The sequence below is a fragment of the Rheinheimera sp. UJ51 genome, assembly GCF_020819615.1.
GTDB classification, from domain to species: Bacteria; Pseudomonadota; Gammaproteobacteria; order Enterobacterales; family Alteromonadaceae; genus Alishewanella; species Alishewanella maricola.
In genome coordinates this window covers 1-57079 of the sequence record NZ_JAJHOG010000017.1, presented here as the reverse complement: position 1 = coordinate 57079, position 57079 = coordinate 1, and the positions used below count along the sequence as shown (strand labels likewise).

The 57079-nt window shown below is 38.2% G+C and carries 43 protein-coding genes and 2 pseudogenes; 20 read left to right on the top strand and 25 right to left on the bottom strand.

The window, feature by feature from the left end; genetic code table 11:
• Positions 1–235: 235 nt before the first annotated feature.
• From LMJ53_RS15670 to LMJ53_RS15650, 5 genes are all read left to right on the top strand, one after another.
• Positions 236–445 (top strand): hypothetical protein, encoded by a 210-nt coding sequence (locus LMJ53_RS15670; RefSeq protein WP_229588226.1) that lies wholly within the window; start codon positions 236–238, stop codon positions 443–445.
• Between the two features lie 1145 nt (positions 446–1590).
• A complete protein-coding gene (locus LMJ53_RS15665) occupies positions 1591–1803 on the top strand; it encodes a hypothetical protein (protein ID WP_229588224.1) in 213 nt (70 codons plus the stop codon).
• Positions 1804–2081: 278 nt separating this feature from the next.
• Complete coding sequence (locus LMJ53_RS15660) at positions 2082–2432, top strand: hypothetical protein (protein ID WP_229588222.1); 351 nt, start codon at positions 2082–2084, stop codon at positions 2430–2432.
• Positions 2429–2983, top strand: a complete 555-nt coding sequence (locus LMJ53_RS15655) for a hypothetical protein (RefSeq protein WP_229588220.1) — start codon at positions 2429–2431, stop codon at positions 2981–2983. Before LMJ53_RS15660 ends, LMJ53_RS15655 begins: the two co-directional genes overlap by 4 nt.
• Entirely contained in the window at positions 2968–4344 is a 1377-nt protein-coding gene (locus LMJ53_RS15650; protein ID WP_229588218.1) for a hypothetical protein, read from the top strand. The genes LMJ53_RS15655 and LMJ53_RS15650 overlap by 16 nt, the downstream gene beginning before the upstream one ends.
• A 564-nt stretch (positions 4345–4908) precedes the next feature.
• Here the strand turns inward: LMJ53_RS15650 and tnpA are convergent.
• The 4 genes from tnpA to LMJ53_RS15630 all read right to left on the bottom strand — a co-directional run bounded on the left by tnpA (position 4909) and on the right by LMJ53_RS15630 (position 7193).
• Entirely contained in the window at positions 4909–5049 is a 141-nt protein-coding gene (gene tnpA, locus LMJ53_RS15645) for an IS66 family insertion sequence element accessory protein TnpA (RefSeq protein WP_229588216.1), read from the bottom strand.
• A gap of 387 nt (positions 5050–5436) precedes the next feature.
• Positions 5437–5790, bottom strand: a complete 354-nt coding sequence (locus tag LMJ53_RS15640) for a type II toxin-antitoxin system PemK/MazF family toxin (protein WP_229588214.1) — start codon at positions 5788–5790, stop codon at positions 5437–5439.
• Complete coding sequence (locus LMJ53_RS15635) at positions 5790–6044, bottom strand: AbrB/MazE/SpoVT family DNA-binding domain-containing protein (protein ID WP_229588212.1); 255 nt, start codon at positions 6042–6044, stop codon at positions 5790–5792. The genes LMJ53_RS15640 and LMJ53_RS15635 overlap by 1 nt, the downstream gene beginning before the upstream one ends.
• A gap of 849 nt (positions 6045–6893) precedes the next feature.
• Positions 6894–7193, bottom strand: a complete 300-nt coding sequence (locus LMJ53_RS15630; RefSeq protein WP_229588210.1) for a hypothetical protein — start codon at positions 7191–7193, stop codon at positions 6894–6896.
• 864 nt (positions 7194–8057) lie between these two features.
• Between LMJ53_RS15630 and LMJ53_RS15625 the strand changes: the two genes are divergently transcribed.
• From LMJ53_RS15625 to LMJ53_RS15615, 3 genes are all read left to right on the top strand, one after another.
• On the top strand, positions 8058–8258 hold the full coding sequence (locus tag LMJ53_RS15625; protein ID WP_229588208.1) for a hypothetical protein: 201 nt from the start codon (positions 8058–8060) through the stop codon (positions 8256–8258).
• An 82-nt stretch (positions 8259–8340) separates the two neighbouring features.
• Positions 8341–8820 (top strand): hypothetical protein, encoded by a 480-nt coding sequence (locus LMJ53_RS15620; protein ID WP_229588206.1) that lies wholly within the window; start codon positions 8341–8343, stop codon positions 8818–8820.
• Entirely contained in the window at positions 8817–9401 is a 585-nt protein-coding gene (locus LMJ53_RS15615) for a hypothetical protein (protein WP_229588204.1), read from the top strand. The genes LMJ53_RS15620 and LMJ53_RS15615 overlap by 4 nt, the downstream gene beginning before the upstream one ends.
• A 35-nt stretch (positions 9402–9436) precedes the next feature.
• Here the strand turns inward: LMJ53_RS15615 and LMJ53_RS15610 are convergent, their stop codons facing one another.
• The 4 genes from LMJ53_RS15610 to LMJ53_RS15595 form a co-directional block, all read right to left on the bottom strand.
• A complete protein-coding gene (locus LMJ53_RS15610; RefSeq protein WP_229588202.1) occupies positions 9437–10468 on the bottom strand; it encodes a hypothetical protein in 1032 nt (343 codons plus the stop codon).
• Between the two features lie 772 nt (positions 10469–11240).
• Complete coding sequence (locus LMJ53_RS15605) at positions 11241–11450, bottom strand: hypothetical protein (RefSeq protein WP_229588200.1); 210 nt, start codon at positions 11448–11450, stop codon at positions 11241–11243.
• 560 nt (positions 11451–12010) lie between these two features.
• A complete protein-coding gene (locus tag LMJ53_RS15600) occupies positions 12011–12619 on the bottom strand; it encodes an outer membrane beta-barrel protein (protein WP_229588199.1) in 609 nt (202 codons plus the stop codon).
• Positions 12620–13158: 539 nt separating this feature from the next.
• The gene (locus tag LMJ53_RS15595; RefSeq protein ID WP_229588197.1) at positions 13159–13731 is read right to left on the bottom strand and encodes a hypothetical protein; all 573 of its coding nucleotides are present in this window, start codon (positions 13729–13731) and stop codon (positions 13159–13161) included.
• Between the two features lie 593 nt (positions 13732–14324).
• On the opposite strand from LMJ53_RS15595, the gene LMJ53_RS15590 reads away from it, so the two are divergent.
• The 3 genes from LMJ53_RS15590 to LMJ53_RS15580 all read left to right on the top strand — a co-directional run bounded on the left by LMJ53_RS15590 (position 14325) and on the right by LMJ53_RS15580 (position 18423).
• A complete protein-coding gene (locus LMJ53_RS15590; protein ID WP_229588195.1) occupies positions 14325–14693 on the top strand; it encodes a hypothetical protein in 369 nt (122 codons plus the stop codon).
• A 1454-nt stretch (positions 14694–16147) separates the two neighbouring features.
• Entirely contained in the window at positions 16148–16927 is a 780-nt protein-coding gene (locus LMJ53_RS15585; protein ID WP_229588193.1) for a hypothetical protein, read from the top strand.
• A gap of 38 nt (positions 16928–16965) precedes the next feature.
• Positions 16966–18423 (top strand): hypothetical protein, encoded by a 1458-nt coding sequence (locus LMJ53_RS15580; protein WP_229588191.1) that lies wholly within the window; start codon positions 16966–16968, stop codon positions 18421–18423.
• 213 nt (positions 18424–18636) lie between these two features.
• Here the strand turns inward: LMJ53_RS15580 and LMJ53_RS15575 are convergent, their stop codons facing one another.
• The 5 genes from LMJ53_RS15575 to LMJ53_RS15555 form a co-directional block, all read right to left on the bottom strand.
• Positions 18637–19563 carry a 5'-nucleotidase gene (locus LMJ53_RS15575; protein ID WP_229588189.1) on the bottom strand — a complete coding sequence of 309 codons (927 nt, stop codon included), beginning with the start codon at positions 19561–19563 and terminating at the stop codon, positions 18637–18639.
• Positions 19564–20037: 474 nt separating this feature from the next.
• The gene (locus LMJ53_RS15570; protein WP_229588187.1) at positions 20038–21807 is read right to left on the bottom strand and encodes a S8 family peptidase; all 1770 of its coding nucleotides are present in this window, start codon (positions 21805–21807) and stop codon (positions 20038–20040) included.
• A gap of 28 nt (positions 21808–21835) precedes the next feature.
• Positions 21836–22705: a hypothetical protein gene (locus LMJ53_RS15565; RefSeq protein ID WP_229588185.1), complete on the bottom strand. Its 870-nt coding sequence runs from the start codon at positions 22703–22705 to the stop codon at positions 21836–21838.
• A gap of 221 nt (positions 22706–22926) precedes the next feature.
• Positions 22927–23634: a signal peptidase I gene (gene lepB / locus LMJ53_RS15560; protein ID WP_229588183.1), complete on the bottom strand. Its 708-nt coding sequence runs from the start codon at positions 23632–23634 to the stop codon at positions 22927–22929.
• 270 nt (positions 23635–23904) lie between these two features.
• Positions 23905–25920, bottom strand: coding sequence for a tetratricopeptide repeat protein (locus LMJ53_RS15555; RefSeq protein ID WP_229588181.1), 2016 nt, complete (start codon positions 25918–25920; stop codon positions 23905–23907).
• 670 nt (positions 25921–26590) lie between these two features.
• Between LMJ53_RS15555 and LMJ53_RS15550 the strand changes: the two genes are divergently transcribed.
• A complete protein-coding gene (locus tag LMJ53_RS15550; RefSeq protein ID WP_229588179.1) occupies positions 26591–27112 on the top strand; it encodes a hypothetical protein in 522 nt (173 codons plus the stop codon).
• A 52-nt stretch (positions 27113–27164) separates the two neighbouring features.
• A complete protein-coding gene (locus LMJ53_RS15545) occupies positions 27165–27914 on the top strand; it encodes a hypothetical protein (RefSeq protein WP_229588177.1) in 750 nt (249 codons plus the stop codon).
• Positions 27915–28247: 333 nt separating this feature from the next.
• Here LMJ53_RS15545 and dgt read toward each other — a convergent pair whose 3' ends face one another.
• Positions 28248–29834, bottom strand: coding sequence for a dGTPase (gene dgt, locus LMJ53_RS15540; RefSeq protein ID WP_229588175.1), 1587 nt, complete (start codon positions 29832–29834; stop codon positions 28248–28250).
• Between the two features lie 351 nt (positions 29835–30185).
• Between dgt and LMJ53_RS15535 the strand changes: the two genes are divergently transcribed.
• Positions 30186–30458 carry a hypothetical protein gene (locus LMJ53_RS15535; RefSeq protein WP_229588173.1) on the top strand — a complete coding sequence of 91 codons (273 nt, stop codon included), beginning with the start codon at positions 30186–30188 and terminating at the stop codon, positions 30456–30458.
• 175 nt (positions 30459–30633) lie between these two features.
• On the opposite strand, the gene LMJ53_RS15530 is transcribed toward LMJ53_RS15535, so the two are convergent.
• The 9 genes and pseudogenes from LMJ53_RS15530 to LMJ53_RS17165 form a co-directional block, all read right to left on the bottom strand.
• Positions 30634–31626 carry a hypothetical protein gene (locus LMJ53_RS15530; protein WP_229588171.1) on the bottom strand — a complete coding sequence of 331 codons (993 nt, stop codon included), beginning with the start codon at positions 31624–31626 and terminating at the stop codon, positions 30634–30636.
• A 1-nt stretch (position 31627) separates the two neighbouring features.
• Positions 31628–32875 carry a ParA family protein gene (locus LMJ53_RS15525; RefSeq protein ID WP_229588169.1) on the bottom strand — a complete coding sequence of 416 codons (1248 nt, stop codon included), beginning with the start codon at positions 32873–32875 and terminating at the stop codon, positions 31628–31630.
• A gap of 1128 nt (positions 32876–34003) precedes the next feature.
• The gene (locus LMJ53_RS15520) at positions 34004–36181 is read right to left on the bottom strand and encodes a hypothetical protein (RefSeq protein WP_229588167.1); all 2178 of its coding nucleotides are present in this window, start codon (positions 36179–36181) and stop codon (positions 34004–34006) included.
• Between the two features lie 150 nt (positions 36182–36331).
• Complete coding sequence (gene lepB / locus LMJ53_RS15515; protein ID WP_229588165.1) at positions 36332–37132, bottom strand: signal peptidase I; 801 nt, start codon at positions 37130–37132, stop codon at positions 36332–36334.
• A gap of 859 nt (positions 37133–37991) precedes the next feature.
• Complete coding sequence (locus LMJ53_RS15510; protein ID WP_229588163.1) at positions 37992–40361, bottom strand: YfaP family protein; 2370 nt, start codon at positions 40359–40361, stop codon at positions 37992–37994.
• A 415-nt stretch (positions 40362–40776) separates the two neighbouring features.
• Positions 40777–44505, bottom strand: coding sequence for an AAA family ATPase (locus LMJ53_RS15505; protein WP_229588161.1), 3729 nt, complete (start codon positions 44503–44505; stop codon positions 40777–40779).
• A gap of 360 nt (positions 44506–44865) precedes the next feature.
• Positions 44866–45066: a hypothetical protein gene (locus tag LMJ53_RS15500; RefSeq protein WP_229588159.1), complete on the bottom strand. Its 201-nt coding sequence runs from the start codon at positions 45064–45066 to the stop codon at positions 44866–44868.
• 246 nt (positions 45067–45312) lie between these two features.
• Positions 45313–46020: a hypothetical protein gene (locus LMJ53_RS15495; protein ID WP_229588158.1), complete on the bottom strand. Its 708-nt coding sequence runs from the start codon at positions 46018–46020 to the stop codon at positions 45313–45315.
• 517 nt (positions 46021–46537) lie between these two features.
• Positions 46538–47206 (bottom strand): annotated as a pseudogene (locus LMJ53_RS17165) (IS66 family transposase); the annotation flags it as partial.
• A 530-nt stretch (positions 47207–47736) separates the two neighbouring features.
• Between LMJ53_RS17165 and LMJ53_RS15480 the strand changes: the two are divergent.
• The 6 genes from LMJ53_RS15480 (at position 47737) to LMJ53_RS15455 (ending at position 56506) form a co-directional block, all read left to right on the top strand.
• On the top strand, positions 47737–49524 hold the full coding sequence (locus LMJ53_RS15480) for a hypothetical protein (protein WP_229588156.1): 1788 nt from the start codon (positions 47737–47739) through the stop codon (positions 49522–49524).
• A complete protein-coding gene (locus tag LMJ53_RS15475) occupies positions 49521–53306 on the top strand; it encodes an AAA domain-containing protein (RefSeq protein WP_229588154.1) in 3786 nt (1261 codons plus the stop codon). Before LMJ53_RS15480 ends, LMJ53_RS15475 begins: the two co-directional genes overlap by 4 nt.
• Positions 53306–54091: a DNA topoisomerase gene (locus LMJ53_RS15470; protein ID WP_229588152.1), complete on the top strand. Its 786-nt coding sequence runs from the start codon at positions 53306–53308 to the stop codon at positions 54089–54091. The genes LMJ53_RS15475 and LMJ53_RS15470 overlap by 1 nt, the downstream gene beginning before the upstream one ends.
• 3 nt (positions 54092–54094) lie before the next feature.
• Positions 54095–55333: a DNA/RNA non-specific endonuclease gene (locus LMJ53_RS15465; RefSeq protein WP_229588150.1), complete on the top strand. Its 1239-nt coding sequence runs from the start codon at positions 54095–54097 to the stop codon at positions 55331–55333.
• Positions 55334–55339: 6 nt separating this feature from the next.
• Entirely contained in the window at positions 55340–55675 is a 336-nt protein-coding gene (locus LMJ53_RS15460) for an immunity protein YezG family protein (protein WP_229588148.1), read from the top strand.
• Positions 55676–55756: 81 nt separating this feature from the next.
• A complete protein-coding gene (locus LMJ53_RS15455; protein WP_229588146.1) occupies positions 55757–56506 on the top strand; it encodes a hypothetical protein in 750 nt (249 codons plus the stop codon).
• Here the strand turns inward: LMJ53_RS15455 and LMJ53_RS15450 are convergent.
• A pseudogene (locus LMJ53_RS15450) lies at positions 56437–56769 on the bottom strand (integrase core domain-containing protein); the annotation flags it as partial. The gene LMJ53_RS15455 and the pseudogene LMJ53_RS15450 overlap by 70 nt on opposite strands.
• 208 nt (positions 56770–56977) lie before the next feature.
• On the bottom strand, positions 56978–57079 hold the full coding sequence (locus LMJ53_RS15445; RefSeq protein ID WP_324295618.1) for an ATP-binding protein: 102 nt from the start codon (positions 57077–57079) through the stop codon (positions 56978–56980).

The following is a 57079-nucleotide window of genomic DNA, read 5'->3' as shown; positions in this document are numbered from 1 at the left end:
CAGGGAGAAGAAGTCGGGTAAAAAGAGAACATAAACGAAGGTCAGATCATGCTGGCCGGATCACACCGAAACGCCTGGCCGGATGAAACCGGAACAGGTGGCCGGACAAACCGAAATACGCAAAAATAAACTGTACCTCCAATTGCAACAAGAATTCTTAACTGATACATTCCCGAAGCTTTATCATAGAAAAGCAATAACTTAGGCTAATTAAACAATAAGAAAGGTATTAAAAGTGAAAGGGAAAATCTTACACACTACAGAAGTGGAAGTTCTCATCCGTGCTGAGGATGGTAATAAGTATCGTGCTTTACGTGATGAAGTAAAATCAGCTTTTGAATTGAATATTGGTGATGAAGTTGATTTTGACATTTTTGAGGGACAGGCCAAAGATGTTTACTCTTTGAGAGAAAGCACAGCGATTGAAAATTTTGCTAGGGTATAACGCGTATTGAATTACCAGCCGCTGAGATCTGTTCGTCAGTTAAAGACTGTTCGATATGCTTCACCATCCTCATTTCTGAACGAGTTTTATTCATCTCACAAACTAAAATATCTCCTACAGCAAAACCTAGCTCAGAACATAGCTCATCAGGTCAGGTAGAGGGAGAAGGTTATTCTGTTTTATCTCAACAGTGTAGCCCATCTTAAGCTCAGTTTTTGTTATGGGTAAATGCTCTTATGAGCCTAGTACAAATTGAACAATGTGTCACCAATCAATGTCTTTAACCTGACAAGATTACCCATCTAATATAAGGGTTCATTATCAGCAAGGAGGGCTTGAACAATACTGTTCTGTGCCAGCTAAAGTGGTCGCTTCTTTCTGACGTTTTTTTTCAAATTGTGATGATAAAAGGTTTGGCACTAGCAGTGCCAGTAATGGCGTTGTGAATTAACAATTAGTGGTAAAAAACGTTTTCAAATGAGTGGTCCTGTAAGTGCAATTAACCAACTGGATTCTTATCCACGGCGATTTTTTACCTCTCGATGTGCTCGTGAGCAAAGGGGTTAAGTAGCATGATGCAAAATCCACGGCGATTTTTTACCTCTTGAAGTGCGCGTGAGCAAAGGGTTTTAGTGACGTGATGCAATATTCACGGCGATTTTTTTACCTCTCTAGGTGCCCATGAATAAAGGTGTTTGTAGTGATGGAATGATATATCCACGGCGATTTTTTACCTCTCGAGCTGCCAGTGTGTGAAGGCGGTTAGTAATACTGCTGCAAAATCCAAAGTGATGCTTTACCTAGTCAAGTCTGGGGTGCCCATTTTAAGTGGCGTAATACTGATCAATGTTTATTACGAAAAATACAACCGATACTAGTGTGTATTCATTAAAAATGAGAATAGGTCTGTAAAATACCAAGTGCCTTGTTTTTACCGTTGAACAATCTAGTTTTATATTTTGTTTTGTAATTAACCGTTGCGAGGATACGAATTGACGCCGTTCAAGATAGGTTCTGCACCGGAGCAGGGTATTGAGCAACCAAAGGCGTGGCAGAGGCGTTTTTCCTCAATAAACCATCTTGCTGACTTTGTTGATCTTTCTCCTCTGTATCTTAAAAGGTCAGTGCACGTTAAGCAATCAAAAGTGCAAACGAGGTTAATCGAGATCCATGCACTATTACGTCGGGTGCGGCCCTGGTTTAATTCGGATCAGGCTGCATGGGCATGGTATATCGGTGAGCCTATTGTCGCTTTTGAACAATTAACGCCATCAGAAATTATTAAAAAATTTCATGGCTCAGGTGTTAAGGCATTGAATGATTGGATCACAGAGCGAGAATTGGGCGGCTTCAATTAGTGGCATTTGCTTTAACTTTAAAAGGACTTCTGATTACTATTTTTATAGATCATAACTTTCACAATCAAGGGCGGTTGATTGTTGTTCTCATTAATTAATATTAAAGACTGCTTTAAGCCAAAATCGAAAACTAGCCGATTCATCACTGCAGCGTTTCCAGAATATCTATTCTCAAGAAAATATTCCAACTTTACGAGAAATCATTTCGAATTTTGACTACAGTTATATTTAATACGATAGTTAGGTCGAATCGAATGGGAACTTCGTGAAGGAATATTATGGATAACTTTGGCATTGTCGAAGTATTAAATACCGGACTGTTCGGCTTTATATTTCTGATGGCATACTTGTGTTATCAAGCTTTAAAAAATACGCAAGATTCCCAAGGCGCTTCAGTTAAGACCGCCCGAAATTTTCTCTGGATTATTGTACTTCTGGTGATTTTAGCAGGAGGCTTCAATCTTGCCGAAAAATGGCTTTCCAGGGAATCGCCTTCCCATGCATTACAGGAGTGTAGCGACAGCATTAAAGTCTTGGCTGATTTAGCAAATCTACCGGGAGTTACCGCCGAAAACCTTAAGAACCAGATCCGGGCGCATGTCGTTCTTTGCGAAAGGTCGTTAAGATGATACTAACTTCAAATAACGCCAAAGTATGCCAATTGTTGACCGTATCAGCCTTATCGTTGATGCTAATTAGCATGCAAGTAAACGCTTTTTCCAATATTAAATCCGACGATCCTGAAACAAAATATATTCTAGTCGATAAGGCAACTAATTTAGTGGAACTGCTTGCAGTTACAGAACTCGAAGACATCCCCATTGGTTCTGGCGGTTTCGATGCACGCATCAGCACAGGGAGATGGATAACTTCTAGTTTATCAGATTGTGGATTTGAAGTCGCAAAATTCACACGTGCATGGGCAAAAAAGTACAATTTAACGGTTTTGAGCGACGACACTAGCCCAAAAAGTGTTTCAATTAATATTGGTGGAAATGAGATTGAAGGAGTATTCCAACTAATGTATCGCCTAGACGGACCTCCAGAGCGAGCAATGCTCAAATTTCGTTTCTTTACAATTGATGGGCTTGAGAAAGAACCGAGTATTTCCTTTCAGTCATATGAAATTCCTGATTTGAGTTCAAATTTGCGGGAGGCCATGAAATGTTCAATCGATTAGTTGCCCTATTTTCGGCATTTTCTGTTGTTACGCTTCAATCGACGACTGGCTATACTCAAGGGGACCTTGCTCAAGATTCCCCTGGCTCAAAGCAGATCAAAATTTCTTATTGCGTCGCAGACAAATCAAAACCGCCACCGATGGGTACGCGAAACGTATTAAGCGCTGTTGGACGCCTCTCTCATAGTGGATACCTCAAGAAGGGTGTGAAATTCGAAGCCGAGTTTACAGACAACCCAGCTTGCCTGCAAAAATCTGGAAACGGTTGCTTTGGTGAAAGTGGGGCTGTTTTTTGCAATTTAGACAGTTTGGCTGACTTGCTTGAACGCACAGCTTGGATCGCTGCCAGTGGCTCAATCAATGCGATGCGGGGTATAACAAAGAATGAAGGTGGCCTAGCATTCGAAGATAAGATTGGTTGGGAAAATGCTAGCGTGTTTTCGGAAATTCGTGGGAACGCAAAAAATCGAGACGATTTTGCCGCCCAATTGATAGGTGTAGTTGAAGAGAGAGACATTAACGCCGTTGATGTAGTAGAAGCCGGAGAAATAGTTCAAGCGCTTCTCCAATACGATGCAGATCTTCAGTCAAATATAAATGATTTTCATTCTGGCATCATCATGGCATATCCAGTATACGAAGCTGCTTCGAATTATATCGTGTCTTTCATTTTTGGACACGAATTAGCTCATGCCTATGAGGGCTGTATCTTCTCACAACCAAGTATTATCGAAACCTCCGATCGTTTTACACAAATCTTGGACACACAGCGCAGCGGGAAGTTTTTTGGAAAGAATAATTTGTCGCTCGATGAGGCATTGGCTGAGCGTTGCGCGTTACGAGGAGTCCAACATATGGACACAGAAATGGTCGCATACAAAAATTCTAAGCCCGATGCGAGCGTCGAAAAGATAATGCTCACTTTTGGCAGAAGGATTGCGATCGATGGTGCGGGTATTATTTTAACGACGAATTTGGGTAGCGATTGGTCACAGGCCACCGATTGGCAATCACCTGGTGAAGATGGACTACCCACCACGTCATATAATGTAAAAATTGAGCCGGGTTATTTATACTATCCACTCCGCATGGCAATGCTGGCTGAACTTTTGCAGCAACTGGAACACAGCGACCAGAAATTTATCAAAATATGTGATAACACGGCTAAACTTTTTGTAATGGGGCTTAACGTTGCAATAGCGCATCGGGAGGATGGCAAGTACTCCGAAGGGAAATTTGATCATAGCGGGCTTGCCGCCACATTCGGATCGCTTGTAGGTCCTGGCGTGATTGATGGTTGGGAAAACGGAAATTGGGACTCAGCTATCAGCTTTGCTTGCGAATCTAAAAGTAAAAAATAGAGCCACAATACTTCGGAAATATCTACTGAAAGAAGTGAATTCGTTACTCAACCTCTTTGGTTGTATCCGCTAGCTGATATTCACGTTTAGAACAGTATTTGGCTATCCGGGAGGACTTTTGTGGCATCGTCTTTTCCTCTCAGGTGGGAGATGAATCAACTTGAGAAAATCCTTTGAATATCAGATTTAACATGATTTCTTGTAAAAGTCATGATTTGCTGCAAAATTATCTTGTCTTTTTACAATGAGATTAAGCCAATCAAAAATTCAACCAACCTAGATTCTGGTTTTGTCTAACATCGTTAATATTCTATACTATTCGCATACAAACCTCCAAGTCCGCCTATGTGAGCTTTGTCTATAGGGTAGCTATCGCGGCCTTTTTTCTTGCTTCAACGTTCCTATCTACTGAACCGTGTCCTTTTGGTGCAGGGCCGCTAACCACAAGACATCTGTGCCTGGTGGTAAGTGCAGCTCAACATCGCGCTTTTTCAACATGATGCTTTGATTGAGTATCATGCCTTGTGTGGCCAGCTCAACAAAGCCGGTATCGTCTTCCTGTTGTCAGGTGAGAAGTTGCCGCTTACGATAGCTGAAATAGGCTTGGTCGATGCCTTTCTGTTTTGCAAATTCGGTTTGAGTTAGCCCACTGGCTTTTTTCTGGTCAAACAGCGCCAGCCACTGCTCGGTTGTTCTGCGGATCATGTTAAGCCTCTGCCTAGTTTTAGATTCAGATAGGGTAAGAAGATTTAGCTAAGCTTGGTAAGTGTGGTTGCGTTACGCTTACGGTTAAGGCACTGCTATAAGAGTAGAATTTTGATTCAAGTGGTAAGTTTGCTGCAACGAGTGGTCCGATGGATTTGTAATGACTGGTAAGTTAGCTCTGCAATTGGGTCGTAAATTAAATGCTATTGATCACTCAAAGTTATTTAACTGCAAAGTCTCTGCTCACATTTTTCGCAGTACCATCCGTTTTGAAATCTAAATGCTGTTGATGTAGGAAGGTGGCTCACTAGCTTGTGAAACATTTTTTCAGCTCTACATTTCTGGATTGGTGGCGGTGTCCAATCTGATAAATCCATATTTCACTTGTTATTCTTCAAATAGAGACTCAGCCCCAATCAACGGGATAAGTCTTAACAAAACATCTTCCATCACACCGTTTTCAGCGGTAGTAATCATCTTCGCGCTACGGTCTTTCCAAGAGAGCGTTTGAATCAAACTTGAGGTAACAACACTAGGCTTTTCAAGGTTTTTTACTGGTACTTCGGTAGCTTGACCGCGAATACTGGTACTAATCGGACAGCAGATAAGTAGCCCTGTTTGCTGATTGTATTCTTTACTTGAAAGGACAAGAACTGGACGGTACTTGCCGATCTCTTTGCCTTTCACTGGCTCAAAATCTAACCAGATAATGTCATTGCGTTTAGGAATGAACTGCGCCACTACTCGCCTAACTCCGCAACAGAGACAACAGCCAATTCATCAGCATGTGCCGTATGAGCATCTAAGCCGTTTAGAAGTTCTTTTTCGCTAAACGGGAAGCGTTTCTTTTGACGCTTAATAGGTTCAATAGTGATCTTCTTACCATCCGCTTTAACCTCAATCTCAGCCCCTTCAACCAAGCCAAATTGACGAATTAACGCAGCAGGAATGATGTTGCCAAGACTGTTGCCAATTTTTCGTACTTGAGTCCGCATATCTCAACCTCACAAGTGGGTACATTGTTATAACCAAATTGATTGTATACCTTTTAACCTCGGTGCCAACATTGTTATAACTAAAAAGCTAACTCAGCTGCCTTAGATATTGAGCTAATACGCTCCTCATTTTAATTCTAAAAAGTTTTTAACTTTAAAGTCATAGCTTCAAACGTTATTGTCTACCGACAGAAAAATAAAGATTTATGCTAATTACTACTACTACGCCAGAATCGAACTACAAACCGAGTATTAAAGTATCATACTCTTTTTGTAGCTAATCTCTGGACAAAAAAAATTTAGAATTGCTGCCTAAAGTATTCAGTTATCAACCCCAAGTTATGCATGATCGTTCGATCACGGGCTTACTCATGAGCGTCAGGTGCAAGGATGCCGATTAACAGAAAACAACTAAGTATGATTCTTTATTACTTAGTATGAATCTTTATCCTACTCACACATTTATACTGTTTAGTAGTGACGATTTAAATACCACCTAGCCGCAACAGGCGCATAAAAAAACGGATACAATAGTGCATATAGAACGGAATAACCTTTAGTCTTGGCATGAATGTTATAAAAAAAGTACCCAATGCAACCCCAAATATTGATCGTAATTAACACAGAGATCAAATAGCAAAAACGCTCTTGATCGGGTTCTAACAGTGCCAATTTTATTAAGGGGCTCATCATGGCAAGTACCACAACCCCACCCAACAGTTGGCAACTATAAATTTGTAGTGTTTTCATGTTGTTTCTCTTTTTTTAAATACCAACTACGCCAACCTAACCTTCGGTACCCATACCGCATAATCCATAAATAGTGTCATATTTACTCTCCAGGCGCGATTACCAATCATCTGAGCCAAAACTACTGAAAGAGTCATCCAGTCCACTACTATATGAGTCGCTCATGCTAAAATCTGATATACCACCGTCGAACATATCTATTGCTGAATCACAGCCTATACCGCCTATTGAATCAATACCGTAGGCGTTACCTTCAACATCAACGCCGCACATACCACCAATCATAATGTTCCCATTTGCCGGATTTAGCACGGCATCATCAGTAGCAAAATCAGTTACAGACTCAAACTCTGCAGTGCCTTCATCAAAAAGCCCGCTAAACCAGCTGAACAATCCCAATTTCATTCTCCTAAACAAATTAAAGTGCAATATCCTTACACCAGCTTTTCAACGGGTTGTCGATAATGACAGCACAAATGCTTATCCGAACTTAATTATTTTCGATTGAATAGCAAGTTATTTTTAATTGGGGTTGTATATGTATGGAATTCAGATAAGTGGCCGCTAAGCAATTTTGATTAAGTGAACTACTCGGCACTAAAGTACCGAGCTTCTGATTACGCAGCAGGTGCAACCATCTTTTGTTGACGCTTCGACGCCTGATGCACAGCACCTTTAGTTTTATACATGGCTCCACGCCTGATATCTGAGGCTGGCTTTAAGGCGCCTTTGTCAGATAACTCCGTTCCAGAGTGTAGTACTAAATTAATTGCTGTTGATCTTTACCCGCACCAAGGGTGCAATACACTAAGCACTGCTCTGAAATTCAAAAATTTTTTGTTCTTGGATACTGAATTTTTATAAAAATAACTTAATTAGCTTAACCCCTAAACGGTTCCTTAATTCTTCATCAAAAGGCAACACGGTACCTTCTCGGACCAATTCTATTGAATTGCCTAGTAGTATCCTTGAGAGTCGGTTGCTTGGGTCTAACTTAGGGTCCTTTATCATTTGTTGACATAGTTTTTGCTCTAACAGCAAATATTTTGCTTCGCTGTATAAGGCCCAACAGTCATAACTGACATCTGGTAATAATAAGAACCTATCATGTTGTAGCATCGCTTCGGTGCAGATAATTCCGCCAGCATCAAGTGTCAACCTCACCATACTTCCTTACTCTGTTTTAGGTTATTAAGTACAGTGTAACTCTGTCTGCGACCTATTATGTCGCACATAATGATTATGCTTCCAGCAGGCCACAGTTTGAAAAATATCAACATCATTGCCCGCTGCCAATTCGAACCCAGCGAGTTCAACGCATTGCAAATGAAGCCGGAAGACGAATGTGCTGGTGTAGGTTATTTTATGACACCTAAAAACTGCATCGACGCACTAACCAGACTTAGCTTAGCCGTAGAGTTTGGATTCGAGGATGACAGGCTAAATGACAGCCATAATATGTAAGATTCTAAAAATTGCTAAATTTAAACTACTGGGATAGAGTTTTGTAATATCAAATTATAATCTGAGTAAAAGAGCGTGGTTTATGAGTAAATTAGATGACTTTGAGATCCAATACCGTGACACGATGCTCTCAGACATTAATAATGATATTAAAAAGCTAGGTGACTATTTTAATATTAAATTACCTTTGCTGGCTGTACCTGATTATTCCAAATCTAATATTGAATGCTCAGGTCAGCCACCGGTTTTTAACAGTATATGGGTCAACTCCGAATTAGCTCGCCAAAAAGACAAAGTCTTGAAAACACTTACAATTCATCTGCTGGCAATTGCCTCTGAAATCAAATTGGGTGACTCTCGCCTTCGAGGAAACTTTGATGATGTTGCCGAACAAATAGCGATGTCGACTCTAGATAGATCACAATTTTGGACTTTTAATCCAGAAGAAGTAGATATGGATGTAAAGTGTAACTCTTTATACATAAGCTGGAGCGATATTATTATGCATTTTTCTGATAGCTTTAAAGAAAAATTTAATTTTCATAAGGATAGCCAACAATGACAATAAGCGTAAGAGTTTTTGACACAATTCTCGACGAAAGAAAACTAAAAGACACTGTATCTCGAAACTCAGCTGATTTCTGGAAACCCTTTTGTAAATCTGCGGGCTGGACATTTTCGCATGAACGCATACATTCCTTTGCCGACCTTAAATATTTAATGTCTAGAAAAATCAAAGAAGATGTAATTATATTTTCTGGCCATGGAATGGAAGACGGTTTTTATCTATCAAATGGCGATATGCTAAATCAGGAAGCAATTGAAAGCATACTGGGTGAAATACCATCCAAAAATCATGGGAAAATTATCATATTTTCAAGCTGCTATATGGGAAAATCAGCTGGTCTCTGCCAGTCTTTAAAAGACTATTTTGGTGCTAGGACACTTTTCGCCTATCAACATTTAATGGCTGACAGGTTTTGCTTTTTATTCGAATCAATCTTATTGAGTTCAATTGAGCAAGCATGGAGTAAGAAAGAAGCGTTTAGTTTAAAAGACTTCGAAGACTTTAAAACTAATACTAGTTTTATGAAAAATATGAACGAAGAAAAAGTGAAAAAGCACCCTATGTTGATGTTTTAATATACTCAACGAGCAGCAGTTTAATCCTCCACCCTTTACAATCGCTTTGTGCCTTTATCACTGCTTATTGGCATAAAAATGATAGTAAAGGGTGGCGCGGTGTTGACACAATATAACTTTAGATATGAAAAACAGCATGGTAAAACTGCCAAAGCTCGATTCAACCCCACATTGCCAACTTGAGGTTTGTAAACATCCAGATCATGAGCAAAGTAAACACGTTCGTTTAAGTGCTTGCGACAATGAAGGTAATTATTGCAGCTTAAAACGGCTCTAATTTCTCCAGGCCACACTAGCGCGAGCGATAATGCTGTCATTACCCCTTCACAAAATAGAATGGAATAAAACTGTAGCCCTGAGATAGGGGTAATTCTGACAAAGCTACCTTTTGTAGCTCCGGCAAAAGCGACATGAGTTCGTTTATTGTTACTTGCTAAATTGGGATCGATCGCTTGAAAACCGACTGTTTTGCCACTTAATGCCTCGATGGGTACCCAAAGTTTTTTGGAATGACACCGCATGTTAATTCTGCGCAATAAGGTGCTCGTTGCCAAACCACAAAGCCTTTGTTGCAAGTAAGGGTGGCTCGTAGCTACTGGCTTGGCGCTGGCAAATAGGTTGTCTAAAACCATAAAATACTTTGCACGCTGTTTTTCATAAGCCTGCTCGGAGGGAGACAACCGTTTTGCATGTGCCATGGCATTAAATACTGGCTTAGCGTGCTCTGTATTAGAAGATAACCATAGTTTTGGCTGTTGCCTTAACCATCTCAATCCATTGAAATCAGAGGATAAACCACCGTCTTTAAAAGAATAAAATCGAAAAAACGGCCAAGGTTGCCCATCTGAAGTTTGGTTATAGTAAAAGCGAACCGAACAGCAGCCTTTGTAACGTTTCGCTAATACCGGCACCTCATTTCCTTTTAAAAAAACGGAATGATCTGGTAAGCACGGTAGTAAAGCGCCAGCATCGATACCTGTTGTAGCAGCAGCGTTTGCAATAGCCTCTTTTGCATGAGTTAGAATGCTTAACATATCTACTTTGTGCCGAAGCGTATTCTGCTGCATAACCTACACCTTCCAATAACAGTGGAAGGTAGTTTAATGACTTAGACTATTGGATTATGTGCTGACAAACTTGTGAATAGCGGCTCTTTCACGTTGTTGTGTAGCTCTAGACAAGAAATGTTTCAGTTAACTTACAGTCGAAATATCTAGCAGCATTCGTGCGATATAGTGACATATCCAATATCCGACGAATTTACGGCAAAATGCGTAAAATTGTCGGAAAACCACTTAACCCGACAATTTTATGGCAAAACGAGTAAAATTGTCGGAAATTTACTAGCAAATGAGTTGTACATGAAACGCTATGCTTAGAATTGCTTCGTAATACACGCAGCACCTTTCCTATTGAATTGTGTGACCGTTTGGATAACGCTCACTAGCTTCCGGTGCAGCACATTGAGCAACTGGCTTAACTAAGGAAGGTTAGCTGAACCGTTCTTGATATGAATGCAATCTGAGTTATTCACACGTCGGATACTGTCGTTGTGAAGCTTTTTTCTTGAACTTAACACACTCCCGCGAGGCAAGCTGTGGGGAAAAACCTCTAGCAGAAGCTCAGGCAAATATTTCATAACTTAAGACGGTGTTCTGGAGGGAAATGACATTTTGGGTTGATGGTTATTGGCAATCCCATTGCCGATACCATCAGCGAGTATATTCAATAGCATGGTCAATTTTACCGACTCATGTCCGCGACCTCGCTATGCTCTGAACACGGCATCTCTCGAAAATTTCAATAACATTTGAACCTCCAATGCAGTTGATTTGTGCGTTATTTCTTTAATCCGTTTCCTTTGAAAAACTCTTCCAAATTATCAAATTCAGAGATGTCTTTCATTGGTTGACGATATTCATCTAAGCCTTTACTGATGAAACGCTTGATAAGCAATTCAGGCTCTATACCGTGAAGCCCTGCGGCATGTTCAATAAGGTCAGGTTGCGTTTCGTAATCCTTGAAGGTAACGGTGCAGCTCTTAGGCATAGTGTCATCCCAACGTAAGCATTTAATTAAGCTACCACAAGAGTTGGGCCTTCGCTGTAAACCTAGCCCATGACTGAGACTAGGTTGAGTCAGTTAGCCAGACTTACACTGTTTGTAGCAAACAAGAACCAGACCAACTGTTAATATCATTGCCGGTATTAACCATAGAGCTTCCATTTAATTCTCCCGTATCAGATTTTGAGAAAGGACCGTCGGTTGCCACTAGACTGAGAGGTTTTTGTTAAATCACGATGGTTTTCGCTCTGCTATGCGCCTTCAGTCGCTTACTAACCAAGTTGTAAAAAGTAGCGTTGACTTCGCCATAAATTAATCTTGAGTATTGTTACATAAGAATAGCAGTGATTGTTCTGATTAGGGGGCAAAAACCGTATGTCTAATGAAACTGTTTTCTGATTTCCACATAGAGGTTAAGTGTTATATAAATATTTAGTTTTGAGTGGTTGATTGAGGATTAGTATCAATTTTCTTACTAAGCAACATAACGGGGTAGGAATATTGTATTCTTAGCCAGGTGGAAAACCACCTGGCCAGAGTATCAATTAAAAAGCGTAGCTAACCGCAATCTTATACATTGCGATATCGCTATCTTGCTCATACGACACAACACCATGGAAATGGTCTGTAAACTTCAAGCGACCTTCAACACCAACGAATGTAGCAGAATCATAATCGCCGCCAAAATCTGAATGTTCTGCGTATACGCCACCTTCAAATTTACCAAAACTATGCTTTAAGCCGACCTTAACTAAATAGCCATCTGCCGTATCTGATAGTGAAAATCGTTGATTACTTATTACTGCATTGTAAGTATCTTTTTGACGGGCATATCCAACCTGACCATATAAATCCGTTGCTGGCGCTATACCATACCGATAACCCACAGACACTTTAAGTAAATTAACGTCCCAATCATAAATCTCAACAGAATCTGCACCTGAGTCTTCGACTTTTGCTAATTGTCCCGTTACGAAAACATTATCTGTTATAAGCTTTGATGCTGCTAATGAGAAGCCATTAAAAGTACTGTCAGAATCATCAACTTTTACACCTGCAAAACCAACATCAACAAAATCATATGTGTTATTGACGTTTGCATTTGCTGCACCGCACACACTAGCTAATACAACAACTAACAATGTTTTTTTCATCTTTTTATTTCCCTTAAAATTACCAAGCACCATGCTCGGCTGTGAATAAATTGTTCACATGCTAAATCCAACGCTACAAATCTAGTAGCGATAACATTGTACCTTTTTCAGCAAACTAAAAGTATAGGTAAGTTAATAATTTATAAGTGTTATTCAAATAATATATGGTTTTTTTTAATTGCTTTAAGATGAGAATGTGAAAATTGTAAGGATTTAATCATCACTTACGCTCAGAGGGTTAATACGCTTAATATCTTTGAACGATGTATCTAAGGCACAGCTGCACAAAAATAATTTAATGTAAACTCACTGAAATGAGTTAGTGTCGAAAGCATGTTGCTGGTATGCAGAGGAAGAGTGATTCCTTTTTCTTCCCCTGCCATTCCTTAAAGGTTTTTACTGATTTTTTAAATAATACAGACTACTCTTTTCGGGTAATCAAACTAGCCAAATGCGTTATCGCTTTCTCGCATGGATACCATGTAATCAAGGGTATCTGCAGCTAACAAATACCCTACCCTGTATTAAATTAGCTGTCCTCAGTTACGTTTTGTGAGTAGATTGTCAATCTCAATACATGTTTCGAGTAGATTACAAACAATCTGACATATGTCGTTGAAGTAATAGTCATCATCCAGCGCTAGAAAACTGGCTAACACTAACTGCTCTTCCTCAGTCTCTGGCAAAACAATAACGTTTTTAAACTCGCCCTTAATCAAAGGCGCTAAAGCCTTATGATGCTGATTATATGTCATCAGAAACCCTAGAAAACGCGTTCCACCGCTGGGCGATGTCCAACAACCTGGCTGCATGCTGTAAGCCGTTAATTGGCCAAACGGTAAAGGCAACTCCAGCATAATGCCAGTATCTGGATGTGGCGTAACAGGGCTGAAATATAAATCTTCGTTTGCCACCATCAGCAACGAAAACACTTTGGGGCTGATGCCATTTATCGGATCTTCGCAGGGATCATCGCCACCAATCACCCCCGTCCTTGCACCCTTATGTTCCAGGTACAAGTGCTTACTGAAATTCTCCATTTCAAGAGAATGACAAAAGTCGGTTAAATCAAAAATCTCTCGGTCGTCAGGTTGCATAATTGGAATGTTCATTTTGTCCTCCACATGTCGATTGAACCTTACCAGCAAAACACAGATTAATTTTGACGCCACAAAACGGCACAACACTCAAAAATGCATGAATTGGCTAATCCCTCTTGGAACCAACTGCCACAAACGACGCAGAGGCTTTATCAAAAGCGTATATTAGTTAGGTACTTCACGTTAGCGATGTGTGAAGGCTTTCGGGTAGTAGGTGAACATTTTAGCCACCAGTTTTACATAAAGTTAGGCGAACAATTCAGATAGCGAAAGAATCGCGATGGATTTTTGGTCAATGCTAAAGTTCTTTTTGCTAAACATTGCGATTGTTGGATATATCGCCTATAAACCGGATATGGCGCCTATCAAATAGCGTCATCGCTGAGTTAGAATACCTTTAAGGTTATTAATTTCTATGGTGCAGTGATGGATTTAGTGACACTTCTATTATCAATTGGCACAGCCTTTTTGGTGTTATCAGGTATTCTGTGGTATCGAGCTTACCGCATTGTCAAACAGCAAATTAAGTAACACCAAGCCCCTTCAACATTTAACAATCTAGTTTTATATTTTTAATTTGTAAAAAATCGTTACAAGGATTTAAATTGACACCATTCAAGATAGGTACTGCACCAGATCAGGGTATTGAGCAACCAAAGGCGTGGGCAGAGGCGTTTTTTACTTCAATAGAGCAGCTTGCTGACTTTGTTGACCTTCCACCTCAGTCTCTTAAAAGGTCAGAGCGCGTTAAACAATCAAAAGTGCAAACAAGGTTAATCGAGATCCATTTATTATTGCGCCGAGTACGCCCTTGGTTTAATTCGGATCAAGCTACCTGGGCGTGGTATATCGCTGAGCCGCTTGTAGCTTTTGAGCAATTAACGCCTTCAGAAGTTATTAAAAAATTTCATGGCTCAGGTATTCAGGCGTTGAATGATTGGATAACAGAGCGAGAATTGGGCGGTTTTAATTAGTTGCATTTTGCTAAACGAAGATATTTTAATATTCAGCTTCCGATATCTCATCTCCATTTTTTTGATCTAACACGGTTAGCTCAGCTAGTACATTCAGTCTATTCGATGCTAAAAAACAGTTCTCATCTTCCATAAGATCGGCATAGGCCACCTTCCTGCGATTACCGGTGCGGATGAATGGCGTTTAATTAGATGCTGTTGACCTTTGAGTCTAAATTAAACGTCATAGCAACAAAGTATAATGGTTTCGCCAAAAATCAAAAATACCAACGAGAAGGACGGGTAACCAAGGTTATTCGGCATCTAAAACGAATTTGTTATTTTTTGTTATCACCGACTTGGCAATACTGAGATTAACAACAAAAATCTCGTGATCCAGTAATATAATTTTTTTAAGGGCTAAAACATGCTGTGGTATATATTACCGATGTACCAGTAACATAATTTTGAGGGGTAAGCGATAGCACAAAATTAGTGTTTTTTTTTGATGTTTTCATACTGATTTCTTATGCTTTAAATGCTTGAGATTTTCATTTTAACCCCTGAATTTGGTCATTTTTAGTACCTTTCTCGAACCTTAAGGCTAAAGTTATCTATCTATATGGCTAGATTTCCTGTTTTTCTATTTTTAGTGTTTTTTTAAATGTAACCCAACACGCCAATTGTAGAGAATCACTACACTTAGCGCACTAAATCAGTACACCTAGCGTACCAAAACGGTTCCCTTAGAGGACCAAAATGGTTCCCTTGGAGGACCAAAATGGTTCCCTTAGAGGACCAAAATGGTTCCCTTGGAGGACCAAAAAGGTTCCCTTGGAGGACCAAAACGGTTCCCTTGGAGGACCAAAACGGTTCCCTTGGAGGACCAAAACGGTTCCCTTGGAGGACCAAAACGGTTCCCTTGGAGGACCAAAACGGTTCCCTTGGAGGACCAAAACGGTTCCCTTAGAGGACCAAAACGGTTCCCTTATAGGACCAAATCAGTACACCTAGCGTACTAAATCACTACAGTTTGTGTAGTAAATTACTACATTTGACGTTTCCACTTCTGGGTTCTTAGATTACATATCTTTGCGGGCTGGGAAAATTGATCCATTTTCCATGATAACAGCTTATCAATGCGATTGATGAGATGATCCGATACGTCTTAGCACCCTTGCTTCCCATACCTGCATGACAGTGATTATCGCAAACATCATTTGAACTACTCGGCACTGGAGTACCGATATTGCGCCAGTCAGTTGTTCAAAACTCATCTGAAATTATCATATCGACAAAATGACAAACAGACCAAAAAATTAGTAAACATAAAACTTTCGTTTTTTTTCTCAGCTTATGCATCAGATACAAACCTCACCATTAGCCTATCACTGAGCGTGACTGAAGCGCTCAAACTATACAAACACTTGGACTTCCCAGATTTTGTATTCGTCATAGCTTAGAAGGAAAACTGTGTGCTAAGAAAACATTTCAATGCCTTTCTCTCGAATAAACTTATCATCTATTGCAGTGTGATAGGAACGATCTTACTTGGTCTTTTAGAGCATTACATCACTGGCAGCACTTCAGACCTCATTAAAGAGGCCTCTATGGGAAAGACAGCACAATGGTTTTTTTTGATTAATCTTTTGAGCTATTTACTCTTTGCTTGGGCGTCATCACAGTTAATCGCTAGAACAATTGACCTGGCTTTTTTGAGTATAAGAACGGTATTACTCTCGTTTGCTAAAGCATTCATTTGCACGGCATGGTGGTGTTATGTTGGGATATGGCTTTTAAAACAATTTATACAATATAGCTCAATTGAATTAACCGGTTTTTCGGTTTTGTCACTCTCCATCTTTGGACAGATCGGCACTGCTTTGATTGTCTGCCTATTGGTGTGTTATTGCTACAGCATGTTTATCAGTATTTATATTGGTTCGATATTACGCACTGCCTTGCGCGGAGTCTCAGAGAGAAATCGGCGTTGGTTTGCTAGGTATCACGTGCCTGTATCATGTGTATGGGTCGTATTTAACATGCCGTTGCTGTGGCTGATACTTGCAGGAGCATTTTTCTTAAAATTGTCCGGTCTGCTCTTACTATCTGTAGGGGTATCCTTTATCTACCTCATCACAGAGCCTCTAGCAATGCTTGCTGTATTGTTTAGCTTTTATATTGCGCTTGTTGTGTATTTAGATGAACAAAAAAATCCAAATTGGGCGAATTTAACCAAAAGGCTTGCACAGTAAAGCACTTTAATTGTTGATCATTTTTATTCGAGGCACTCATGAGCAAGGCAACTTTTTTCTACCTATTTTTTCAAACGCTAGCAATGACCATGTTAATTGCCATATTAGGAGGGATCGCGAGTGGTGAAACATTAAAAGATTATGAGCGCTTTAGCTACGCTGTAGGGGCTCTTGGCCTAGCAATGTTCTTTTCAAATCAGTTGTGTCAGCATTTTCCCAATCGTATTAATCGCACTAATCAGGTGTTACTTACGCTATGTTTTTACCCTTTGATGTTGTTAGCTATTAATACAGCTGTTGAGCACAGCCCTAAACTAATTACAGAAGCGAATCGTCCTATTGCAATGCAACGGGGTGTAAAAAGATTGTCTGGACCAACAGCAGCAGACCTTAATTTTGTTAGCCAATTATCTTCAACAATTAAGCGTTTCCCTATACCCGATAAAAACATTAGTGAATTGTACCTTGATAGTATTAAAGGCATATCACAGCTGATCCAGCACAAAGATAATTGGTCACTGGGGTTTACTGAAGAACAGTTAAAAAAACCGATATGGGGGCTTTTTCATCAAAACAGAAATTACCATGTGTATGAAGATGATTTGGCCTACGCTTATTATCTAAATGTCCTTACCAGCCCCATTTTACCAATGACGTCTAAACTCTTCACACAAATAGGTCATTTAGCTCGAGTTGACAAGAGTATGCTTCTAGACAACGAGCCTATAGTTAATCTTTTGATAATGTCCCGCCTAGGATTAATCGACTCGGCAAAGGCAGACATGTCAGTACTAAATGATTCCAATCGAGCTAAGCGGCAGGAATATAGCACTAATAAACGCGTGCTATTGCAATTTGAAAAAAACATGAAGGCACAATCAAAGGTTGAAATGTTTGATGTCATCGACTACCAGCAGGGCTGGACAGTGCTTGATTCTGTTAAGCGTAGCTTTACCTTGCATATCTTAACCCAAGCCGGTTTAAACACTAAAAACTTACCCGAAAATATTATTTTCCCTTTTCGCCATAAAGACCAACCTTATCATGCCGATGCTGAATTTATAAAATTAACACGCTGGTATGCGCCCTTTCTGTTTGATAAGAAAAACCGATTAATTATCCCGTTACAAGATTTGGAAAGTGCGTCGCAAATTAAGCGCTATGAAGCTATGTTGTCCAAAAAACTTCCCGATAATTATAAAAATAACTTTTACCATTTTTACTATAAAACAGCTATCGAGCTAAGTAATACACCGACAACATGGCAATTACCCATCGCTATGCCGCTTTATGGTCACTTCGTGCGAATTGGTAAGGTATTAGAATGGGTACTAATAATCACTTTAGTACTATTAGTCTTTAAGATCATCTGTATTTCACTACAAGTAAAATATGGTTTTTTTAAAGCATCCGCTACCGTTGTCGCCGCGTTCCTGATCTTCCTTACGCCATTGTTGCATTGGATTATGCAACCAGTGCTGTTATTTTCTTTTTAGTAATTTTTCCTTAAATTACCTTACTAGAAATTAACACTGAATAGACAGTAAAAGGCATTAGTATAACTTTAACAAAATGGTGCTACTGCATGCCTTTTTTAAATTTATTTTTCGACCAGTATCAGACAGTTGATTATATGTTGATGCTGTAGTGCAGTGTCGGACGCATGATTGCTTATTTTAGTTTTCGGGCAGCGTCGGACATCTGAGATTTTATTTCGAGTTAGCAACGCCAAAAGGTACATGCACCATAGGTATATTTCCTGACTCTGATTTTAAATGACTGAGTTGATCATCAAAAAATATGTGAGGTTTCAACCGATTTAAAATCCGATCTTTTGCCATACCGCCAAGAAAAAACACCTTATTTGCACTTACTCCCCAATTATCAAGCGTTGTTATGACGCGTTCATGTGAAGGTGCATTTCTTGCGGTAACTATTGCTGTTGTTAAGATACGCTTATAGCCTCGATCTTTTTCTAACTTGTCATTTTCAAGTGTCTGTAAATTTGAGAGTTTCTTAAAAAGATCTGCTAAAGGGCCAGGGTTATGTGGTTTAGCGACATGTTCTGTTTCATAGTCATGAAAACTTGGTAAATCTTTTTGCTTGAATACACTTTCAGCTTCATCATCCGCAATCACACCGTCAAAATCAAATGCAATTCGTAACTCGTTATCATCTTCATCGTCAACTTTTTTACTCGGCAATACTACACCTGCAGGGTATCCTGCATCTATAGCATTTTGTACATCGTTCTCGTTTGCGGAGAGAAACAATGAGGCATTAAATGCTGGAATATATTCGTATGGCGAGCTGCCTTCCATAAATGCCGCTCTAGATATATCTAAACCATAATGCATAATTGATCTAAAAACTCGCCGACCAGTCGCAGCTGAATTACGCGACAGTAAAACAACTTCAACAGGCTTTACATCAGGAAATTGATGATTAATTTGTAAAAACCTTTTTATAAATGGAAATGCAACACCTTTTTCAAGAACCTTATCTAAATTCAACTCTTGAAATTTTTTATATTCGAGTGGGCCTGATTTTTCAAATACATCATTTGACTCGCTGAGATCAAAAAGTGCACTAGACGACACAGCGATAACTAGTTTATCTTCTATTGGATAAGGCATTACCAACTCTCACAAATTATACGATACACTATTAATATCAATATATTAATATCATTATCATTAAGATCCTAATGAAATTTGACTCTAATTTCCTATCACTAACATGAAAATAGAAAGTAATTTAATGTAACAAAATTATGGTCAAAAACAATTTGGCCACTGATTTATATGAATGCTAATATTTACTCTCTGACCACTGAGGTATCCAAAGTATCTGATAGTAGCTTTTTATTCGGCAGGTAGTTATGTAAGGAATTGTAATAACTTAAAAGGTGTTAAAAAGTGTTGGTACATATCAAAAATGTTTAAACCTAATTTTTCAAACTGTAGTATGAATATCCACTCTGAACCTAAACAAAATTTCTAACTTTCGGCTAAAAGTCGCAATATAAATTATCCTTTTTAAAATACACAAAAAGCCACTCATATTGAGATGGCTTTTACTCGGTAACTACTCACCAATCCTCATGGTATTTACTCTTGGCAAGCAATAGGCACGTTGTTTAAATCTGACGTTGTCACGCGCATCAATAACCGACACTCGTCAGTATCAATATTACAAATTTGACCGTAGACATCACGATTCAAGAGTGTCGATTTATCCATAATGAAATGACTTTGTGAAAAATCACCTATCCAGGTTAACGAATTTGCCCCCTGATTCAAATTCGCTACGGCACCTTTTTCGGCGGCATATAATTTAATGACTTCACGGTCATTTATTCTCGAAAACGCTTCTAACGCTAAACTGACTTGATCACACAGCTTTTTGCCTTGGCGTAAGTTGGTTACGGCCCACTGTTGACGACATGCACTGATCAAATTTAAAGTATATGTCGCGCTGTTTAACTCGCCTTTTTGCAATTTTTCAGCATTTTCATAAAGCTTAACGCCATCTAAAATACCGCCACCACAGCCTAAAGACTCACATCGACTGTTTTCAGACCAACGATGTTCACCGGAAATAGCCACTAAGGTACTCCACTGCTCTGGAGTAAAATCAAAATCTTTTTTAACCAATGCCAGTAAACCTGCCACGATTGGGCTTGAGAAACTCGTGCCGTTCCAAGATGAAACTTGCTCATTTCTTATTAAGCTACTAACGGAACTTCCCTGAGCCATTATGTCCAGAGTGGGACCATAATTACTAAATGAAGACAAATCTGTCGGGGTATAGTCACTCGATGCAGCAGCACCGACAGAAATAACGCCGTCACAATTTGCGGGAGCGACCATGGCCACGTCTTTACTCTCATTACCTGCTGCAGCCACTAACACAAACCCTTTTGCGATGGCTTTATTAATAGCATTTTGTAAATAACGAGGACATTCTGAAACCATGCCTCCTAAGCTCATATTAATAATGCCCGGCTCACCCTCAAACTCAGGTAATTCAGGTGATTGTGATTTAAGGTATTCCCCATTGCCCGAAAACCAATCAAGCGAAGCAGCAACGTCACTTAAAAAACCATTTCGACAATTAAGTACTCTAACTGGATGAATTGTTACATCGCCAACCATACCGGTTATTGCGTTAGCATTACTGATCCCTGCGCCAATAACACCTGCAACACCCAAACCATGGCTGCTTTCACAACTCTCGTTAAAATCTTGCTCCAAAAAGCCCGACTTACGCTCGTTGTCAAAAGACACGACAACAAAATTCACGCCATCGGCATAATTGATATCCTGATGTGAACGAAACCCACCATCAAGCACATAAACATCGACATTCTTTTCTGGCGCTTGTAACTTGCCCCACAGCGATAAGACCGAAGATGATATCGGGTTAGCCGCAGAGTTGTCGTTAAAATAGCCTTGCTTATAAAACTCAGGATCATTCGGTGTAACGCTATGCCATGCCGTCTCGCTACTTTGCACAATCACATCCCGTTCAACATAATGATAAAGACCACTGTCTATCAACAATTGCTCAGCCTCATCAATTGTCAGTTCTAATGGCACATGGACAACTTGAGAGCGAAGCTCTGTAGATACTACGGTATGATTGTGATGCATAATATTCTGTGAAGTCTGCTGTACAAGCAACGAAGGTACGCACCAGTTTTTACCGCTTCTTAAGGTAAAACAGTTTTCGGTTTGAACCTGTGACTGCGTAGCAACATACGATAAGTTAAGTGCTTTAATTTCATTACTTACAATCAAACGTGCAGATTGAGCCAGCAAGCAACTTGAAAAGAGCGCGATACTCAGCAGTGAAAATCCGGTAGTCAACTTCAACATAGTCATTCTCCTAAAATATTAAATGAGCTTATAAGCCACAAGTGTTGTTGGTTAAATCAGCTAAATAAGCGACGTCATCATTGAAAACCCATTGATCTCCTACTACCTGGCCCAAAGCAGCATTACCCGTAAAAAAGGAAGACGTTTTAAGCTGAGTATTTAACTGAAATTGGTTGGCTTGCACGACGGCAGGTAAACTGTTAGCAAGTTGGCTAAAAAGCGTATTCAGTAATGTACGATAAGGCGCCATATGCTCCTCAAGGTGAGTGAGTGCATACTGATACTCAGTTATAAGTTGCGCATCAGACACAATACCTTGCTTATAATTACTCACCTGTATCGCAGCAATTGCGCTAGAGAGTGCAGTCGCGTTGGTATTTATAGCGCTGTGGCTAGTTTGTGCTGCTTGTTCACTTGGGTTGTTGAGCACCATTAGTTCGCGCAACGCTACTAACAGCGTTTCTTCTTCGGTTGCCGCGACTAAACGTTCGCGCTGGCTTTGTAAAAACTCGATATCAGCCAGTTTTTCAGTAAATGAGCTGTTATCTACTGTTACCTGAATATTAGTAAGCACCCGCCGCGTTTCATCCGTTCCATCGATAGCGGTTAATGTGATAAACCCTGAATATTCTCTATCAACCTCTGCAACTTGCAGCGTAAAGTTATTACCCTCTCCACGCATAACGATGATCTGTGGAATATTAGAAACTACCGTAAAGTTTGCTGAAGTTTTCACATTCTGCACCGTTACCGAGACAGGTAACGTGCTACTCTCGTTAAGAACGCTAGGAATGGTACTTAGCCTGGCACTAAAAGGTCCAATAGGTGGCTCTGATTCACCACCGCCACAAGCAGTAAGTAACGGAATAAATAAAGAAAGTGCGATAAGATTTTTCATAAGCAATACCTCTGTAATAACTGATCAGTAAAAGAGCAACGAAAAAATTTCTTTCCCGCGCATCCGATAAAAACCATATTAAAGAGAGGCCATGCATCTGATGATTATCCAAAGACTTATTTGCAAAAAAAGTTGAAATTTTTTCCAACTTAAAAAGATCTTTTTAAAATGCACAAAGCAGGCGATGTGCCTGCTTTGTTTAATGAAACAAGATAACGTTGTTAATGCAACTGCGTGTGTTTCGGTAAAACTGCAACCACTTTAAACCGCAGATGTCTTTTGTGGATGGGTCCAAAGTAACGGCTATCCAAATTTCCTAGCCAGTTATCTGACATAACAAAATAATGATCATCTGGAACATGCACGACCACTTTATGATCAACATCAGCATGTTCGTTCAAATAAGCAAATGTAATCGGCATGTCATTAACATTATTAGTTTCAACACGATAAATTGGGGTTTTTAAGTGTTCAATCTCTCCTGCCAAAAGCTTATATGTTTTGCTTGCATTAGTTAAGAACAAATCTTCGTGCCCCTGAGCTGGCGAAATGACAACATCTTGGCCGTTAATGGACAACCATTCTCCAGTGCTGGCATGAAAGACTAAAGTATCGCCTGGCCCTGCTATAATTCGTTTCATCAGGTTTGGCGATACGCCTGTTTCACTGTACGAAGTTTTAAAAGAACTTACTCCGTGAATTTTACCCACCTCTATTTTTGATCCAACGCTTTGCATAAAAGCTTTGTCGCCATTCTTTATTAACGGGAGCATCGATATACCCGTAATATTTGCAATATATGAGTTTGTTGAGAACGCTACCCATGTTAAGAACATAGATGCCATTAGAAGAGGGACAAATAACCATAACCACTTTTTACTCATGTTATTTGAATTAGTTTTGGCGGGCGCCGATTGCGAAATAATCATGTCATTCTCCAACAGATAAAGGATAATTAGCAGTGTGTAATGGTTTACTAAACTGCTTGGCCGTAAGAGAACACTATAAATAAGGGCCGCTCATCTGATGCATAATGAAAATGACACAACCAATTTAATCGTTAATTAAAATTGGAAACTGACGCAAAGCCTTTAACCACATCAACTGTCAATTTATCCCTGAATTATGAGGAAATAAAAAACGCCAGATGAGCTGGCGATTTTTTTTAACTTAGTACGTTTCTTAATTTTCTAATCAAATCAAAATTCAAAGTCTAGAAAGATGTAATCGGTATCGGTATCGGTATCGATTGAGTTTAACGTTTCTTCTTTATGAAAAAAGCGTCGAAGTTCATCCATTACATTGCTTCGAAACTTTGGTTTCTGCTCTAAATCCGCAAGCAATCGATCAACGATTAATGAGTAACGTGCATAACAAACTTTTACATCACTCAATAAGCTAAGATCCATTTCGTCAGTCCATTGTTCGATTAAAATATTTAGACCCTGAATCACCTCCGTTGATTCACCAAAGGCATACATCAGGCACTCCAAAATGATTAAAGACTTTTTATAGCCTTCCAAGGCAGTTAAAATATTACAATCATCATGATCAGCTAAACGACTTAACGCAACCGTTAACGCTCGCAAACATTCGGGTGAAGCTGACTGCTCAATATACTGTTGATTATTAATAGCCACAATTTGTAAATAATGATCCATTGCGCTGGCATCATCACCGTTAGCCTCATCGAGCATTGCTAAACGATGCAGCACGGATATCTTAATTTCAATTTCAGAAGATGGTAAAGGATACTCATCTAAGACAGCTAAATAACGCGTAAAACATGCTTTAGCTGAAACAAAATTACCAATTTCGTATTCAAATTCTGCTAAATATCTAAGAGCAGCAGACAACATATCTGAGTCAAGAAAATTTGGTTTTAGACTAATTTGATTCTCTGCGATGTTAATGAAACGAGTATATGTTGCTCTTGCTGCCTCCTCATTACCGCTACGAGCATAATTATTTGCAAGTTTTGTGAATGGATAAAATAGAGATCTTAAATAACCTCTAGCTTCACTATCTCCTGCAAATAACCTTTCACGAATGGCTAAAGAGCGCTCAGCATTGGCAAAATCCTTTTCCCTCTCTCCGTAATGCAAGTTTTCAAGCACATCAGCTAAAATGTCTAAGCGCTCTTCTGTTTCACCATCTACATAAATTAGCTTATCGCAGATAGCTAAACACTCTGCTAATATGTTGCGCTTGGAAACCAAACTTTCACCACTATTATACCTAAAAACTAAAGCGTGGAGTAATTTAATAACATATTCCATACGCTCAGGTGTTTCACCAAACTTAGCCATCTGTTCTTCGATGATAATTAAGCTTTGCAAGTACCATTTTTTCGCTGCTCTGACAGAATCATGATAAAGTTCTTCAAAGTTACCTAGTCGACCAAACGCGATAGCTAATTCTTGAAAACGCGCAGGTGTTCCACCAAACTGTTTAATGATACGCCGACTAATAGCTAGGTTTCTGTGACAAAGTTGGTTCGCAAGGTTAACATAAACATGCCGTGAGTAAAGATCGCCTAATTTACCTGTAAGTACCTGCTCGCATTCCAAATATAACAATGAATCTTTGACTCTTGTGTTTAAATTATCTAAGACATCAAGCCCACTATTTAAAAGAGTGAAAGCCAGTTCAAAATCTATTCGCAATTCATAACAAAACTTACTCTGCAAAATAACAATGTTTATGTAGGCTTGAAGCTGTTGCTCGTCGAACTGCTGACCCAGTTTCGATACATACTTTAACGCTAAGTATTTCAGAAACTGCTCAGCCGAGAATCTCGAATCAAGACTTGTAAATAGATTACAAGCAATATAAAGAAACGTTTTTTGCTCATCAGACTTCAAATTCAGCCAACGAGCAAGCGATTCGGTGCCGTGCTCAAACCAAGAAATAAGAGCAAGTGCAAGCGATTGGTTTAGTATTGACAATGCTGAATTTGCAAATAACGTTTTAGCTTTTTCTAAATCGAACACTTCAGGTGATTGCATTAACTCTGCTGATAGACTGCGCTCCACGTCGTTTTCAATATATTTAAGGGGTTCAGCCGCATTTAGCAAAAGCTCGAATATAGCGCTATAAACCTCTTTGGCCTCAGTTGATAGCACATCTTCACTCGTCAAGGAATGACTAAGCTCGCCTGCTAACACGCTGATAAAATGAAAATTTTTACTTTCAGGAAATGTCAAACTTTGCATGTCATACTCCAATAATTTTAGCGAAACTAACCAGTTTCAATAACTTAACGACCTAGTTGTTAGAGGGCACTATAAATAGTAGAGAACGCATCTGATGCATAACCTAACATTTAAACATGAAAAATATTTTGACCGCTTAATAAAAGCACTTCTTAGAAAGCTAGATAAACTCAAATTGAATGAACTCAAAAGATAGACTGCATGGGTGGGATATAACCATGTAAAAGGCATCGGCTTGTACCACTAAGCTTTGCTGCGTTAGCAATACCGACTAAAAATGACTCCGCGGCTTGGTCACGTTCTGAGCACAGGGTATGCTCGGAAAATTTAGAGATAATTAATAATTTCTTATTGACATTATTTTTCTTTAAACTTAATCTAATTAAGTTGATGGCAAATGTACAAAAAGTACCCATCAATTTTTTGACCAAACACGCTAGATATGTGCTGTCAAAATTAGATATAGATACACACATAGCAAAATCCAAAACTTAATATAAAAATTATTGTAATTAAATTACTTACGTTTCCTTATAAGAGGGCTTTATCTGAATAATTTTGGTTTACTGATAAATTGACTTAGTCTTAATCTAAGCTCTTAACATTTACCATTTTTAATCAGCACTTCTTTGCGGATGCGTATCAATTTTATATGCGTTAGGAGCTTGCTATGTCTGATTTATTCAATTCTGTTGCTTTCAATTCTGATAAAAAAAAGAACAGTCGCGTTGAGCATCCCTCCCGAGAAAGCATCATCCCCAATAGCTTCTCTATTACCAACAAAAATATCCATAATCCTATCATACCTGAAGAGTATGATACTTTAATTTCCAACAAAGCTGCCCCTGTTCATACCGACTTAATAGTCCAGGAACAATTGGATGGTAACGCCGACTCACCTCTAATAGACCAAGAATTTAATTGTGTCTCGGATAAAGAGAGCTTCAACTTAAATTATATAGTCGAACATAACTCATCTTTAATCTCAAGCCGCTACGATCCTGCCAGTTTTAGCAAGGCAGTAAGAGCAATATGCAATAAGTATGGTCTGCAAGAGTTCGAAGTTGAAGGTCCATTACTATTGGTCCATGTGTTTGGTTTAAACACAAGAAAACTATCTCAACAAGCCATCATTGACATTTGGGACGACCATTGTCACGACATTAAGTGTGATTATGATGATGTAGCTTGAAACTTAGCTACCTTTAAATACTTATTTTACTCTTTTATAAAAGGGGCTTGCTATGTCTGATACAACCAGTTCTGTTTCATTCGACTCTGATAAAAAAGGGATCAAACGTGTCGTTCACATTTTTCAAGATATCATTCTTCCCCGTTCGACCCCAATAAGCACCAAGCAAATACATGACCATCTCATTTCTGAGGGTTATAACATTTCCCGCTGCCAGCTGAACAGAATACTGAATTCGTACTCTAACGATTTTGGCGTAGACCGAGTTGACGATAAGGATGAATTCGGCAGTATTTATTGGCTAGCAAAAAAGTCATCTAGCAGAATGAGTGAAGTAGAAGCAATGCTTTATATTGCTGTGACTGAGCATATTGGGCTTGAAACGCTTATATCATCGCTGCCAAAGGATACTCAAGAGTTTCTTATGCAGCAACTTGAGAGAACGTCGACGCGTGTCAAAACGCTGAAAAATGTGCCTCACCATCGGGTCCATAATTTTCAGAAAAATACCCAACTTTTTTGTGCTTATGAAAATAAGTGCCGTTTTGAACCCGGGGTTTTAAACAGCTTTAGAGCTGCCCTCAATAATTCACTAGAATTAAAAATTACTTCAAGTGAACTTCCGCCTCAAACACAAGACCTATTCACACCGATAAGTCTGTTTGAAAAAGAGGGGAACCTTTATGTCACTGGTTTATCCGAACTTAATGGAGGAACTAATGCTAACTATAGTCTTAGCAAAATTACGACAGCTAATTGCATCGACCCTGACTCTGCAACTTGTAATCGACTGCGTCGCTAAATATACATCGCGGCAGCTCATATATTAGCAATGTACTTAGGCTATGCACTCTTTTATTCTTTACACAAAAAAGAGTGCGAGCTAAATGCCAAAAGTATTATAGAAAGCGGCACAAATCTCACCTAGTGCTTTAATGCATTACAGGCCGCATCATTAATGCCTGCAGTCGCTAATACGCTGCCTGACGATTAAAGCGCCACAACGGACTTGCAGTAAATAACTATGCGTCCCATAGAACGACATTGCTTGCAAATGCCGTTTTTTTCAGCAAATAATCTTACCAGGGCTAACCGCTCTCCGTGTCATAGACGTAATTATTTAACTCATCAAGAATCAAATTGATGCTGATAATTCACGGTATTCATCTAAAGCAAAGCGATCGGTCATACCACTTACGTAATCAATAATAAGCCTACAACGATAATATAACTCTTTTTTCAGAATATCGTTTTCTTGTTTTTCCAATTTGTAGACATCTTCAACACTGTTCAAGTAAGTCGATATGTGTTTACGAGATAAGTCACGAAACAAACGTGTTTCAATGGGGTGAGTTTTTAAAAAATTGCTTGTCGCTAAGCTTTTAAACTCTACAAATGACAGTTTTAACAATGGAGTGTAAATTAGTAACAAACCTTTAATTACAGAAAACCCCTTCAGTTCAAGCCGTTCAACCTCTTTATCAGAAAAAACTTTACTTACAGCTACGTCTTTAAGGGTTTTTGCAGCCAGATCATAGCTGTCATTACCACCCAGTAATGGCATGTCAAAGGTACCATCGAAAATCGCCTGATGATTACTAACAAACCGCTCTGCAGCATAGTTTGCCAAATCATTAACTAATGACGTTCTTAACTTTAATATGTAATGATGGCTTTTATTAATTACAGTACTTTGATAATTTGTAAGTGCTTCTTTTTCTATTTTTAATAAATACCCCTCTTCAACCACTGCATCTGAAATACCTTTTTGGCCTTTGTATGCATTCCACTGATTTCTTATGGCTTGGCTTAGCTGTTCAACATCAAGAATACCTTTGTCTAAAGCGTCATCTAAATCGGCTATGCTATAAGAAATATCATCAGCCGCTTCCATGATATAAGCGAGTGGGAAACGGCAACCCGCCTCTATATTCAACGTAGACATTAACTCGGAAACGTAGCTTTCCTCAGATAGATAAAAACCTGGCTTTTTCTTTCGATATTTAAAATCACTGGTCTCTTCTGGCTTGTCTTCATAAGCCGGCCGCGTGTACTTAAATAAACCGGCTACCTGAGTATATGTAAGGTTTAGCTCTTGCAAACTATGCAACAACCTAATGGCTTGAGCATTGCCTTCAAAAGACAATAAATCACGCAAATATTTATCTACAACTTTTTCGACAACTTTTTGTTTAGCTTTATTGTTTTGTTGTGTATTGCTCTTATCTTCACGATTGTCTTTTGAATCAACCGGCTCGCTTGGTTCACTTTCTAATACGACCACGTCAGAAAAATTATCTTTAAAAATTTGGACAAGCGTTTCTCTAGCCCAAAAATTAATTGCTTCTTCGCCAAAATGACCAAACGGTGGGTTACCAACATCATGTAGCAAACAAGCAATTTCAACTGCACTAATAAAACCATCTCGCTTATCAATGAGTCCTAACTGTGTAGTTAAACTATTTGCATCTAACTTTTTAAAAATGAGTTTTGCAATATAGCGCCCGGTTTGCTGTACTTCTAACGAATGTGTTAAACGACTGCGGACAGCTGCATTAGTTTCAAGTGGAAAAACTTGAGTTTTTTGCTGTAAACGTCTTACAGCAGCAGAGTTAATTGCCCGTCCACGATCGCTTTCCATTTCTTCATTAAAGTCTCTTATTACGTTTTTAACGCTTGACGGTCTTGGACGTTCTGTTTTTAACTTATCGTTATAATTCATTAAAATACTTCCATCATAGAATATTTAGTAAGAAGTGACATCGAAATTATTTTTAATAAGCTCTGGCTATCCATTATCAGCCTCATTTATTCGACACATATATTTATTTATCAAACCAATAAATCGTAAATGTTAGCCATTACCCTTAACTATACTGACAATGAGTTTTAAGAAAGCTTAGGTTTCCTATTACTACTAGCTAGAAGCGTTCTGCTTCATGCTAACTCTCTAAAGAATATATATTAAAACTGTTTCTTATCTATACAGATTTACAATGGCATTAATTGATATTAGGTTTATACTTAATTTGTTCTTAAATATATGAGCATTAAGATAACGGAGTATCTAACTATGCGTGTTAATGAAGCGGGCAGAATTTACAACAATGTAATGTCAATTAGTGTTAGAACACATGGAAGAGAAAAAATGCTCACAGAACTCAATGAGGCCTTAGCATTTATGAGCAACTTTGATGACTCTGATCCTGTCATGTTTGATGGCAGTTTTACTTTTCTGAATGTCAAAGAAGCAAAAAAGCATATTAAAATAAGAGCAGATAGACTAATTAATATCGAAAAGATAGAGGACATGCCTCCCCTATCCTCTCAACATCACGTTTATTAATACAGATCGAAACGGCTAACACGAAGCACTTTATTAGCGTTCATTAAAATTTCTAAATATCCAACAAGCTGTTATAGGCGACAAAACATTTATCGTAACCGCCTAACAAAGCGAAATATTTTTCTAAAAAGCCATTAATGTCACATTTAATGTCCAGCGCTGGACACTAACGGCACTATGAGTCTAAGGAAATTAATTTTAAGAGTTTTTTCCCGGTGTCGCTCTCAAAAAATACTTTATCAAAGGTCATACTGATTGCACCTTTTGTTTCAAGCTTAACCTTTATACCATTAATCAAGTTAGCCTCGTTAAAAGGTGAGTTCTGCGCAAAACCCTTAGACACTTTCTTAGGTTCTTTCTTAATAAGTGTCTTTAAGATCTCTTTTTCTAACGACTTACATTCGCTTGCAAGTAACTTATGTGCGTTTTCCGAAAGTACTTTGTCAATATCAGAGGAAATTGGATCAAGATTTTTGATTGCATCAATTATTTCATCATTATCTTTTCCGCTATCAACTATTTGCTTTAGAAAACGCCATGTCACATAGCCCGCGCCTGGAAACAAACGAAATAATTCTTCAGGTAAATTACCAAATTTAACCAAATCACCAATAGAAGATTTACTTACATCAAAAATAGCTCCTGCTTTTCTTAACGAAAAAGCCTCCCCTACTTCATTTTTATAATCTTTAATAGAGAGCGCAACATCTAAAAAAGATGGTTTTTCATGCATGTCTGCAGTCTTTGAAAGTACCTGCTTATCAGATTCATCCATTTTCTCTGCGTAATGGACAACAAGACTAGTACCAGGGGAAATGCTAACCGCATAACTTCTTTTCATACCAGAAAGAATTTCAAACTTACCATTCTCGTCTTTAATTGCAAGAGCAGCGATAGTATTACGACCGGCTTCTCTAATTGAAGGAAGAATATTCATCACCGTAGCGGGTGTTAACAAATTCTTATTACGTGAGTTATAGCGTGATTTATAGACGCTATCCCATACGTTTTCTGATGCAATAACGATTTCTTTTAATGGGATCTTTATACCCGTTGTAGGAGACGCAATATAACTGTTAGAGTTTTCTTTCGGCGGAAGTGCTAAACTACCCTTCCTATCCATGCTATACATTTTAGATGGCCCTGAGTTTTCAGAAAGCTTAGGCATATTAGTTTTCCTCACTAAAATCAACGTCTTCAAGTGTAAGCAATAATTCTCGTATCGCATCATTCAAGCTAGAAATTGCTTTATCAAGCTGTCTGTCTGGACACAAATTATCTTTTTTTCTTAAATCAAAAACCGTTCTATAATTTCTGGAAGCTGCTTCAAATGCAGATGAACGTTTGATGGTTGCGTTTAAGACATCTCGACCAAGAACGGTTTTAATTTGATGAAGCATTTCTATGTCCCTACCCTGCTCTTCATCATAATTAACTGTTATTGCTTTGAAAAACTTAACATTATCTCCCTTACTTGGAAGATATGACATTTGCTCTGGCAAATTAGAAAGAAACTGCCCAGTACTTACCCAGTCAAGTTTCCTAGGACAAACGGGTACCAGTAATGCGTTACACGCTTCCAAAGCAGACCAACTAAGAGGATTAACATGGGGTCCAGTATCTATCAAAATTAAGTCATAGTGGTTTGATAAAGGTTCAATAATCTTAGATTTGAGCCTTTTAACATGCATCAACTCACCTGTCTTAGCATATTCCATCCAAGCGGCTTGTGAAAAACGTTCATCCGTTGGAAATGATGGTAAAACATCAAGGTTAGGAATATGGGTTTTAAGTATGCTGTATTCTAAAATTTCCTGGTGAGTATAACCATTAGCAATAAGTTGTGCGTAATCGCTGTCTTTCTCTTCACTGCCCAGCATAATATCAACAGCACTTAAAACTAATTCACTTGAAGCATCACTGTCACGTAATCTTGGAGCTGTAACTTGTTGTAATGTACCCTGAGGATCTAAGTCAATAATCAATACTCGCCTACGCTCATTCATACGTAAAGCGATACCCGCGGCTAAAGAAATAACCGTTGTAGATTTTCCTGTTCCACCCTTCTGATTAACGACATTAATTATAATATTTCCTTTATTTTTGTCTGACCATTTGGGAATTCCCATCCAGTCCATCAGTGCATGCATGTGCCCTAGACTATAAAGGTACTTATTTGACTCAAACATAACATCATCGATAACGCCCTGCTCTTTTGCTTCAACAACCCTATCCTTAAACGTATTTAAAGATATCCCACACATTCTTGCTGCATCAGCTTGGGAAACACAATGATGAATTATTAGACTATTAATATCATCTGCGGTTTTAGTACTTTCTATTACAGCTTGTAGTCTTGAAATTTCATTTTGCTCAATCAGAGGTGTTAGATTACTTAACCGTTTAGATATGTGCATAAAAATCCAAAATTATATGTATTGATAGTGCAAGGCTATTAGAATTGACAAAAACTGTCAAACCTTAATTCAATAGGGTAATTAATTTCGACTCATCTTTTATTTAAGTTATATTTATAATGCCTCTCAACTAAAATTAAATATCCAATTATTAATCAATCACTTAAATAAAAGTGTCCAGCGCTGGACAGCTAGTAAATGTGGCAAAAATGTATAGGTGATTCAACATTGGTAAAGCTCAAATGACTTATAAAAAAATGACATTCAGACAATGAGCAGCATACCTATCGCAAAAAAAAATATTTATTGCTAGTGATCAAACGTTGTTACGCTGCAGGATTCATAGATTAAAAATAAAAGTCATACATAGAATTAATAAAAAAATTGCATCTGCATTTTAATGGATGAAAAAATTAAAAAAAGTTTAGATCGATATTAATCTTATAACTATAGCTAGCATTGATAATCAGTGGGATGACTAACGTGCCAATTCAAAAACCATAAGAAAAAAACAGTAAAATTTAGACATTCCGATGTAAGAGGGTAGGGTGATTAACATAGTTAAAGGGGGTAATATATAGAATCTAAATATTAATTAGACAATCCTATTAATGGATTAAAAAAGTAAATTGAAAAATATTGCTGGTGGTAAATTAAGATATCAATGCATTGAGATTGGAATTCTTAAGGCCAGAAAACGAATAATTAAAATAGTTAATTTAGTAGGCGATCAAAGATGAGCATATAAGGATAGAGGGGAGAGGGGAGGGGGGGGGAGAGGGGTGGACAATAGAAGAAAAGGAGTAAAAACTAAAGACACCTTTAATAATCCATAGAAAATCAAATAAAAAAACATAGGTATTCTAATATCACAACCATGAGAGAAAATATTTTATATGCTTAAGCTATATCGACATTGAAATTTTATGGTTATCGTTTTGAACTCTCTATTCTACAAACCTGTATGTAATACGGAAGCAGATACAATCAAAAAAATTTCAAGAATGTTAATTTGCTTGATAACACCGCTAAAACGATAAACTTTAATCATGGAGTTACCAAGCAAAAATGTGTGAATGGTTTTTTATAAATGCCTTCTTAAAGAGAGTTAACAAGCAAAACTAAGTTCTACAGATTTAATTTTCTAGCAAGTTCACTAAATCTTTCAGTTATTCTTTTATCGACGTGACTCTCGTTAGAATTTATACTGAGATATATCAAATGAGCTAGATATTGATACTCTAAATAGTCTACAACATAAATAGATTCAGCTAATGGTCTCTCTATAAGGTACAAGACAGAATTTACATTCTGAATTAGCCTTGTAAACTTTTTATTCTCTAAATTTTCATAAAGAATATTGTTGTCTTTTTCATAACCATTAACTATAAAAGCTGGGATTACAAATATAATCAACAAAAAGGATAATTTTAAAGGAAGAATAATTTTTTTATTTTTGATAAAAATTAAAATCAAATTTAGCAAGTTCAAAATCAACATTAATGTAGAAACAAACATTACAAATATTGGAACAATAATAGCTCTTGCAAATTCATTTAATCGTTCATCTTCAAAATTACCATTAAGCATTTTTTGATGCAATTCTTTTAAGTCTCTTTTGGCTTCTATTCTTAACTTGATAAAGGCTGGTTTACGTACTTCTTTTTCTTTAGCCTTGTTACCATGTTCATATTTTGTATGATAAAAATGTTCATTTCCCCCAGTGACAAAAAAAGGGTATTTACTTTTGATATGATTAAAAATCTCTTTATGATTAACAAAATCTTTAAATGAAAGGTTATATTGAATATTTGAGTTATTTTTATCATTAAAAATTTTTTCATCATGCATCTTATTCAAAAGATGATTTACACTTCTTCTTGCCTTTAAATAAACAAGTTCTGTATAAAGCCTTTGCAAAGTTGTATCGTCAGTAATATCAATCAATTGTTTTTTGCTTACTTTTAATCCTTTAAACTCAAGGTAATCCCTTAAATTTTTTTGATAATGTTCTGTTTTAATAAATTCATGCTTACTTTTAATAGGTTTATCAATATTGTAAACAGTTTTATTTGTAATGTCGTAAAGATTTTTTAAAAACGCCTTGGCATTTTTAATAGACTTATCAACATCGCATTCATAGTTTTCATTACCATCACCTTTTAAATAAAGAGTGTTTTCTTTTTTATGAGATTTTACTCTCATGAAACTATAACCATTTCTATATCTTTCAGATGACATAGCTTTATTTTTATTTATTTCGACGCAAACTGAATTTGATATCATACTTAATTCTTTCATAAGACTGGAATGAATTTTTTCATCTTTTACTAACATGAAATCTAAGGCGGTATTTAACTTGGTAAATTCTTTATAGAAAGTGTTTTTAATATCTGAAATATTTTCTTTAAAGAAATCATCATTATCTTCCACGATGCCATATCCATATTCAGTATTATTTTTTAAGTAATAAGAACCGCTTTTAAATTTCAGATTATAAAGTTCAGCAGTTCCTATAAATCTCGTGTAATAAAACTCGTTTTTCAAAGGTTCAGTTTCATAAACACTGTCCATTACATTTTTATATTCCGTATACTCAAAAAAAGAGTCTGTATCTAATATTTTTTTTAATTTAATCATGCCATCTATAAGTTGTTTCTCTTTGAGGGAACTTTTTAATGAGGAGTAAATCTTGCTGTATTCTCTATGTAACAGGGTATAAGAATATTCTACATTAGATAGAACGTTAAAATAATAGTCTTCATTTTTGTAAAACAAAAAATCAACGTAGATATCTATTTCATTGTTAAAGCTTTCTTTTTTTGAGTCTTTAATAAAGTTAAAGTATGATAATGGAAAGTTTATATAGAAAACTTTATCTTCAATCGAATTGTCACTGTCTAAGTCAAATATCGGATTCCCAGCTTTGATTTCTCTTAGGTACTCATTGCTGTTGAAAAAGTTATTTTTTTTAATTTCAACATAAAAAGCATTTTTTTTAAAATCATCTGATAGATTTGCGACTATCAAGTCTAAAAAAATTCTTTGACCAAAGAAAAATAGGAAAAAAGAACATATCGTAATCATTACACTCTTTATTAATGGTTTACTCTCAATTCTTTTTACAGCAAAGGTAAACGATAGAATGGCAAAACCAAGAGATGAGATTAACCTACCGATGAACTCAGCTGAGTCGAAATTTACTGGATTGAGAGTTGAAACACCCGCAATTTCAAAAAAACGAACTCTGAATGATATTTCTAAAAGAACATATAGGATCGATATAATAAATAGGCAGATCTTCACTAAATAACATCCTTAAAATTTTTATAGCTCTTTATTAACAGCACTAATAAAGATTTTAGTGCCTTTATTATCGTTTTTTTGCGGGCAATTAATTTCACAATTTATTTGTATGCAGATTTACGAAGCATTAAAACTCAAACAATACCTAACTTAATCTAGGCTAATTAACACTCTGTTGTCTAATTCCGAATCATTACCAATAATTACATTCCAGCTATTTTTTATAATATGCTTCAAATTAAACAATACTGATTTAGGATAGCCTTTTATTTCTGATTTTTTTACAAATCCGATTTTTGTGTAACGAGAGTCAGAACTTAACTGCCGATTATCACCAATTACAAAAAAACTCTCAGCTGGTACGACATATTCTGGTGAGTCAAAAATAAATATTCCTTCTGCGTATAATTCTTCGCGTTCCTTTAATTTATCTTTAACATCTATTTGAACAATGCTGTAAATCTTAGAGTTCTGGTTTTGTTCTTTATATTCAGTAAATTTAAATCTTCCGGCTGATGGAAATACATTAGCGTTAACAATGGGTGTAATGACTTTTACATGTGTCTTTTTACCATTAACGTATAAACTACTATTTTTTATTTGCACTCTATCACCTGGCAATCCAGCAATACGCTTTACATAATAGTTGTCTTTTTCAAATGTTATAATGTCACCATAACTGGGTTTTTTGAAATGGCTAGCTATTTTATTTACTAATACAATATCTCCTTCAACAATTGAAGGATTCATAGAGCCGGTGGGAACATAATTTATGTTTACCACATAGATTTTCACAAGAACTAAACTAAGCATAAAAATAATGAAGTTCTTTTGGTTATAGTAAAAATTTGAGATTGTGGATTTTAAGTTATCATGCATCCACATTGCGCTGTCTTCACCATAAATAATGCATAGTAAAGTATAAGTTTTTTCATCTAAGTAGTTTAACATTGCAGCCTCCTGTTTTATTTACAGTAATTATCGCAGGCAATCGAGACAGAGCATGTCTCTATTCTTTAATAATGAAGGTATGTTTACCTTGAGGTTCACCACAGACTTAAAAAACACAATCAGCGTTTTACTAATTTAATTTGCGTATCTGTTTTAGCTAGGGCACTTTGAATTCAGTATCGGTGACGATAAAGTGCATACAACCTTTGGTAAGATGGCTTTCAGCTTTCTTATAAATATGTGATGCACGTTTATAAAGTGAAATATTAAGCTGCCATTTTTAACAACAGGGCAAGAGCTCTTCGATTAGGAACCAAACTGGCTCGCAGTATGATCACAGTATCGACATTGCTCCAGCCCAGCCAACCAGAATCAACTGCTGAAATTTACTGTTAACGATAAACGAGGTGATTACTGAATCAATAGAAACTAGTTCCCGTTGCAGATAGGTATTGCTGAGCAATTTAATCGTGCTTAATACAGCCATTATCAAACGAGACTAGCATAGCGAACTCTATAACTATGTGCTCAACGCGCATCTTTAATATGAGAAGTAACCGCCTCTTGTAATACGGATTATCGTGCTTTATGCATGGTTATAAGAGTGATGTGTCGGATGAAATCAGAGAACAAGCTTTTAACATTTTATGAGAGCATCCGCAGTTTGAAATTTTTGGTGAATGATAAATCAGGCATCACCGTGAATGCTCAGCAATATCTAACCCCATATTTTAACTAAAGAATGTTTGAGGACACCTCAGATGATTTATGAAAACAGGCCCTTACTTATAAAAAACGGAATTTGTTAAGCCTTGGCTCGGCACATCGCTAGTAAAATGCTTGCGATGTGCCTTTGCTGTTACTGGACAGTCGTATCTTGTTTTCTTGGCAATTCACTCGGCATAGAAGATGGAGTTACATCAGTTACATCGTTGTCATTGACACGTACGTAACGATTAACAGGAATTATTTGTACATCACCTTCATCATTTACTTCAACTTCAAATACTAACCAGGCATTGAGTGAGCTTCTTGTGTCTTGATCCTCAGAAGGTGAGAACACAAAACGTTCACCATTGATGACCACTTCGACTCGCGTGGGTGATTGGAAAATAGACCCTGTGCCAGAATAATGGTGCACGGAATACATGTAGCGACCTGGTAATGGGAAGCGTGGCACCGTTAAAATTTCAGGACCGAAACCGTTCGTATCATCCACATCAAGAAAAATCGTCTCGTTTTCAACAGTGACAATTCTTTCGGCGAAAAAAACATGAAAACGCTCAGTTAAGCTATTAGCGACTGTCGGCCCTTTGAAATGCGTATCAAGATCTCTTGGATTTTGGCCCCATGACAAGTTAACGGTCATTGCGCCTTTGTTTGAAGTAATACAGTTTTCTAAATCTAGGTCTGTGTTTGCGACCAAGAGCTGAGTGGTATTGCTTTGACCATTGCTATCACGGATGGATAGCAAAACTTGGCTATTGGGTCTGACCGCAATGGTAAATTCACCCGCCGCATTGGTATAAGCTACTGAACGACCAATATAATTCACGCCATCAGCAACCATCTTAACTTCAGACATAGGAAGCTGTGAGATATTGTCGATAGCGCAACCCGTAATATTCACTGACTCAAACAAATAATCAGCATTCCAAGTAGAAAAATGATTCACTTCACCTGAATAGTAACGGCGGCTCTGTTCATCAAAACTTAAAACAACTTCATCTTCAACAGTCCAAATCCCAGTTTTTTCATTAAAATGGATTAGCGGAATACTTTGTGGTGGATTCACGGCTCGTGATGCTAAAGGAATACGGATTTGAGCACTTTTATTATCAGCAAGTTGTAAAACTTCGCCGTTTTCTGCTTTAAACGCTGCATTTAGTGCACCAAACGATTCAAAAGACGTTTCTTCACCAGAAGCGGGATCAATAGCCAAATAATAACCCGGCATAATAGCGGGATCGGATGAAGCATCGATATTGGTTACAGATGCAGTAACGTCACCGCTATAAATTTGTCCTTGAGTGTCCACAAAGGCGCTTGCAGGTAAAGAAATTCGTAATGCTGACACTGGGTCAATCAGTTCTTTAGCTGCCGTGGCTGGAAAGGTCTCGGTGAAACCCACATCCAATAAAGCGACATTTAATCTGGGATTAGGGTTATTTTCTGATGTTCTGAACACATCAGAGCGAGTGACATAATTATCAGCGGAAGCACGAATAACGATCCTTTCTGAGTAACCTAGACCTAAAAGCGCGTAATTACCAAGTTCATCAGAGGTCAGTTCTTGTATCAATTCAGGTGTATTATCCTCTCCTGGGACATACACCTCTAGCTTCGCACCTTCAATAGGTAAACCGCTACTATAAACCGTGACCTGACCGCTAACTTCGCCAAATGTTTCACAACTCACTTCGAGTTCAGAAAAATTCGTTTCAAGCGTTAAAGAAGTCGGTAACACTGTGCACTGATGGCCAAGGTAATCAGGTACAGAAAATTGTAACGCGGCGCCCGGCAAAAAAACCGTGGGTAACGTAAAATTACCCACCTCATTAATTGTAAAATGATAAGTTTGTTCTTGATAGACATATTGTAACGAAGCCGGTCTTGCTAACCCTGCCGCACTGCCACTTACCGTAAGAAGAGGTTGGCATGAAACCTCTACCTCATCAAAATCAGCTTGAATAGTAATCGTTGAAGGCGAAATCTCGCACTGTAATGCCGCGTCAGTCGATACAGAAAAACTAAGCGCATTGTTATAGGTAAAATCTGAGCCGATAGTAAAGTTACCCTCTGCGGTTAACTCAAATTGGCCCTCACGACCGCCTTCCACACTATAGTTCAATGTAACAGGTCCAGTTACTCCTGTGGCATTACCACCTACAGTGTAAAGCGTGTTAGCACAGCTAATATTGATATTAGAAATATTAGCATTACTAAAGGTACGACTGGCTGCTCCTTCAATAGCACATGTTTGACCAACGGGCTGACCGGAAACACTTAAAGTAACGGCATCACCCGCTTTGAAACCAGAGCCTAATGCTGCGGCTCCGTTGACACTAATCGATACTGGGTTGTTATTAACGTTAATTACTACGGTACCATTTAATCCTGCGACATTTCCCGCAAGAGTATATTCGGGTTCAGGACTATCACTGCCACCGCATGCAGAAAGCAAAGCAACAGATAAAGTGGTTGCTAATATTTTAGATAAATTTTTCAAGACAAACTCCTTTCCAAACAATACTGAAGATTTAACGCAAAATTTTACTGTTAGTTAATTACTTCATATTTTCATTCTGAAATCTGATTAACATAAATTCGCGTCAATCGATAAATTGATTCTTAAGCACAATACTGCCAACACAAATACGTTAAGCTTTATTGAATCTATATAATGACGTTGCACCGAGACATAATTTGTCTTTATTCACTTAATTTGATATGTATTGAGTTGTTTATAGAAGCGGGGCGTTAAATGGGTTATCAAATTGTATCTTAGCAAGGTGATAAAACGGTGAGTTGCTGCATACTCATCCATCTTCAACAAAAAAATAACCTCCTTAGGTAATTGCAAAGGCATTGCAAAATCTAAGAAGGTAAGATTAGCGCTTAAAATTGTAATAACAAAGACTGTTTTAGTGTAAGTCCGATTTTAAATGTGGTGGGCTAGCTTTAACTTGTTCTATCAAAGCAAGTAACTCATCATTAAAAAGCGTTTCTTGTTTTATTAATTTGCTGGCTATCGCAACAACAATGTCCCAGTGTTGTTTTAGCAAGTTACTTACAGAAGTATGGGCATATATAAGCCACTCATCGACTTCAACTTTTACATCATATTCAGAAGTTTTAAATACATGATGATCGACTAATGAGCTATTGTTAGAAAATCCACATCGTGTAATTGCTTCATAGGCTAGTTTGGTCGCTGAAGTTATGTCGCTAACAGCACCTGAAGACAATTCATCTTCGTCGTTTGAGGTTAAAAGTTCTGCTGCACGACCAGCCAGGAATATTTGGATATGATTTTTTATGTAACGCTTTTTAAGAAGTTTATTTTTTGAATCAATATCATTAATAACAAACCCCTGACATTTTTCTCGTTTACGAATATCTATCATGATAATTTTTTCCCAACCGAACAACAAACCCGTAGCAACTGCATGCCCAGCTTCGTGATATGCAACTAGACTGACATGTTCATCACAGATGTCGTCTTCTAAATTTATTTTCCCAAAAGTTTCGTTTAACGTTTTTTCAACACACATCCGATAGAAGCTGCTAAATGAGCCACCCTTTGAAAGTGAATTTTCTAAAATGTTATTGATATTTTTATAGTTTACACCTTCAAAGACGTAGCTAAGATGCTGTATTCTCTCAACGTTGTGCTCGCTCACTTTATTATTGATTAAGAACTTTGAGATATGTTGTTGCAACTCTTTTCGCGATGGGGGTGCAATGTGCATTTTACAGCTAATTCGGTCATCCCGAATTAATGTATCATCCAGGTGATCTTCAGCCGTCGTTGTTGCCACAATCCAAATATTATCCCTATCTCTGTTAAGACCATCAATTGCGGATTGCAGAGTCGATATAGAAAGATTTATCCTTGGTGGTGTATTTTTTCTATTTGGTGCTATGGTCTCAATGTTTTCAATAAAGACTATGCAAGGTGTATATTGACTCGCAATATCAAAAAGTTGTTTGATATTTTTTTCCGTATCTCCAATAGTGAGATCTGCGCCATTAACCTTTAAAAAGGTTCCTTTGAAATATTCAGAAATAGCCATTCCTAAAAGGGTTTTACCACACCCTGAAGGTCCAAATAACAAGGTGTGCTTTATCTGACCGCGACTAACTTCGCCGGTATAGATTGCATTTAGTTTATCTACTTGAGTTTTTAGAGCTGCAATGACCCTTTCTTGGCCATGGATATGGTCAAAAGATACTTGGTTGCTTTCAATAATTGTTATGAAAGGGCAGTTGCGATGTTCTATTTGGTATTCTACTGTTGCATCAGGGATCGATATGTTTATAAGAATTTTGGAGTCGTTTTGTTTACTTGATATTTTATAGTCAGCTCGCCACTTTAAATTGCGCATGCGAGTAACCAGATTGTCTAAATCAAAACTGTTTTCTGAAACTGAAAATTGTACATGCGTACTATGATCTTCTAAGCTAGAAGATAAGATATGTTTATCTTCTTCACTATTAATAAGCGCTATCAACTTGCTTGCTTGCCCCTCAATAGCTCTAGGGCTTAAATCGCCTGACATCAACGCTAATGCATTAGGTAACAATGGATCAAAAGTTATTTTTTGGCGCTCTTGTAACCTTTGAGAAGTACGATGAACCAGTTGTAACCTTTCGTTTTTTTCAAGCGGAGCGCAGCGGCATACGCTACCTTGCATAATTCTATTGATAAACTCTGGAGAAAACTTTTCAACTAATAATGAATAATGAGATGCTTGCTGACCAGTGATAACGTTTGCTGCAGCAACATTACTGGTAAAAACAAAAATACATTGATTAAAGTCTATATTGCGACGAGTAGTGCGATCTTTACATTCTCGGTCTGACAAAATACTCAATAAAGATTGAATGACCGTTTGAGGTGCTTTTTCAATTTCATCAAATAAAATAACTCTGTTTGGAATAAATTCTGTAGGTGTAGTTAACAAACCAAGCGAAGCACCATTATAAATATGACCTGAACCTAATAACTCTGATGAGTCTTTTTCGTTAATAAACTGTTCCATATTAAATATTTGAAATTCAAAGTTATCTTCATATAACTCATTCAGGGCATTATTAAATGCTTTTACAACAGCTGTTTTGCCTACACCTGATGCACCATACAAGAACACTGGGCCTCTTTTAGTGCTTGGTGTGCCATTTCGAGTAAGTCGAAATGCATTTATCAGAGCATTTTTGGCTTCGTCTTGTCCAAAAATATGCTCATCAAGATGCTGTCTGATTTTCGAACATGCTTGAGAGAGTTCTAATCTGTTGTTATTTAGTCGGTCAATAATTTTTTTTGTATCAGATTGTCCCCCGATCTTTCTTACGAGTTCGAACAGTTGATTTAATCTCACTATATTTAGAGCAATTTCACCGCATTCATTTTGAAAAATGAAGCTAATAATTCGACTTACTAATTGAGATGCTTTTAATCTGTTAGAGTCTATAAGACCACTTGCAAACCAGCTTTTATTTTCATTGTCTCCACTGCTGTACAATCTATTCTCAACAATTTGACTCACTTGTTTTAGCACATACATTACGGAATCGGTGACTAATAAATCCACACCTGAAGATACCTGGGAGGTTATTATTTTTCTCATTTTGGATGAGCTTATAACGGCAGCCCACATTATTGCTTCCGTAACCGGTTTGCCAAAAATCTTTGGATGTTTATACATTAAGCAAAGCTTTTCTACGAAACATAAAATAGCTTCATCTTTAGCATGGGCTAAAGTACCAAATGTTAAAACCTTGTCTAACGGTGCAAGTTTTTCTATTTCATCAATTAAAATTTCAATATCACTATGCTTGTTATTGTCTTTTACTGATGGCTGTTGATCGTGAGCCAAGGGTGCTTTTCTATTTAAACGATCTTGGTTGTTTTTTTCATGAAGGTATGCGATTTCAGTGGGTTTACTATTAAAATCTTGCTGTTCGAAAGCAAATAAGCTGTCATCAACAGCACCTTCCTCATCGAACTCAGTAAAAGTAATATCCTCTAATATTTTTTCATTTTTTATGTATTGAGATGCATGTGTTATTTCATCCAACTGAATATGTGCCATTTTTTTTTGTGAAATTTCACATAGCATTGGGTCAAAATTTAAATCTATTTTCTTATAAGCCTTATCAGGAAAAGAACGAAAAATCTTAGTAATAAGATGCGTATCTGTGATTAGGGCGCTTTTTAACGAGTTTTCATCATAGTTCTTTCTAAAATAACTTTGGCAATCTACTAAAAAGTCAGTTAAATCAGCAGTTTTTTGCTCACTGTCAAATTCTACACAATGTGAAAAGAAGTCTCTTCCTGCTTTAACAATTAACTCATTGATTTTAAGTATGTATTTAACATCAGGCGGTGAGGTTAAGGATTTTAATTTCATACATAATGGTGTGCTAAAATCAGTTACGATTTCAGCTTGAACACCAAACTCTTTCATTTTAGCGAAGTTAACTTGGAAAAGTTGCAAGACTATAAATGGCGCAAAACCATCAGTGTCATCTAGTAACCTAGTTAATTGAACTTCCGTATTATTGTCCAAATAGTAATGACTAGATTGATATTTTTTTGGAACAAATCCTGACCAGTCGAGGAACTCAATAATATCTGTAGTATTGTCCATAGCGGCTCTCCAAATGTGTAGTTAGGTTGATAATCCACATTATGAGATAAGAGTTAGACAGATAATGTCTTAAGATGAGGCAGTTTTTTTAAGTGAAGTAAGAATGGTTAAGATTGAAATACGCACAAGCCGTTAAGCGAGGCAAAACTGTCAAAATGATAAGTACTTGCAATAGTGAACACTTAACTAATCAACGTCAATCTTGACAAAAACCTTTTGGCATGTGTTTTTTCGATCCATTATCGGCGCGTACTGTATTGCTTAAAATGTCAGTTAATGAGCGAAAACTCCTAAACAGGCATCATCACAACAACCCACACCAAGCTTCACATTTGAATAAGCTATTGTTTTTTTAAAAAATTAATCCGTTTTTATTAGATAAAAATAGTGGTATTCAAGGTTTTGCACGAAGCCTTTTTTAAAAGACTTATTGGTTTCTAAATAGTGATAAAACTCTTCTTCGACATAATCAGGAATTAGTACTTTAATGTCGCAATATTTACTATAAGCCTTGAACATTACAATAAGTTCGGCTTCATCGTAGCAACGAGTTTGGCTCATGTATGTGATGCTTTGAGATTTATTCATTTCTAGCGTGACCTTTTAATAACAGGAAGCTAGTAATAATGACAAGCATTCGGGACATGAGATGTCCGAAGCCTTCAATTGTCTGGTGTGAAAGGGGTAATTAATTGCATAAAAGCCTGCAACATCTCTGTTACAGGCCTTTATACATCTGACACGGTAGCGGTCAACTGATCTGAAAAATGCTTATCTGAACGGTATTGATACTTTTTACCTTTATTTTTAAGCGGCTCTATTTTTTTGATACTCGCGCTTCAACTGAAATGCAACTTGTGCATTAATCTTTGCTTCAAATACCCTTTCTAAAGGAACGCTAAAAGTCGAGCTAAAAGCATCTTTCGCTTTACCACACAAATAAACTTTTTCGTTGATTAACTTTAGCTCTACCTTATGGATAGACTGAACGAAAGCAGAATCAGTGTACTTTATCACCAACTCCAGACTGTCATCCCATAGAGCCTCATTAATCGAACGTATAACCTGTGGTGCAAGATTTTCTTTAGCCAGCAAAGAAGCAACAGGGCCAAGTTTTTTCGCAAACTGACATAAGTTGCTTTGAGGCTCAAATTTTACTGTGTTACTGAACTTGCTTTTTGCCAAAGAGAGCTCTGCTTCAATGGCTTTCAGCATCGATTCTGTACACAGTTTTTTAATTGAATCCTCAGATACAACAAGCAACCATGACAAAATTGCTGAAAACGTTGGCTCATGGCTTTTCGTTTTGCAGAAAAGTTTGGCTGTTCCTTGATACTGACTAAATTCAATTAACTCTGAGGTTTCAAGCTGAAGAAAATCTCTTGTGATAGTCCGTCGGCTTACTGTCTCACCTAAGCTCTCATATACGTTTACCATTTTAGATACAGAGTTAAACCCTTTACCTGCGTTTGGTGTATTTTCGAGTGTTAACTGAAGTCTTTCAAATGAATTCATATAATTATCCTATCAAGTTGCCAGTTGAAGTTTTATGGCTAGAGTAATAGCCAACAATACATAAGTGTTTTTATGCACTTTTTGTATTGTGCAGGTTCACCCCCAAACCCCATCTCTCCATAGGTGGTTTGAGTGTATTTTCCTTAATTACTTGTCAAGCTTTAGCTAACAAATAGTAAGTGATCTGCAACATTCAACTTTTAACGCAACTTAGAACAGATTGTCTTAGACATATGCGGCTACTGAAATAACAACTATGCACTAAAAAATATGAACTAAAGACGTTTATATTATACTATGCTTTTTATCTAAAGTGTGAACTTTTTAACCTAAGCCACAAATATCTAGTGGTAATTTGTTATGAAACGATTTTTTTTGAAAATTACTTGTGTTGTACAAAGTATTAGCTTTGAGTGTTTAAGTTAAACCCAATCGAGAGATTGTTAACTTAATCGCAGCAAATAGGCGTAATCCTTTTCGCCCATTTTCGTCGGTGACAAAGCTATATTTTCATAATTAGGTTAGCGCTCGCTTGTACACCTGACCTAGTATTGGCAAACAGCTTTGTTTTTCGAGTATTCACGAACGGTTTAATGGCTACTCAGCACGACTTTTGTTTATGTTAAGCCTGCAATCCTCGATATAGCGGATAAACTAAGGCCACTGATTTAAGCTATATGTGATAGATCTGCTAAGCAGATTCTCTTTCGATTTTGCTTCTCTTGATTTCTTAAGCCAACTTTTGAGTGGCTCTAACAGTGCCTGGGCTTGCGTCACATAAGTCTTCTAAAACGGCGCGTTATTTAATTTACTTTCCAGCACATACAGTTTCTGGATATGGTTAAAAGCTACATCCGCTTTATCTGTTTTGCTTTTGCGCTGTGATTTTATAGACAGACTTGTGTCTTACATGCCCGCAGCCATGGTTGTTTAAAAAGCTCAGTTTTCATTAATACCAATAGTAGTTTAATTTCTCTAAACATATTCTCAACAAGCGGCTCATCGCTTAACGACTAAGATCATTGTCAGCAGTTGTATTTAAGCCTGATATTTTTAAGCACTTGAATTCGGGTAGGGATGTATTCAATTCGCAGGCTGATTTCTTTACATCTTTGATGCAGCGCATGGTCGCAGCAGGCACAGATTTGTCCGTAATGTCATGGATAACGTCAACACGCGGCAACTCAAAGGCAGTGGCCGACGTGTTTTATCAACAGTCTTATCAGTTTCGATGAGTAAAGGGATGACATCGATTATGTTGAAAGAGCGAGACTCAATAAAGCTATAATAGTCATATCGTACCGTTGCAAAATATGTAGCGGTACGAAACTAAAGGTTTTGTACAAAATGCGTCATTAAATCAATGAATATTTTGTAACCCAATCCATAGAAGCCCTTTACCTTTCTAAGCTATGCTTTTACAATTAATTAATACATTAACAATAATTAAAGATAAGTAATGAGACTCAAACAAGCGTGGAGCTCGCTTGTTCAAAAAGTGTAATTTCACTAAATATGACGGTATTAGATGTTCTTAGTTTGTTTGAACAGCTATAAATGCGAGCGAAGCTCATACACAGATGTTATGTGAACTTAAGTTATTGCTATGATATTTATCTTTTCAATTTTTTATTTCAGTAGAATTCGCTCAATGGAAAACAGTACAGTTTAGGTTGTGCTACATTAGATTTCGCTTAGCATTTTGATGGAGTCAGCGTGTCGTACAGCACACACTTAGTTAAACTACAAAAAAATAAAAATGGCACACTGTTTAGTGTGCTTAAAGATGCTAATGGTTCAAATAGGACCGCGTTTGTTCCAAAAAAACAACTAGATAATGATTCCTTCTATATTTCCCCTGAAGAAGGCGCTGAATATGTTGCTCTTGTACAACATACAGATAATGGTACATCATTTATACAGCAGTTGTTACATCCTGAATTTCTTCCATTGGGCAAAGCGTTGTCGGTTGATGTCTATTACGATGGTGTGTTGCTACCAGTAATACAATGCTTTGATAGATCTAATAATTTGGTTTTAAAGCTAACAAAGAAGAGCGATAAAAATTACAAAAAAATCCGCTATTGCGCCTTTAATTGTGAACAGTTCAATGTAAGGTTTTATTTTACTGGAGAAGCCTTTGAGCTTGAGGTTGAAAAGGACATCGAGGAGAGTAACGCTTTTGGCGATCTCTACGATATGCGTATTCAAGGTAATAAAGAGCAGTGTTATGCCATTTTTAAAGACGAATCGAAGAGATCGTTCCCAGTCAATTTTCCTCGAAAATTGCTTAATAGTCTTCCTTTTTTTGACCTGCCAAGTCAATTACATGACGTTGCTGTAACATTTGATCACGATAACTATTGGTATTCATTGTCCTTTGAACGAACAAAGGCCTATCTGGTGTCGTTGATAAAGGATAAAGAACATACGTTTTCGGTTCTTTCTTGTGATGACGACACCAATGAACGTTCTTATTTGAGGCTTGATGTCGATATCTACTCGCTGGAGGTTTTGGCGTGGCGATCAGATTTAGTTAGACTGGGTATTGACATAGAAGCGTTGGATGAAGGAGATACCATCAAGGGCAAGGTCAAATCAAGGATAACAGACGACGGCCGCTTGTTTATAAATTTTGTATTGACTGAGTGTCAAGAGTATGAAGGTTGGATCAAAATAGACCGTAGTTTCGAGAAAAATGGAATTAAGCATTTTGTTTTCACAAAATTATCTTCTGATGGAAGTCAATTTGTTATCAAACAACCTGAATTTTTTACTCATGGCATTATTGATTTCTTCGAACCTCAAGGTCAGTGCTCCGTGAGTATTTACGAATTCCAAGAGAATGAAAAATCACCTCGCGAATGGAAAGTCAAACACGTTGTACCATGCTGGCTTAACGGTAAGAAGATTAATCAAGATATCGATAACGGACACTGTAGTTTTGAGGGCGTTTTGGTGCATGACTGGTATGCCCGTAACAAGGAAGTGTTTTCCCCCTTTGGGAAGGTCAATCGCAACTTTCACCACTATGCTTTGAGAAACCACGCAGTGTGTGAGGTGGTCATGGATGGGCAAGCACAAATGGTCCTCATTCCTTCATCTTTGTTAAAAGCGAAAGGGTTGATACGCATTGAGGCTGGTACAAGCTTTAAAGGCGTAGCGAGGTATGTGTTATTGGATATTTTTCATGTTGGCCACAGGGGGTGGTTGGCCGACAACGTTGAAGTTGTCGAAAATGACAAAGACGCAAGGGCCTTGCCAAAGCTCCATGAGTCTCAAGTTGAAATTCTCAAGTTTGTCTGCGAGGAACCCAGCCAATACAAAGTAAGAGTTTATACCTTTGCTTCATTGGACGATGAGCAGACCTTTCGATTCAATGATTACAGTAAACAGATGGAATCGATACCTGAGCCTGAGCGTTATCACTTTATTGTGAAAACGCAACCCAGAGGTCAATTCATCAATGTGAGAGAAATACTATCGGCTGAATTACAACCATGAATACACTTAAAGCCCTGTACGCCCTAACGATACACAAAAATGCCGACGCCTTGAAAAGTAGTAAACGCATGATACTTCAAGTGCCCGAACCTATCGAACTCTGGGATAAGTTCTTGAGCGGAAAGTTAGCTCTGAACAAATCATTCAACGAGAGTGAACCATATTTTTTGATGGTGGAGCTTGTGAAGCGCGCTCACAAAAAGGGGTATTTACTGTTAACCATCCCTGTGTGTCTTGATGTGCCAAAAGAAGGAGGTGGTATTTTTCTTCACCCTGACCCTCTTAGGCCCATTCAAGTAAATCCTGAATATGTTTCGGGAGAACACCACGATGGCAGACCTGAAATTATATTGTCAGAATCCCAAACCGCGCTTAACCATTTGTCTCAGTATTACGAGATAGGCACGCCTGAAAGCTGGTTGAGTGCAGCAAAATCGCTTTTGTACAGCACGTGCGGTGTTAATAGCTTGACTGCGTTAGTTCAGCTCATCCAAGGACAGCTGAATAACACCGATTTGTCTGTACAATTCTCCCTTTCCTCGATGCCAGATACAGTCGGCCCACTAATGCATGTATCAAACTTGTATGAAGGTTTATTATCTGATAGCACCAGTGATTGGACTCACACACCGCTGAAAAAATTGCTCGAAACCTTTGATGGAAAGACTCATACCAATTCGATTACGACTCATTACTTAGGGGAGCAAATAGGTTGGTTTAGCAACGCAGACAATATGCAAAGAAGTGCGCTAATGGGGCACATGGACACGCGAACGGGGAAGCAAGAATCGGGTAAAGAGCGAGAGTTATTTCCATTAGATAATACTCAGCGCAACGCATCTATTATGGCTAGGTATTTAGAACTCTATTACGAAGATAATGCTGAACTTGGTCGAATACTTGCGGTTAATGGTCCACCCGGCAGTGGTAAGACATCAATGTTGAAGGCTGTGATTGCTCAAGAAAGTGTGCTTGCCGTATTAAACAATAAGCCTTGTCCAATCATTGTTGCAGCCGGTGCGACAAACCAGTCCGTCAAGAATGTGGTCTCCGCTTTTCCTGATGTTATCCATAAAGCCGAAGGTGATGAGTTTATCCTCTACCAACGCTGGCTACCTTCGGTGAATAATTACGGCAGCTTTTTGGCCTCGGCTGAAGCGTTAAAAAAATTCACGGAGGAAGAAAAGGAAAAAACACCGGTCATTGAAGCGTTTGGTAAAGATAAGCCTTATGTTTTTGGCTGGACCAACGTATGCCAAGAGCTAAACGAATTATCACAGTTAAGTCGATTAGAAAAACACTATTTGGATAAGCTTTCTGTTCATTGCCGCTTATCTGGGATCGAGACTCCAGCCAATATTGAAAAAGCAAAAATCTATTTACGTGATTATCTCAACCAACTGTCTAGAAGTATGTTAGAGACAGCGAAAGTGTGTGCACAGCAGGTAAAACGTGGGAATTATAACCCTGATGACGTGTTTCCTGTTGCGGATAGGCAGTACCACCTATCGAACTTTGACGATACAAGGCAAGAATTTTCGTTATGGCTGAAAATGGAGAAGGGCAGCAATAAGTATCTTAAGATTGTAGCTCGCATGAATCGTGAACGCATTCGCGATGAGGGTATTACAGAGTCTGACTATGCCGAAAAGTTGCATGATGCCACTATTGATTTGTTTATTGAGCACCTCCTTGATACGTCTTATCGCCCATTGATGTTTCATGTTGCGGCGAGGTATTGGGAAGCCGAGTTTTTGTTGTCACAGCGAAAATCCGTACTCTTTGCGCAAACCGAAGAGAACCTAATTGAGGGTTTGAGGCGGATTTGCATGGTCACACCGGTGGTCATTTCTACGCTACATATGTTACCCAAACTATTACAAATCAAGAATTATGTGCCTGGTGCGAAGCAACGCGCATACGCGTATGGTGGAATTGACTTGCTCATTACTGATGAATCTGGTCAGGCGGATATCCGTTTAGGGTTACCATCTATGTCACTATGTCAACGTTTAATCAGTGTTGGAGATATTAGCCAGCTTGAGCCTGTAATCGATAATAAGAAGGACATATCCGCATACGATGATTACACAGCATGGATAAAGCAAGGGTATACCCTAGATCAAATAACAAGATTTATTCAACTTGGGTTTACGCCGACATCTGGAAGCCTACTGCATCTTGTGATGCTCGCATCCTCTCATTCCTACCAAGGAGATGGGTTTATGCTGCGTGGGCACTATCGCTGTTATCAAAAAATCATCGATTACTGTAACCAGATGGTGTACGACAATAAGTTGTTTTATCTGCCCTTCAAAAATACAGAGGTGGATGAAGAAGTTTTGCCTGCGATGGCGTATGTGGAAACGCCGGGGGACTCTGAGGCCGGCGATAATTCAAAGTCAAAACGAAATAAAGCCGAAGCCATGCTAATTGCCGAGATGGTTGTCTCTCGCTATAAGGACTGGCAAGAAAAGCTCAAAGATGAAGAGAAAGGCGAGTTACCTGACTTGCCATCAATGCTTGCCATTGTGACACCATTCAATCAGCAGCCCAAAGCCATTCGTGCTGCGTTGATAAAGGTTAATGCAGAGAAAGGTGGTATCATTCCTAAGCAAGAAATCATAGATACAACAATTGATACTATTCATAAGCTGCAAGGTGCCGAAAAAGATATTGTGATTTTTTCGGGGGTGCAAACCCATAATGACAATGGCAATCTGTTCTTCGAAAAACAACCATATTTATTAAATGTAGCTGTCTCTAGGGCAAAAAAGTCATTTATCGCAGTGATCTGTCCAAAGCTTTATCGCCTCTATGAGGAACCTTCGTCAGAAGGTACCTCAACAACATCGGTCAATTCGGTTCATTTCTTGGGGCGCTATCTTAATCAGCACGGCAAACGTTTATTCCCCAAGCATCTTTTTGTGGTGGAAGCTAAAGGTAAAGTCGGTGTACTGAGACAGTTTCTTTATCAAGATTACATGATTTATCCTACGAATGGTTCGGTCACGAAATCTGGGCTAGAGGATGACAATGTTGTGACAGCGCGGCGTCAGTTGTTTCCTGACTACGATTTAAACCACAACGGCAAAGCAGCATTGAAAACGATATTGGGAGAAGGTCCTCGGGTTAAAAGCATCTTGCTTGCGACTGACAATGACAATGTGGGCGAGACCATTGCATGGCATTTGTTTCAGCACACTAAACGAGTCGCACCAGAGATCGCCAAAAAGATGATACGGGTACCACTTGGAGCCATCACCCAAGAAGCAGTTGATGCAGCGAAAAACCACCCCCGTGAGTTTGATAATGGAATGGTATCGGCGGAAATCGCCCGCGATATTATTGATAAATGGGTAGCTCAGCGGATGTACTCAGTTATTCAAAATCATGCTCCACTAGCAAATAAAAAAGGGATCGGGGTTGGGCGTGTGAAGGCTGCGGTTCTGGATTTGTTAACGAAGCGACAAGCGCTCGCAGAAGCGGAAGCAGCCACGTCTCTATGTGTGAACTTGACCGTAAATGGCAGAGTTATTAGAGGTCATATCAAAAATATGCCGACGGAATATGTGCTCGATTTTAAAGAAGACCTGCGTAAAAGTGAGAAACGAGATGACCCTACACGCTATGAGTATAAAAAGTACGAGCAGAAACAAGAGCACTACATGCCACCTAATCGCTCCACGGCTGGTGTTCTGCGTTACGCGTACCTGAATCATGGGTTAAAGCCTGAAGTAGCCATTGAATTGTTACAACGCTTATATATAGGAGACGAATAATGAGTAACAGTGCCCATGATGATATTACGGTGTTAGATACCAATGCGCTTAGCGACATCAAAGACAAAGATTTGCGTGCACTCTTTGAGCTCATCGTGCAGATGGAGGAAGCTGAACAACTTGGTGATGCTGTAACTATCAAACAGATAATTGAATTGTCTCGTATTGGCAAAAACGGGAAACTGCCAGTTGTCTTTGAGGTTGAATCTGTTATCCAGTCTGGCTGGTGGGAGAGCGAGCTGTGCAGTAACCCCCGTTGCAAGCCTCGACTGTCAGTGCCGTTGACACAAAATGATATAGATGCCATTGAACGTGGTAATTTTACTGTGACATTAGAAGAGAACCTTTTGAGTAATGGAATGCTTCGCTTGGATGAATTAATTGAGCAGATGGAAATTTACGGCATCTCTCGCCCCTCTACAATGCCAAGCGTTTTGACTGAATTAATGGATAAATCATCTTTGGTGGATATCAATCTCAATCTTGAGCAAGTATCTGTAACAGAAGCAGGTAGCATAGTCGATGAAACGCTTAAGGCGCATTTAGGCGATATCGGCTCATTTGAATGGAACGGAAAAGTGTCACGATTATTAGGTGATATTGAAGCGGGTAAATTGTCAGCTGATATTCTTATCCTTATGGTATACGAAGACCTGTTTGGTCTAGAAGAGCGAAAACGCGTAGAGCAGGTCGCTTGGACAGATCCAGAAGTTCTTTATTCGCCACCTGATACGCAGAAAAGAGTGGGTGGTGTACTTTCTAAAACTTATAAACCTGCTACATAATGCATGGGCTACATTAGTTATCCACGAAGTGCAGGTGAGCGACTAGATCGCCAGCGAGTACAAGAAGTGATTCGTCTCATCGAGGGACTTGCCGACATCGTTATGCCCTCGACCCTTGATGGTATTCTTGCGCTTCTTAATCAGATCGGTTGGCATAATTTACCGCCACATATCAAAGCGAAGCTGCTGGCGCTAATGCGCAAGCAGCTATATCCCAAGCTTGATCCGCAAATAACATCAAAGCCTGTAGAGCATCAATCGTATCGAACAGATATCCAATCTCTCAATTCTTTGATGGTGGAGTTAGGGCTATCGATTAGTGAAGACACAGGGCTACCACTACATGAAAGGCTTAATGCGACGGGTTTATTTAATCTTCGCCTAGCACAATCTGACTCATCAGGAGCAAATACGCCACCAATTTTGATTGATTCAAATGGCATGACTCTGACGGTTATTGAAGATGACAAAGAGGTCATTGAAAATCAAGGGCTAGCAATTACGCAGGCTATTTATGCATATCCTGATGATGCTGATGTTCTACAACAAAGTTATCTCTCAGGTAAGCACTCAACATACTACTTAGAGAATAGTAATCGTGGAGATGTTATTGATGCTGTAGATTCGAGTGCTTCAACGTTAGCGAAAGAGAATCTAAATACCGAAAAATCGTTATATAATAAGGATGTTGATGAGGTGAAATCAGAGGACGAGGCTGATTCCACAGATAAAGGATCAGACGTCATTAAAGAGCTTGAACCAGGGTCAAAAGGCAGCTGGAATAAGGCTTTGAATGGTAAATTAGAGCCGAACCATAAATACAAAGTTGGTGAGCATCTATACGAAACAGATGATCATGGACGTGTCACCCGCGTTAGTGGAGTGTTACACTTAACAAAGCGAGATAGGAATACGTACCAGCAAGGAAAATCTGCCAAAGAAGGAGGGATTAAAGATGGTTTGGCTAATGATGATGGTGGTCATATAATTGCGTCGGTATTAGATGGAGCAGGTGAACAGATTAACTATGTACCTATGGATTCAAATCTGAATCGTGGTGTATGGAAACAAATGGAGAATATTTGGGCTAAAGCGTTAAAGGGTCCCCCCCCACAGCAGGTGAAAGTTGATATTCAACCTGTTTATGAGGGAGAAAGTAAGCGGCCAGTTGCATTTAGTGTAAAATATTGGATAGACGGAAGACATAGTACTGCGCATTTCGAAAATAAGCCCGGAGGTTGAACCAAGATGACGGTAGATGAAATTTATCTCGAAATAGCACACAACATAATCGATGCTATAGAAACCCAATGGACTGTAGCCATTATAACTTGTGAACTCGCTGAAGATGCTGGTAGGTTTAAAGGTATATATAAAGAAGATATTGAATCTGCTGTCGATCATGACTTTGGTGTTAGTTATGAAACATATAAGGCCTTTAAGAATCTTCATGAAATCACCACAGAAGGTGGAGAAAACAAGTGGAATAGAGCTAAATTCACACTGTATCCAACAGGTAAATTTAGTATTGACTTTGAGTGGGATCAGGGCCTTGCGAATGAAATACAGGCGAACTCGATGTAAATGGCGTTGTAGTATGTTTGCTACTCGCCGGAAGTACACTTGGTGTAGCCGTCTTTTTAGAACATGGGATATGTCGATTTTATGAAACATGAGATTGGTTATTGTCGTTGGCCATTTACGAGAAATCAGTGTATTGAGAAACTGCTGATTGCTGGGGCTGATAAACCATCTTTAAGCTACAACTTAGAGTGGATTGCGCTAAGTGTGGAAACATTCGCTGTGGAGCATAATAAAGGAGTTTTATTATCTGAAAGCAGCGAATTGCTGTCTAGTATTGCGGCGTCTTTAGACTCGGTACCAAATAAGCATTTGATGGCTACAACGGCGTCTAAGCATTCGGTTTATGAAACTATTTGTGATGTACTAAGAGCTTCTTTGTGTTTGCCGTACTCTCTGGAGAATTTAGAACGTGCAAACAGGCTATATGCATTGTTACCTAAGCCACCTATACAGCACCTATTTGACGCATATGTTATGTATCAAGTTACCTTTGGATATACTAATCAGTTACATGATTGGAATGATCATTTTACAGACCTTCAAAAGAAGAGTGGTTTGAATGCACTTAATAGGGTGCAACTAGATTATGGTTTAGCGCTTGTTTCAAGGACTGAGGAAAACATTAGCCAATTAAGGCCTGCATTGATTAGCTCTTTTGAAACGTATACCGATGGTGAATATTTGTTAAATGGTAACGAAAAAATCCAAACAGCCCGAAGTAGATTAAATTGGCTATTGCTCTATAGTTCTGTTTGTAGTGGTCAACTAATTCCGGACAGTATATTAGATAGAGCCTCAGCTTTTGCCGGTAGCACACCATCATTGAATTGATGTGGCCTGCGCCAGTTGTAATAATCCATCAGGTAAAAACTAATATCCCGCTGTGCTTCTGCTTTGCTCATATAACCCGTTACCGGCACCCACGCAGACTTTAAGCTTCTGAACAGTCTTTCAATTGGGGCATTATCCCAACAATTCCCGCGACGACTCATACTTTGCGTCATGAGATAACGCCAAAGCCTTTGACGGAATAAACGACTGGCATACTGGCAACCCTGATCAGAGTGAAACATAACACCTTGTGGCCTGCCTCGTTACCCATGCTTTATGAAAGAGCTGTTTAACTCACCTAAAATTTCATGGGAAAAGATAGATGACTGGGACTGGAGAAGCGAATATTCTATTTTGGACTTGTTGTATTGGGGAACTTTCGATGAACACGCTGCGTATTTCGGTGATTCCGAACAGCGATCCCGGAGTTATCCGATCACCCGTTAGCCTTTCTTTTTCATAACTGTAGTTTTACGCTAAGTGATCGGATTGGTCTAGTTTTCTCATCGACTCTCCTGTTAATTCTATTCGGTGACTGTTGTGTAATAGCCTATCTAATAGTGCATCAGCGAT

Coding starts and splice junctions, on each gene's coding strand:
- LMJ53_RS15565 (WP_229588185.1), bottom strand. CDS start 22,705: ATGAAAAATCTTATCGCACTTTCTTTATTTATTCCGTTACTTACTGCT.
- LMJ53_RS15545 (WP_229588177.1), top strand. CDS start 27,165: ATGTCTGATACAACCAGTTCTGTTTCATTCGACTCTGATAAAAAAGGG.
- LMJ53_RS15570 (WP_229588187.1), bottom strand. CDS start 21,807: ATGTTGAAGTTGACTACCGGATTTTCACTGCTGAGTATCGCGCTCTTT.
- LMJ53_RS15470 (WP_229588152.1), top strand. CDS start 53,306: ATGAGTAACAGTGCCCATGATGATATTACGGTGTTAGATACCAATGCG.
- LMJ53_RS15475 (WP_229588154.1), top strand. CDS start 49,521: ATGAATACACTTAAAGCCCTGTACGCCCTAACGATACACAAAAATGCC.
- LMJ53_RS15580 (WP_229588191.1), top strand. CDS start 16,966: ATGAGCAAGGCAACTTTTTTCTACCTATTTTTTCAAACGCTAGCAATG.
- LMJ53_RS15615 (WP_229588204.1), top strand. CDS start 8,817: ATGACAATAAGCGTAAGAGTTTTTGACACAATTCTCGACGAAAGAAAA.
- LMJ53_RS15600 (WP_229588199.1), bottom strand. CDS start 12,619: ATGAAAAAAACATTGTTAGTTGTTGTATTAGCTAGTGTGTGCGGTGCA.
- LMJ53_RS15605 (WP_229588200.1), bottom strand. CDS start 11,450: ATGCCTAAGAGCTGCACCGTTACCTTCAAGGATTACGAAACGCAACCT.
- LMJ53_RS15535 (WP_229588173.1), top strand. CDS start 30,186: ATGCGTGTTAATGAAGCGGGCAGAATTTACAACAATGTAATGTCAATT.
- LMJ53_RS15555 (WP_229588181.1), bottom strand. CDS start 25,920: ATGCAAAGTTTGACATTTCCTGAAAGTAAAAATTTTCATTTTATCAGC.
- LMJ53_RS15500 (WP_229588159.1), bottom strand. CDS start 45,066: ATGAGCCAAACTCGTTGCTACGATGAAGCCGAACTTATTGTAATGTTC.
- LMJ53_RS15460 (WP_229588148.1), top strand. CDS start 55,340: ATGACGGTAGATGAAATTTATCTCGAAATAGCACACAACATAATCGAT.
- LMJ53_RS15575 (WP_229588189.1), bottom strand. CDS start 19,563: ATGCCTTATCCAATAGAAGATAAACTAGTTATCGCTGTGTCGTCTAGT.
- LMJ53_RS15505 (WP_229588161.1), bottom strand. CDS start 44,505: ATGGACAATACTACAGATATTATTGAGTTCCTCGACTGGTCAGGATTT.
- LMJ53_RS15620 (WP_229588206.1), top strand. CDS start 8,341: ATGAGTAAATTAGATGACTTTGAGATCCAATACCGTGACACGATGCTC.
- LMJ53_RS15465 (WP_229588150.1), top strand. CDS start 54,095: ATGGGCTACATTAGTTATCCACGAAGTGCAGGTGAGCGACTAGATCGC.
- LMJ53_RS15550 (WP_229588179.1), top strand. CDS start 26,591: ATGTCTGATTTATTCAATTCTGTTGCTTTCAATTCTGATAAAAAAAAG.
- LMJ53_RS15610 (WP_229588202.1), bottom strand. CDS start 10,468: ATGCAGCAGAATACGCTTCGGCACAAAGTAGATATGTTAAGCATTCTA.
- lepB (WP_229588183.1), bottom strand. CDS start 23,634: ATGATTATTTCGCAATCGGCGCCCGCCAAAACTAATTCAAATAACATG.
- LMJ53_RS15525 (WP_229588169.1), bottom strand. CDS start 32,875: ATGCACATATCTAAACGGTTAAGTAATCTAACACCTCTGATTGAGCAA.
- LMJ53_RS15635 (WP_229588212.1), bottom strand. CDS start 6,044: ATGCGGACTCAAGTACGAAAAATTGGCAACAGTCTTGGCAACATCATT.
- LMJ53_RS15495 (WP_229588158.1), bottom strand. CDS start 46,020: ATGAATTCATTTGAAAGACTTCAGTTAACACTCGAAAATACACCAAAC.
- LMJ53_RS15595 (WP_229588197.1), bottom strand. CDS start 13,731: ATGAACATTCCAATTATGCAACCTGACGACCGAGAGATTTTTGATTTA.
- dgt (WP_229588175.1), bottom strand. CDS start 29,834: ATGAATTATAACGATAAGTTAAAAACAGAACGTCCAAGACCGTCAAGC.
- LMJ53_RS15530 (WP_229588171.1), bottom strand. CDS start 31,626: ATGCCTAAGCTTTCTGAAAACTCAGGGCCATCTAAAATGTATAGCATG.
- tnpA (WP_229588216.1), bottom strand. CDS start 5,049: ATGATCCGCAGAACAACCGAGCAGTGGCTGGCGCTGTTTGACCAGAAA.
- LMJ53_RS15650 (WP_229588218.1), top strand. CDS start 2,968: ATGTTCAATCGATTAGTTGCCCTATTTTCGGCATTTTCTGTTGTTACG.
- lepB (WP_229588165.1), bottom strand. CDS start 37,132: ATGTTAAACTACTTAGATGAAAAAACTTATACTTTACTATGCATTATT.
- LMJ53_RS15660 (WP_229588222.1), top strand. CDS start 2,082: ATGGATAACTTTGGCATTGTCGAAGTATTAAATACCGGACTGTTCGGC.
- LMJ53_RS15655 (WP_229588220.1), top strand. CDS start 2,429: ATGATACTAACTTCAAATAACGCCAAAGTATGCCAATTGTTGACCGTA.
- LMJ53_RS15455 (WP_229588146.1), top strand. CDS start 55,757: ATGAAACATGAGATTGGTTATTGTCGTTGGCCATTTACGAGAAATCAG.